This window comes from Burkholderia sp. Bp9140 (genome assembly GCF_003853425.1).
In the GTDB taxonomy this organism is placed as follows: Bacteria; Pseudomonadota; Gammaproteobacteria; order Burkholderiales; family Burkholderiaceae; genus Burkholderia.
In genome coordinates this window covers 1-57,197 of the sequence record NZ_QTPQ01000041.1, presented here as the reverse complement: position 1 = coordinate 57,197, position 57,197 = coordinate 1, and the positions used below count along the sequence as shown (strand labels likewise).

At 67.1% G+C, this 57,197-nt stretch carries 51 protein-coding genes and 1 pseudogene (1 of these 52 running past the window's edge); 19 read left to right on the top strand and 33 right to left on the bottom strand.

The genetic code is table 11. The features are described from left to right. From DIE21_RS29180 to DIE21_RS29160, 5 genes are all read right to left on the bottom strand, one after another. On the bottom strand, positions 1-199 hold the 5' portion of the coding sequence (locus tag DIE21_RS29180) for a circularly permuted type 2 ATP-grasp protein (RefSeq protein WP_124500945.1). It extends 2,408 nt beyond the left edge of the window; only the first 199 of its 2,607 coding nucleotides appear in the window; its start codon is at positions 197-199; its stop codon lies off the left edge, out of view. A gap of 212 nt (positions 200-411) precedes the next feature. Continuing rightward, positions 412-3,867 (bottom strand): DUF2126 domain-containing protein, encoded by a 3,456-nt coding sequence (locus DIE21_RS29175; protein WP_124500925.1) that lies wholly within the window; start codon positions 3,865-3,867, stop codon positions 412-414. Between the two features lie 93 nt (positions 3,868-3,960). Continuing rightward, complete coding sequence (locus DIE21_RS29170) at positions 3,961-4,935, bottom strand: transglutaminase family protein (RefSeq protein WP_124500924.1); 975 nt, start codon at positions 4,933-4,935, stop codon at positions 3,961-3,963. A 10-nt stretch (positions 4,936-4,945) separates the two neighbouring features. Beyond that, positions 4,946-5,887 (bottom strand): alpha-E domain-containing protein, encoded by a 942-nt coding sequence (locus DIE21_RS29165; RefSeq protein WP_124500923.1) that lies wholly within the window; start codon positions 5,885-5,887, stop codon positions 4,946-4,948. Positions 5,888-5,951: 64 nt separating this feature from the next. Further along, complete coding sequence (locus DIE21_RS29160; RefSeq protein WP_124500922.1) at positions 5,952-7,367, bottom strand: circularly permuted type 2 ATP-grasp protein; 1,416 nt, start codon at positions 7,365-7,367, stop codon at positions 5,952-5,954. A 689-nt stretch (positions 7,368-8,056) separates the two neighbouring features. Here DIE21_RS29160 and DIE21_RS29155 point away from each other — a divergent pair. Beyond that, complete coding sequence (locus tag DIE21_RS29155) at positions 8,057-9,049, top strand: LysR substrate-binding domain-containing protein (RefSeq protein WP_124500921.1); 993 nt, start codon at positions 8,057-8,059, stop codon at positions 9,047-9,049. A 400-nt stretch (positions 9,050-9,449) separates the two neighbouring features. On the opposite strand, the gene DIE21_RS37370 is transcribed toward DIE21_RS29155, so the two are convergent. Beyond that, positions 9,450-9,653, bottom strand: a complete 204-nt coding sequence (locus DIE21_RS37370; RefSeq protein ID WP_185642863.1) for a hypothetical protein — start codon at positions 9,651-9,653, stop codon at positions 9,450-9,452. Positions 9,654-9,739: 86 nt separating this feature from the next. Between DIE21_RS37370 and DIE21_RS29150 the strand changes: the two genes are divergently transcribed. The 9 genes from DIE21_RS29150 (at position 9,740) to DIE21_RS29110 (ending at position 22,029) form a co-directional block, all read left to right on the top strand. Continuing rightward, entirely contained in the window at positions 9,740-10,168 is a 429-nt protein-coding gene (locus DIE21_RS29150) for a hypothetical protein (protein WP_124500920.1), read from the top strand. 77 nt (positions 10,169-10,245) lie between these two features. Beyond that, positions 10,246-11,004 (top strand): hypothetical protein, encoded by a 759-nt coding sequence (locus DIE21_RS29145; protein ID WP_124500919.1) that lies wholly within the window; start codon positions 10,246-10,248, stop codon positions 11,002-11,004. A 103-nt stretch (positions 11,005-11,107) separates the two neighbouring features. Then, positions 11,108-13,864: a poly-beta-1,6 N-acetyl-D-glucosamine export porin PgaA gene (pgaA, locus tag DIE21_RS29140; protein WP_124500918.1), complete on the top strand. Its 2,757-nt coding sequence runs from the start codon at positions 11,108-11,110 to the stop codon at positions 13,862-13,864. A 15-nt stretch (positions 13,865-13,879) separates the two neighbouring features. Continuing rightward, positions 13,880-15,973 carry a poly-beta-1,6-N-acetyl-D-glucosamine N-deacetylase PgaB gene (gene pgaB, locus DIE21_RS29135; RefSeq protein WP_124500917.1) on the top strand — a complete coding sequence of 698 codons (2,094 nt, stop codon included), beginning with the start codon at positions 13,880-13,882 and terminating at the stop codon, positions 15,971-15,973. Next, positions 15,970-17,241 (top strand): poly-beta-1,6-N-acetyl-D-glucosamine synthase, encoded by a 1,272-nt coding sequence (gene pgaC / locus DIE21_RS29130; protein ID WP_124500916.1) that lies wholly within the window; start codon positions 15,970-15,972, stop codon positions 17,239-17,241. The genes pgaB and pgaC overlap by 4 nt, the downstream gene beginning before the upstream one ends. Continuing rightward, complete coding sequence (locus DIE21_RS29125; RefSeq protein WP_124500915.1) at positions 17,219-17,707, top strand: Biofilm PGA synthesis auxiliary protein PgaD; 489 nt, start codon at positions 17,219-17,221, stop codon at positions 17,705-17,707. The genes pgaC and DIE21_RS29125 overlap by 23 nt, the downstream gene beginning before the upstream one ends. Before the next feature lie 118 nt (positions 17,708-17,825). Further along, entirely contained in the window at positions 17,826-19,649 is a 1,824-nt protein-coding gene (gene glmS / locus DIE21_RS29120) for a glutamine--fructose-6-phosphate transaminase (isomerizing) (RefSeq protein WP_124500914.1), read from the top strand. Positions 19,650-19,681: 32 nt separating this feature from the next. Then, the gene (locus DIE21_RS29115; protein ID WP_260426664.1) at positions 19,682-20,947 is read left to right on the top strand and encodes a hypothetical protein; all 1,266 of its coding nucleotides are present in this window, start codon (positions 19,682-19,684) and stop codon (positions 20,945-20,947) included. Between the two features lie 245 nt (positions 20,948-21,192). Continuing rightward, the gene (locus DIE21_RS29110) at positions 21,193-22,029 is read left to right on the top strand and encodes a cytochrome c (protein ID WP_124500912.1); all 837 of its coding nucleotides are present in this window, start codon (positions 21,193-21,195) and stop codon (positions 22,027-22,029) included. 10 nt (positions 22,030-22,039) lie between these two features. Here the strand turns inward: DIE21_RS29110 and DIE21_RS29105 are convergent, their stop codons facing one another. Genes DIE21_RS29105 through DIE21_RS29095 form a run of 3 tightly spaced genes read right to left on the bottom strand, consistent with a single transcriptional unit; the run spans position 22,040 to position 25,012 of the window. Then, positions 22,040-23,296: a Zn-dependent hydrolase gene (locus DIE21_RS29105; protein ID WP_124500911.1), complete on the bottom strand. Its 1,257-nt coding sequence runs from the start codon at positions 23,294-23,296 to the stop codon at positions 22,040-22,042. Beyond that, positions 23,289-23,828, bottom strand: coding sequence for an L-2-amino-thiazoline-4-carboxylic acid hydrolase (locus tag DIE21_RS29100; RefSeq protein ID WP_124500910.1), 540 nt, complete (start codon positions 23,826-23,828; stop codon positions 23,289-23,291). The genes DIE21_RS29105 and DIE21_RS29100 overlap by 8 nt, the downstream gene beginning before the upstream one ends. A 17-nt stretch (positions 23,829-23,845) precedes the next feature. Next, positions 23,846-25,012, bottom strand: coding sequence for a branched-chain amino acid ABC transporter substrate-binding protein (locus DIE21_RS29095; protein WP_124500909.1), 1,167 nt, complete (start codon positions 25,010-25,012; stop codon positions 23,846-23,848). A 177-nt stretch (positions 25,013-25,189) separates the two neighbouring features. Here DIE21_RS29095 and DIE21_RS29090 point away from each other — a divergent pair, with 177 nt between their 5' ends. From DIE21_RS29090 to DIE21_RS29075, 4 genes are all read left to right on the top strand, one after another. Then, the gene (locus DIE21_RS29090; RefSeq protein WP_124500908.1) at positions 25,190-26,083 is read left to right on the top strand and encodes a LysR substrate-binding domain-containing protein; all 894 of its coding nucleotides are present in this window, start codon (positions 25,190-25,192) and stop codon (positions 26,081-26,083) included. Between the two features lie 111 nt (positions 26,084-26,194). After that, positions 26,195-26,413, top strand: coding sequence for a ribbon-helix-helix protein, CopG family (locus DIE21_RS29085; protein ID WP_057923781.1), 219 nt, complete (start codon positions 26,195-26,197; stop codon positions 26,411-26,413). Then, positions 26,407-26,598: a hypothetical protein gene (locus tag DIE21_RS29080; RefSeq protein ID WP_124500907.1), complete on the top strand. Its 192-nt coding sequence runs from the start codon at positions 26,407-26,409 to the stop codon at positions 26,596-26,598. The genes DIE21_RS29085 and DIE21_RS29080 overlap by 7 nt, the downstream gene beginning before the upstream one ends. Continuing rightward, positions 26,592-26,957, top strand: a complete 366-nt coding sequence (locus tag DIE21_RS29075; protein WP_124500906.1) for a type II toxin-antitoxin system VapC family toxin — start codon at positions 26,592-26,594, stop codon at positions 26,955-26,957. The genes DIE21_RS29080 and DIE21_RS29075 overlap by 7 nt, the downstream gene beginning before the upstream one ends. A gap of 57 nt (positions 26,958-27,014) precedes the next feature. Here the strand turns inward: DIE21_RS29075 and DIE21_RS29070 are convergent, their stop codons facing one another. Genes DIE21_RS29070 through DIE21_RS29060 form a run of 3 tightly spaced genes read right to left on the bottom strand, consistent with a single transcriptional unit; the run spans position 27,015 to position 29,989 of the window. Beyond that, positions 27,015-27,716, bottom strand: a complete 702-nt coding sequence (locus DIE21_RS29070; protein WP_124500905.1) for an aspartate/glutamate racemase family protein — start codon at positions 27,714-27,716, stop codon at positions 27,015-27,017. Positions 27,717-27,726: 10 nt separating this feature from the next. Continuing rightward, the gene (locus DIE21_RS29065) at positions 27,727-29,031 is read right to left on the bottom strand and encodes a dicarboxylate/amino acid:cation symporter (RefSeq protein WP_124500904.1); all 1,305 of its coding nucleotides are present in this window, start codon (positions 29,029-29,031) and stop codon (positions 27,727-27,729) included. A 1-nt stretch (position 29,032) separates the two neighbouring features. Further along, positions 29,033-29,989 (bottom strand): ABC transporter substrate-binding protein, encoded by a 957-nt coding sequence (locus DIE21_RS29060; RefSeq protein WP_124500903.1) that lies wholly within the window; start codon positions 29,987-29,989, stop codon positions 29,033-29,035. A 320-nt stretch (positions 29,990-30,309) separates the two neighbouring features. On the opposite strand from DIE21_RS29060, the gene ahpC reads away from it, so the two are divergent. Together ahpC and ahpF are read left to right on the top strand one after the other, a co-directional pair. After that, entirely contained in the window at positions 30,310-30,873 is a 564-nt protein-coding gene (gene ahpC, locus DIE21_RS29055; RefSeq protein WP_034179823.1) for an alkyl hydroperoxide reductase subunit C, read from the top strand. Positions 30,874-30,997: 124 nt separating this feature from the next. Continuing rightward, complete coding sequence (ahpF, locus tag DIE21_RS29050; RefSeq protein WP_124500902.1) at positions 30,998-32,596, top strand: alkyl hydroperoxide reductase subunit F; 1,599 nt, start codon at positions 30,998-31,000, stop codon at positions 32,594-32,596. 114 nt (positions 32,597-32,710) lie between these two features. On the opposite strand, the gene DIE21_RS29045 is transcribed toward ahpF, so the two are convergent. The 8 genes from DIE21_RS29045 to DIE21_RS29010 form a co-directional block, all read right to left on the bottom strand. Next, the gene (locus DIE21_RS29045; RefSeq protein ID WP_124500901.1) at positions 32,711-33,550 is read right to left on the bottom strand and encodes an extensin; all 840 of its coding nucleotides are present in this window, start codon (positions 33,548-33,550) and stop codon (positions 32,711-32,713) included. A gap of 361 nt (positions 33,551-33,911) precedes the next feature. Continuing rightward, entirely contained in the window at positions 33,912-34,466 is a 555-nt protein-coding gene (locus DIE21_RS29040) for a carboxymuconolactone decarboxylase family protein (protein ID WP_124500900.1), read from the bottom strand. 25 nt (positions 34,467-34,491) lie between these two features. Continuing rightward, positions 34,492-35,826, bottom strand: coding sequence for an aspartate aminotransferase family protein (locus DIE21_RS29035; protein ID WP_124500899.1), 1,335 nt, complete (start codon positions 35,824-35,826; stop codon positions 34,492-34,494). 15 nt (positions 35,827-35,841) lie between these two features. Then, positions 35,842-36,891, bottom strand: a complete 1,050-nt coding sequence (locus tag DIE21_RS29030) for a C45 family peptidase (RefSeq protein ID WP_124500898.1) — start codon at positions 36,889-36,891, stop codon at positions 35,842-35,844. A 20-nt stretch (positions 36,892-36,911) separates the two neighbouring features. Next, positions 36,912-37,640 (bottom strand): glutamine ABC transporter ATP-binding protein GlnQ, encoded by a 729-nt coding sequence (gene glnQ, locus DIE21_RS29025; protein WP_014899691.1) that lies wholly within the window; start codon positions 37,638-37,640, stop codon positions 36,912-36,914. Further along, positions 37,637-38,293, bottom strand: a complete 657-nt coding sequence (gene glnP, locus DIE21_RS29020; RefSeq protein ID WP_059507216.1) for a glutamine ABC transporter permease GlnP — start codon at positions 38,291-38,293, stop codon at positions 37,637-37,639. The genes glnQ and glnP overlap by 4 nt, the downstream gene beginning before the upstream one ends. A gap of 66 nt (positions 38,294-38,359) precedes the next feature. After that, on the bottom strand, positions 38,360-39,112 hold the full coding sequence (gene glnH / locus DIE21_RS29015; RefSeq protein ID WP_124500897.1) for a glutamine ABC transporter substrate-binding protein GlnH: 753 nt from the start codon (positions 39,110-39,112) through the stop codon (positions 38,360-38,362). 385 nt (positions 39,113-39,497) lie between these two features. Then, the gene (locus DIE21_RS29010; RefSeq protein ID WP_124500896.1) at positions 39,498-39,872 is read right to left on the bottom strand and encodes an MAPEG family protein; all 375 of its coding nucleotides are present in this window, start codon (positions 39,870-39,872) and stop codon (positions 39,498-39,500) included. Between the two features lie 303 nt (positions 39,873-40,175). Between DIE21_RS29010 and alr the strand changes: the two genes are divergently transcribed. Further along, complete coding sequence (gene alr, locus DIE21_RS29000) at positions 40,176-41,297, top strand: alanine racemase (protein ID WP_124500894.1); 1,122 nt, start codon at positions 40,176-40,178, stop codon at positions 41,295-41,297. Between the two features lie 161 nt (positions 41,298-41,458). On the opposite strand, the gene DIE21_RS28995 is transcribed toward alr, so the two are convergent. The 7 genes and pseudogenes from DIE21_RS28995 to DIE21_RS28965 form a co-directional block, all read right to left on the bottom strand. Continuing rightward, positions 41,459-42,253 carry an enoyl-CoA hydratase gene (locus DIE21_RS28995; protein ID WP_124500893.1) on the bottom strand — a complete coding sequence of 265 codons (795 nt, stop codon included), beginning with the start codon at positions 42,251-42,253 and terminating at the stop codon, positions 41,459-41,461. Positions 42,254-42,354: 101 nt separating this feature from the next. Next, entirely contained in the window at positions 42,355-42,720 is a 366-nt protein-coding gene (locus DIE21_RS28990; protein ID WP_124500892.1) for a response regulator, read from the bottom strand. Between the two features lie 36 nt (positions 42,721-42,756). Further along, the gene (locus DIE21_RS28985; RefSeq protein ID WP_124500891.1) at positions 42,757-43,716 is read right to left on the bottom strand and encodes a chemotaxis protein CheX; all 960 of its coding nucleotides are present in this window, start codon (positions 43,714-43,716) and stop codon (positions 42,757-42,759) included. Positions 43,717-43,738: 22 nt separating this feature from the next. Then, positions 43,739-44,323, bottom strand: a complete 585-nt coding sequence (locus tag DIE21_RS28980) for a hypothetical protein (protein WP_124500890.1) — start codon at positions 44,321-44,323, stop codon at positions 43,739-43,741. Further along, complete coding sequence (locus tag DIE21_RS28975) at positions 44,320-45,066, bottom strand: methyl-accepting chemotaxis protein (RefSeq protein WP_124500889.1); 747 nt, start codon at positions 45,064-45,066, stop codon at positions 44,320-44,322. The genes DIE21_RS28980 and DIE21_RS28975 overlap by 4 nt, the downstream gene beginning before the upstream one ends. Then, on the bottom strand, positions 45,063-47,450 hold the full coding sequence (locus DIE21_RS28970) for an MCP four helix bundle domain-containing protein (RefSeq protein ID WP_124500888.1): 2,388 nt from the start codon (positions 47,448-47,450) through the stop codon (positions 45,063-45,065). The genes DIE21_RS28975 and DIE21_RS28970 overlap by 4 nt, the downstream gene beginning before the upstream one ends. A 464-nt stretch (positions 47,451-47,914) precedes the next feature. Then, positions 47,915-48,142: pseudogene (locus tag DIE21_RS28965) on the bottom strand (antitoxin); the annotation flags it as partial. 263 nt (positions 48,143-48,405) lie between these two features. Between DIE21_RS28965 and DIE21_RS28960 the strand changes: the two are divergent. After that, entirely contained in the window at positions 48,406-49,095 is a 690-nt protein-coding gene (locus DIE21_RS28960; RefSeq protein WP_124500887.1) for an alpha/beta hydrolase, read from the top strand. Positions 49,096-49,133: 38 nt separating this feature from the next. On the opposite strand, the gene DIE21_RS28955 is transcribed toward DIE21_RS28960, so the two are convergent. Together DIE21_RS28955 and DIE21_RS28950 are read right to left on the bottom strand one after the other, a co-directional pair. Next, positions 49,134-50,627: an amino acid permease gene (locus DIE21_RS28955; RefSeq protein ID WP_124500886.1), complete on the bottom strand. Its 1,494-nt coding sequence runs from the start codon at positions 50,625-50,627 to the stop codon at positions 49,134-49,136. A 103-nt stretch (positions 50,628-50,730) separates the two neighbouring features. Then, entirely contained in the window at positions 50,731-52,137 is a 1,407-nt protein-coding gene (locus DIE21_RS28950) for an aspartate ammonia-lyase (protein ID WP_124500885.1), read from the bottom strand. Positions 52,138-52,292: 155 nt separating this feature from the next. On the opposite strand from DIE21_RS28950, the gene DIE21_RS28945 reads away from it, so the two are divergent. After that, the gene (locus tag DIE21_RS28945) at positions 52,293-53,267 is read left to right on the top strand and encodes a LysR family transcriptional regulator (RefSeq protein ID WP_124500884.1); all 975 of its coding nucleotides are present in this window, start codon (positions 52,293-52,295) and stop codon (positions 53,265-53,267) included. 99 nt (positions 53,268-53,366) lie between these two features. On the opposite strand, the gene DIE21_RS28940 is transcribed toward DIE21_RS28945, so the two are convergent. The 4 genes from DIE21_RS28940 to DIE21_RS38175 form a co-directional block, all read right to left on the bottom strand. Next, positions 53,367-54,431: an asparaginase gene (locus tag DIE21_RS28940; RefSeq protein WP_124500883.1), complete on the bottom strand. Its 1,065-nt coding sequence runs from the start codon at positions 54,429-54,431 to the stop codon at positions 53,367-53,369. A gap of 155 nt (positions 54,432-54,586) precedes the next feature. Next, a complete protein-coding gene (locus tag DIE21_RS28935; RefSeq protein WP_260432557.1) occupies positions 54,587-55,168 on the bottom strand; it encodes an RHS domain-containing protein in 582 nt (193 codons plus the stop codon). A gap of 809 nt (positions 55,169-55,977) precedes the next feature. After that, entirely contained in the window at positions 55,978-56,373 is a 396-nt protein-coding gene (locus tag DIE21_RS28930; RefSeq protein WP_124500881.1) for a hypothetical protein, read from the bottom strand. 2 nt (positions 56,374-56,375) lie between these two features. Further along, the coding region (locus DIE21_RS38175) for an RHS repeat-associated core domain-containing protein (RefSeq protein WP_311767466.1) at positions 56,376-57,197 on the bottom strand (822 nt) is incomplete at its 5' end.

Sequence of the window (57,197 nt, the reverse complement as noted above, 5' to 3'; positions counted from 1 at the left end):
CGCGGCGGTCGAGGTCGGCCACGCCGTCGCTGCCGATCGACGTGAAGAAACTGCGCCAGGCAGGGGCGAGCAGCGGCGCGGTAAGGCCAGCGGCGCTGCCGCGCAGTTCGTCATAGCGGCCGGCCGCGGCCGGCGCCGCGAGCGCGGCGGCCAGTTCCGCGGCATCCGGCTGCGCACCGGTATCGAAGAGCGTGGGCATCGCGTCGGCGTCGGCGAGATCGTCGGGGTGAATGGGCGGCACAGTCGAGATCGTTCCGTCGTCAGGGGGCGGCCGCGCCCGCGCGCCGCCGCACCGGCGGCCCGGCACGGCGGACGCGGCGGGCGGCCGCAGTCTGCCCGCATCCTAGCACTCCGGCCGGCGCGCCGGGAGGTCGCGTACCGCGCATCGTCGTCCGTCCTTTCATCCGACGATCAGGGCCGCCGCAGGTCGAGCGTGAACGGGAATTCGCGGCTCGGCGCGGCCGCCGCCACCGTCATCCGCCCCGGCGTGTGCCCCATCGCGACGAAACGCGCGAGCCGGCGGCTCTCGGCCTCGTACGCATTGACCGGGAACGTCGCATAGTTGCGTCCGCCCGGGTGCGCGACGTGATACCGGCAGCCGCCGAGCGAGCGCTGCAGCCACGTATCGACGATGTCGAACGTGAGCGGCGCATGCACGCCGATGGTCGGATGCAGCGCCGACGGCGGCGCCCACGCCTTGTAGCGCACGCCCGCGACGTATTCGCCGACGGTGCCGGTCGGCTGCAGCGGCAGCGCGCGGCCGTTGACGGTCACGACGTGCCGGTTGTCGTTCAGTCCGGTCACGCGCACTTCGAGCCGCTCGACCGACGAATCGACGTAACGCACCGTGCCGCCGGGCGCCCCCTCCTCGCCCATCACGTGCCACGGCTCCAGCGCGCCGCGCAGCGACAGCTGCATCCCGTTCACCGCGATCTGCCCGAACAGCGGGAAGCGGAATTCGAAGTGCGGCGCGAACCAGGCCGGGTCGAACCCGAAACCGGCGTCGCGCAGCTCGGCCAGCACGTCGTCGAAATCCATCTTCAGGAACGCGGGCAGCATGAAGCGATCGTGCAGCGCGGTGCCCCAGCGCGTGAGCGACGTCGTGTACGGCGCGGCCCAGAAGCGCGCGACCAGCGCGCGCAGCAGCAATTGCTGCACGACGCTCATCCGCGCATGCGGCGGCATCTCGAACGCACGCAGTTCGAGCAGGCCGAGCCGTCCGGTCGACGCGTCGGGCGAGTACAGCTTGTCGATGCAGAATTCGCTGCGGTGCGTGTTGCCGCTCACGTCGATCAGCAGGTTGCGCAGCACGCGGTCGACGAGCCACGGCGGCATGTCCTGCCCGTACAGCAGCTTGTTGCGCTGGATTTCCGCGAATGCGATGTCGAGCTCGTAGACCTGGTCGTTGCGCGCCTCGTCGACGCGTGGCGCCTGGCTCGTCGGGCCGATGAACAACCCGGAGAACAGGTACGACAGCGACGGATGGTTGTGCCAGTAAGCGATCAGGCTCGCGAGCAGGTCGGGGCGGCGCAGGAACGGGCTGTCGGCCGGAGTCGCGCCGCCGAGCACGAAGTGGTTGCCGCCGCCCGTGCCGACGTGCCGGCCGTCGACCATGAACTTCTCGCTGGAAAGGCGCGACTGCCACGCGGCGTCGTACAGGAATTCGGTCTGGCCGACGAGTTCGTCGAAGCTCCGGGCCGGATGGATGTTCACCTCGATCACGCCGGGGTCGGGCGTGACCTGCAGCACCTTGAGCCGCGCGTCGCGCGGCGGCGGATAGCCTTCGAGCACGAGCTTCACGCCGAGCGCGTGCGCGGTCAGCTCGATCGCGGCGAGCAGGTCGAGATAATCCTCGAGCGCGGCCAGCGGCGGCATGAACAGGTACAGGACGCCGTTGCGCACTTCGACGCACAGCGCGGTCCGCGTGATCCATGCGGCCGATTCGAAGCGCTCGGGGCTGCGCCGCGGGTCCTGCAGGCCATGCGCGTGCGGTCCGTCCGCGTCCGCGTCGGCGCCGTCGCCGCGCCACTGCATGACCGTTTGCGCGGGCGCTTCGCGATGCATGCCGGCCAGGTAGCGCGGTGCGTCGGCGGCGCCCGCATGACGCGCACGGAATGCGGCCGCATCCGGCAGCGCGGCGAGCGGCGCGAACGGATCGCGTTCGACGAGGAACGGATAGTCGGCACCGGCGACCCACGGCAACGAATCGAGCGGCAGCCGATAGCCCATCGGCGAATCGCCGGGCACGAGGTACATCCGCTCGTCGCGGAAGAACCACGGGCCCGTCTGCCAGCGCGGACCGTCGAGCTCCGGCCGATCGCGGCCCGACCGATCGCGGCCCGGCACATCGTCCGCGCGCTTGATGGGCAGCACGTAGCCGACCACGCTGTCGAGCTGCTGGTCGAACACCTTGCGCAGCCGCGCGCGTTCGAGCTCGTCGTCGAGACGCGAATCGAACGGATCGACGTTGACGGGCAGCCGGCGCTCGCGCCACAGGTAGTACCACACGTCCTCGTAGCCGGGCCGCACGAATTCGTCGGTCAGGCCCAGGCGCGCGGCCAGCGCGTCGATGAAGCGCTTCGCATCGTCGGTCGTGCACGCGGAGGGCTCGCGCTCGTCGGCGAACAGCGACGGATCGTGCCACACGGGCTGGCCGTCGGCGCGCCAGAAGATCGACAGCGCCCAGCGCGGCAACTGCTCGCCCGGATACCACTTGCCCTGCCCGAAATGCAGGAAGCCGCCTTCGCCGTATTCGGCGCGCAGCCGCTGCACGAGCTCGGTCGCGTAGCCGCGCTTGGTCGGGCCGAGCGCATCGGTGTTCCACTCGGCGCCGTCGCGATCGTCGATCGACACGAAGGTCGGCTCGCCGCCTTGCGTCAGCCGCACGTCGCCGGCCGTCAGCGCGCCGTCGACCTGCGCGCCGAGCGTGCGCACCGCATCCCACTGCGACTCGGTATACGGCTTCGTCACGCGCGGCGACTCGTACACGCGCGTCACCGCCATCTCGTGCTCGAACGTGACCTCGCATTCGTCGATCAGCCCTTCGACCGGCGCGGCGCTGGTCGGCTGCGGCGTGCACGCGAGCGGGATGTGCCCTTCGCCGGCGAGCAGGCCCGAGGTCGGATCGAAACCGATCCAGCCCGCGCCCGGCAGGTAGACTTCGCACCAGGCGTGCAGGTCGGTGAAGTCGACCGTCGTGCCGCTCGGGCCGTCGAGCGCTTTCACGTCGGGCGTGAGCTGGATCAGGTAGCCGGACACGAAGCGCGCGGCGATGCCGAGATGCCGGCACAGCTGCACGAGCAGCCACGCGCTGTCGCGGCACGACCCGGACGCGAGCTCGAGCGTCTGCTCGGGTGTCTGCACGCCCGGCTCCATCCGCACGAGATAGCCGATGTCGCGCTGCAGCTGCTGGTTCAGCGCGACGAGGAAGTCCACGGTGCCGGCGGGCGTACGATCGACGCCGTCGACATACGCACGGAACAGCGGCGCCGCGCTCGTCTGCGGATCGCACGCGAGGTACGGCGCGAGTTCGGTCTTCAGCGCGTCGTCATAGCTGAACGGGTATTGCTCCGCGCTCGCTTCGAGAAAGAAGTCGAACGGGTTGTACACCGACATCTCGGCAACCAGGTCGATCGTGATCTCGAAGTGTTCGGTGCGCTCCGGAAACACGAGCCGCGCGAGATAGTTCGAGAACGGGTCCTGCTGCCAGTTGATGAAGTGCTGCGCGGGCTCGACCGTCATCGAATACGAGACGATCGGCGTCCGGCAGTGCGGCGCGGGCCGCAGCCGCACGACCTGCGGCCCGAGGTTGACGGGGCGGTCGTAGCGGTAGCGGGTGGTGTGATGCAGCGCGACGTGGATGGACATGGGAGAGCCGCTCGGTTCGGGTTGGGCCGGCCGCACGCGCCGCGTCGCCGTCGCTGCGGCGGCACGGCACGGCGAATTCGGTGAAAGGGCGCGTCAGACGAGTTCCGGCGACTGCACGACGCTGATCTCGATGCCGACGGTGCTCGCGCCAAGCCCCGTCACGGGCTGCGCGTCGCGATGGTCGAGGCCGATGGCGATGCGCACGTAGCGCTCGTCCGGGCAGCGGTTCATGAACGGATCGAAGCCGACCCAGCCGAGCCCTTCGACATAGGCCTCGGCCCACGCGTGCCCTGCCGGCTGCTGCATCAGCGCGGCGGCCTGCGGCTGCGTGCCGAGCGCCGCCAGCGGCAAGCCCTGCGACTGCGCGGCGTGCGATGCGCCGAGCGCCTGCTGCATGCCGTCGCCGCTCTGCAGCGCGAGCGCTTCCTCTTCCTCGTCGCCGGCCGCGCTCTGCTTCGCGTCGGCGATGCGCTGCATCGCGCTGTCGGCAAGCACGTAGCCCGAGATGTAGCGCGCGGGCACCTTCAGCGCACGCGCGGCCGCGATGAACGCATGCGCATGGTCGCGGCTCGTGCCCTCGCCGCTTTGCAGCGCGGTTTCGGCGTCGACCGTTGCGTCGGCCAGGTTCGGCGCATACGCGATGCGCCCGTGCACTTCCGTCATCAGCCAATGCAGCGCATCGAGGCTGTGCGGCTCGATCGGCAGCGCCTGCGTGATTTCGCGAACGGTATCGCCGGCTTTGGTGAGCGCGGTTTCGCGTTCGAAGATCCACGGCGGCGCATAGCCCTCGGGGTTGCCGAGAATGCCCGCGCGGTCCTGCGTCTCGACGACGCCTGCCGCGACGACGACGATTTCGTTCTTCGCGCCGCGGTCGTGGCGCACGAGGTCGGTCCGGTTGCCGAGCCCGTCCGTATAGGACAGCGTCGGCTCGACGCCGTCGATCGTGACCTGCCACGCGCGCACCGTCTGCCCGGGCCCCGATTGCGGGCGCAGCCGCAGCCGTTGCAGCGCATGGGTGGCTTGATCGTCGAACTGATAACGCGAGATGTGTCGGATGGCGAGTCGCATGGCAAGTCTCTCAGTCGAAGTTGTAGGCCTGGGCGATGTCGATCCCGAGGCTGTTGTTGCGGCCGATGAAGTCGGTCAGGAATTCGTGCAGGCCGCTCTTGAAGATCCGCTCGACCGACGTGTCGGACAGCATCTGCAGGATCTTCGTGGCCGTGTCGTGACACGGGTGTGTCACGCCGTAATCCTTCGCGAGCAGGTTCAGGCTCGACACGACGCGCCCGTAGCAATAGCGCAGCGAACGCGGCATGCGGCCGTTCAGGATCAGGTAGTCGGCGATGTTCATCGGCTTGTACTGCACGTCGTACACCCAGCGATACGACCGGTGTGCGGCCACGCAGCGCAGGATCGTCTCCCACTGGTAGTTGTCGAGGATCGTGCCGACGTGCGACACCGACGGCAGCAGCAGGTGATATTTGACGTCGATGATCCGCGCGGTGTTGTCGGCCCGCTCGATGAACGCGCCGATCTGCGCGAAATCGAAGATCTCGTTGCGCAGCATCGTGCTGTAGAAGCTGCCGAGGATCAGCGCGGTTTCGCGCTTCACTTCGTCGAGCACCGCCGGCAGCCCGCTCTCCGGCACCGGCTGCGCGAGTGCGCGGCGCAGTGCAAGCCATGCGCCGTTCACGCTCTCCCACGCCTCGCGCGTGAGCGCCGTGCGCACCATCCGCGCGTTCGAGCGCGCGGCCTCGATGCACGACAGCACGCTCGACGGGTTGTCGCGGTCGCGCAGCAGGTAGTCGGTCACGGTATCGGCGGCATACGCGTCGTACTTCTGACGATAGCCGTCGTCCGCGCCCGAGCTGACCAGCACCGACGACCATTCGGCCGGCGCGTCGGACGTGCGCGTGAGCGCCATCCGCAGCCCGGCATCGACGATGCGCGCGATGTTCTCCGCGCGCTCGATATAGCGGTACATCCAGTAGAGACCGCTCGCAGTTCGTCCCAGAAGCATCTCGTGTCCACTCCGTCTTCGTTCGGTTCGCGCGCCGGCTGCGGCGCGCGTGGTCGTGCCCGGCTCAGTCGGCCAGCACCCAGGTGTCCTTGGTGCCGCCGCCCTGGCTCGAATTGACGACGAGCGATCCCTCCTTCAGCGCGACGCGCGTGAGCCCGCCCGGCGTGATGCGGATCCGGTCCGACACCAGCACGAACGGCCGCAGGTCGACGTGGCGCGGCGCGAGTCCGGCGTCGGTCAGGATCGGCGTCGTGGACAACGCCAGCGTGGGTTGCGCGATGTAGTTCGCGGGCCGCGCGCGCAGCTTCGCGGCGAACGCCTCGAGTTCGGCCTTCGATGCGCACGGCCCGACCAGCATCCCGTAGCCGCCCGAGCCGTGCACTTCCTTCACGACCAGTTCGTCGAGATGGTCGAGCACGTATTTCAGGCTGTCGGCTTCGCCGCAGCGCCAGGTCGGCACGTTCTCCAGCAGCGCCTTGCGTCCGGTGTAGAACTCGACGATCTCCGGCATGTACGAGTAGATCGCCTTGTCGTCGGCGATGCCGGTGCCCGGCGCGTTCGCGATCGTGATGTTGCCGGCGCGGTAGACGTCCATGATCCCGGCCACGCCGAGCACCGAGTCGGGGCGGAACGTGAGCGGATCGAGGAACGCGTCGTCGACGCGGCGATACAGCACGTCGATCGGCCGGAAACCTTCGGTCGTGCGCATCGCGACGCGGCCGTCGACCACCTGCAGGTCGCTGCCCTCGACGAGGTGCACGCCCATCTGGTCGGCGAGGAACGAATGTTCGTAGTACGCGGAGTTGTGGATGCCGGGTGTGAGCACGGCGATAGTCGGGTTGTCGGCGTTGCCGCCCGGCGGGCACACGGCCGCGAGCGACTGGCGCAGCATCTGCGGATAGGTCTCGACCGGGCGCACCTTGACCTGCTGGAACAGCTCCGGGAAGAGCTGCATCATCGTCTCGCGGTTTTCCAGCATGTACGACACGCCCGACGGCGTGCGCGCGTTGTCCTCCAGCACGTAGAACTGGTTCTCGGCGGTGCGCACGATGTCGACGCCGATGATGTGCGTGTAAACGTTGCCGGGCGGCCGGAAATCGATCATTTCCGGGATGAACGCCTCGTTGTGCGCGATCAGGTGCTTCGGCACGATGCCGGCACGCACGATTTCCTGGCGGTGGTAGATGTCGTCGAGGAACGCGTTGAGCGCCATCACGCGCTGCTCGATGCCGAGCGACAGCCGGCTCCATTCCGCGCCCGAGATGATCCTCGGCACGATATCGAACGGAATCAGCCGCTCGGCGGCCTGTGAATCACCATACACGGCGAACGTGATGCCCGTCCTGCGGAACACGCCTTCCGCATCGTGGGCCTTCTGGGCGAGGCTCGCAGGGTTCTGCGTGTCGAGCCATTGCTTCAGGCGCGCGTAAGGCGCCCTCACCATGTCGCCGGATTGCAGCATTTCATCGAACGGTTTCATCGAATTGTTCTCCATCGTTCTCCCCGGCATTGCGCATGCCGGACCGGCGTCACATCTGCTTCGCAAGGAACGTGCCTTGCGCGATCCACTCGATTCCCCCTTTTTGCGCCGCATCACGCACGCTCGTGCGCCATGTCGCACCACGACGGTGCAGCGACGGCCCGCTCCGCGGCAGCGACGCGCCGCGATCGCGCGCGGCCGATGCCGCACCTGTCAAACATAGTTCCCCCGCGTGTCACGAATGTGCAATCTGCACCGCACCAAATGCGCGCCCGCGCCGGCCGCGCGCGTCGTGGCGGAGCGTGCCCCCGCACCGTCCGCCCCGGCTTCGGCTGTTCGATTCCCGATTCCCGATTCCCGCTTTCGCCCGGGATGGCATCGTGCCGGGCCGTCGCAACGAACCGCGGGAAAGGCGGGCCGGCCACGCAACCCGCGCGGCCGGCCCTGGGGAAGTACCGTCTGCGGCCGCACCGGCGTTCGACGCGGTGAACTAACCGGTTAGCCGGGTCCGGCGCCTCAAACTTATGCAGCCGTAATGGCGCCGACAACGCTCATGCATATTTCGACTGACACCGATCGAAAAAAAACATCGGCTGCGTGCGCGCGAGGCACGGTAGTCTAGAAGGTTCGTGCAGCGAAACGGCGCCGCCGCCCCTGTGGGCGCCCGACTATAAAAAGCGAAGATCGAAATGGAAGCGAAGTGGCTGGAAGATTTCCTGAGCCTTGCAGATACCAAGAGCTTTTCCCGGGCCGCGCGTCATCGGCACCTCACGCAGTCGGCATTCAGCAGACGAATCGCCGCACTCGAAACGTGGATGGACGCGAAGCTGGTCGACCGCAGCATCAACCCGATCGCGCTGACGCCGGCCGGGCAGATGTTCCGCGGGCTGGCCGCGGACATCCTGCGCAGCATGTATGCGGCACGCAACCTCGTGAACGGCTACGACCAGTTCGCGGCAAGCGACCAGGTCGTGCGCTTCGCGGTCGCGCATACGCTCGTGTTCACGCTGTTCCCCGAATGGCTCAAGCAGCTGAACGGCGAAGTCGGCCACGTGACCGCGCGCGTCAACGCAGTCAACGTGCCCGAAGGCGTGCAACAGCTCGTCGAAGGTGAGTGCGACCTGCTGCTCGGCTATCACCATCCGCAGTTGCCGATCGTGCTCGATCCGAACCACTTCCCGTTCGTCACGCTCGGCGTCGAACGGATCCTGCCGGTGTCGACGCCCGACGCGCGCGGCAAGCCGGTATTCGAACTGCCGGGCACGGCGGACGCGCCGCTGCCGCTGCTCGCGTATTCGTCGGGCGCATTTCTCGGCAATGTCGTCGAGATGCTGCTGCTGAATGCGTCCGAACCGTACGCGCTGCATCGCTGCTTCGAAACCCACATGTCCGAGGCGCTGAAGGGCATGGTCGTGGCCGGGCACGGGATCGGCTGGCTGCCGGAAAGCTGCGTGGCGAAGGAACTCGCGGAAGGGTCGCTCGTCTGCGCGGGTTCGGCGGACTGGATCACCGAGCTCGAGATCCGTCTTTACCGGTCCGCGCGCAAGCGCGGGCTCGCGGCCGAACAGCTGTGGACCTACATCATGAACCGGCCGCGAGCGGCGGCCGACGGCACGATCGCCGCCGATCCGGTCGCGCCGGCCGTGCGCATGGCGCGCCGCAGCGCCGGCGGCAGCCGGTAACGCGCCCTTACGTACTCGCGTATTCGCGTACGAGAACGCCGGCGCGCGGCGCGGTTCGATCCGCGCCGCGCCGGCCATTAACCCGCGCCTGCCCCGCGGGGCATCTTTCGCCCCCGCTTCATATTCGAATCAATATCGCACGTCCGATCAATTGCGATTAAAAGCCAAACGTTTGCGCGCCCGCGCCGTATTCTTCGACAAATCAAGCAGCGGCCCCAAATAACCCATCGATTTATAAGACGGAAATACCCTGTTACACAACAAATCAAAAGTTTCTGTTTGCATATAATGCCGACCGATATCAATAAACGTCGCGCCCTCCTTTCCGGCTTCCCGGCCTGTGCATCGACCTTCATCGCCATGCCGCGAGCACAGAGGCAAAAAATCCTTTTATCAGTCGTTATTTCTCGGCACGAACTTCGGTACCACTTTCGTCGGAGAATTTTCGTCTGGTCATCGCTACCGCTGAGCAATAGTCATATTCGGCAATATCGACTTTATTCAGCGTTAAACAAACCACCAAAATCCGCCACAATCCTCCTTCAATAAGACATTTAAAGCCTGTCCCATTCGGGCCACACGCGATTGTTTGTTGAAAACCCATCGTGTATCAATAGCGTGTCGCGAATAGAACTTCACCAATTCGACTCGGGATAAATGCGCCGTCATCGATTCCGGACGGAGGTTGCAATGTCTTCCTCGTTTAGGCAGCACGCTAGCCCACTCCTCGGCATCGCCGTATCCGCACTCTGCATCAATGTCGTGGCCCAGCCCCAAACCCCGGCCGACACGCCTGCGTCCGGGGCCGGCCCCGGGCGATACGTGATTTCGTACATCTGCGGCGACGCGCGAATCGACGGGACGGCGCCGCTTCCCCCCGATGGCCGTCCGTACAACCTCGGCGTGTCGTTCGTATCGGGCGCCAACGGGCAACCGCTGTCGAACGTGCAGGTACGGCTGCGACGGCATGGACGCGTCCTCGTCGAATTCAAGGCAACGGGGCCGCGCTGTCTGTTCAGCGTGCCCGAGGCAAGTTACCGGGTCGAAGGGACTTATCAGGGAGCCACCCAGTTCGCGGTCGTCGAAACGGGCACGCTCGCCACGCAGCTGCGGTGGTGAACGTCAGTCGAATCCGCGTGCCGATGGTGCGCGCGATCGCGTCATGCACGGCAATCCATCGAATCGAGGAGGATTGAATGACTCGTGCAGAACAACCGGACGGCTCGCCCGTCCGTCAGCCGAAACCCTTCTGGGGCCCGGGAAAGAGTGCGGCACTCAGCATCGTTGCATTTGCCGCGATCTTCGGTGCCTTCGCATACGTCGAGCGGGACGTGGGGCTCGGCCATGCAACCGTGACGCACGACATCGCCGGCATGATCGGCACTGCCGCCGGAAAGTATCGCGAGGCCGTCGCGGCCGCGACGGCCGACGTCTCCGGTGCGGCATCGACGGTCGCGCAGGCCGCGCCGGTCACGCCTTCTGCACCGGTCATGCCGTATGCGCCGGCAACACCCGCCTTGTCGGCTGCGGCGGAACCGGCCGTGCCGCCGCAAACGACTACCCGCTCCGCCGCGAAACACGCGCGCCCCGCACACATGCCGTCCACGACGCTCGCGGCGAACGCACACGCCGCATCGGCCAGCGGTCGTGCGGCACGTCCCAGCGACACGCACCGGACGTCACGTTCACAGTCGCTCGCGCGCACGAGAACACACACCGACCCCGCGCCGCGACGGCAACCGCAGTCGTATCTCGCCGACACGGCACACATGGAGACCACGCGCGTCACGCACGACGATCTGGAAGGTGCTCGCGCCCTGGCCAAGGCGCGCTGGTGCGCACGAATCGACGAATGGAACTGCGTGGAGCAAAACGCGAGCCGGGCACTCGCCATCGACCCGAAGAACAGCGAATCGCGTGCGCTGCTTGGACAAGCGATCCGCAACCGCCTGTGAACCGGCCGGATGCCGCCGGGCCTCGCTGCCCGGCGGCGTGACGGCCGGCGACGAGCATCGTCGGGCGTGCAACCGATGTGATCGATTCAGAGTGAGGACTACCGTGGCCAACAATCGTCAACAACAATGCACCACCGTCGCTCCGCCCAACCGGCGGATCCTCCTGCACGCGCCGTTGCTGTTGCTGCTCGTCGCGTACGGCCCCTGCCTTGCCGCCGAAGGCGACGCGGAACCCGGCGGCGCGAGCAAAATCGCCGGAACCCACGGCGCGCCGGATGCCCTGCCTCCCGACATCCAGCCGACGGGGGCGTCGATGCGGCTCGCCCAGGGTCCGGACACCCTGCCTCCGCTTGCGCCGACGCCGATCGCGCAGGCATCCGATGCGTCGATGCAGATCGTGCAGGCGTCGAACCCGCAACCGCAGGCGATGCCGACCACGGTCGTGGTGGAGCCGGACGTGGCGCAGCCGAATGAACCGGCGCCGGACGCGCAATCGCCGAATACGCAGGCACCAGACGCTCAGGCGTCGAATGCGCCGATGCAACTTGCCCAGGCATCCGACGCCGTGCCGACGAATGCGCCGGCATCGGTCGCGCCTGCATCGGACGCGCCGATCCAGATCGCGCAGCCCGCGAGCACCCAGCCGCCCGAAGCACCGCCGCAAGGCGCTTCCACGACGACCGACGTACCTGCCTCTCATTCGCCAGCACCGAGCGCGTCCCCCTCGGACACCCCGCTGCAGGCCGCGACCGACGCGCCGCCGAACGCACCGACGAAAACCGCGCAGGCATCCGCCACCCCGATGCCGAACTCGCCTGCGCCGGTTACCCTGACGCCCGGCGCGCAACCGCCGTCGTCCCAGGGACCGAATTCGCAAACGCCCGGCGCCCAACTGCCGGGCACGGCGACGCAACCCTCGCAAGGACCTGACGTCGAAACGCCGAATGCCCAGGCACCGAACCTCCGCACCGCCGATGTCGCGACCGTGCGCAACGACGTGTTCGGCCTCGCCGCGAGCGGCGGCGCGATCAAGGCGCTCGAAGAAGCGAAGGCGCGGCCCGATGCGTTCTCGGCCGTCGACATCGCGCAGCTGGAAGAACTGTCGATTCGCCAGCAGGTGCGCGGCGGACGCGACAAGTCGCGCTCGATGACGAGTACCGACCGCTTCGACGGGCTCGACAGCGCACTGCGCGCGGCCGACGACCTCGGCAAGCGGATGCCGGCCACGCCCGAGTATTCACCGGTGAGGACCGCGCTTGCCGGCGACCGGACGGTCGCCTACGCGGCACGCGGCGACATGAAGCAGGCAGTCGCGACGTTCGAGACGATTCCGCCCGACGCGGAGATCTCGATCGACGCGCTGGCGGCCGTCGGCGACGCCTACCTGTACCTGAGCGAACCGGGCAAGGCGAACACCGTATACCAGCGCGCGCTGAAGCAGGCGACCGCGGCGCCGACGGACCGCGCGACCCGCGGCTTCCAGTACGGTGCACGCACGCGCCCGATCGAACTGCGCGAAGGGCTGTTCTGGTCGTACGTCGACCGGGCGCGCGCGGCGGACGCGAAGCAGGTGCTCGACGACATGGGCAAGTCGCTGCCACCGGCCAACGAGGTGCGCAACTACGGCCCGGAGGAAAGCGACTATCTGCGCTACTACCGGCTGCGCGCGCAATACCTGATCTTCACGGGCCACGTCGACGAAGGGATCGCCGCGCTCGAAGCGCTCGAGAAACAGGTGCCGTTCAACGCGGAGATCCGCGCCGCGCACGCCGACGCGGTGTCCGGCCAGTCACATCCGCGCCAGGCGATCGCGATGTATCGCGCGTCGCTCACGGATCATCCGGACAGCGTCGAGATGCTCGCGGGCCTCGGCCGCGCGTCGCTCGTCGCGGACGACTACGCAACCGCGAAGAACGTCGACCAGACTCTGGACAACGTGTTCCCGGACAGCGGCGCCGTGCGCGGCTTCAAGCGCGACTACAAGGCATACCGCAGCCCCATATTCACGACCGACCTGAGCTTCGAGCACGGTAACAGCGCGCTGGCCGACAACAGCTTCACGTCGGACAGCTACATTTACTCGCAGCCGTTCGGCGACAACTGGCGCGTCTTCTCGCACACGTTCTTCGGCCATGCACAAACCGACAGCGGCAGCGTCAGCCGCACGCGCACGGGCATCGGCGGCGACTACCGGCACGGGCCGCTCACCGTGCTGGGCGAAGTCACGCGCTCGCTCGGCGGCGACGGCCGAACCGGCGGCCGCGGGTCCATCGCGTACGCGCTGAACGACTACTGGACGGTCTCCGGCGCGCTCGACACCAACGACAACTCGCTGCCGTGGAAGGCGTATGCCGCGCACATCTGGGGCCGCTCCGCGAACGTCTCGGTCGTGTATCGCCAGAACGACCGGCGCGAGGTCAAGCTGAGCTACGGCGTGAGCCGCTACAGCGATTCGAACCTGCACCAGGAGATCACGGCGACCGCCACGCAGCGCGTGTACACGGCCGCCAACCAGCTCGTCAACGTCTCGCTGGATCTCGGCACCGACAGCAACACGCGCCAGAACGCGCCCTACTTCAGCCCGGGCCGCGACTACGCGGCCGCCGCGACCGTCATGCACCAGCTGACGCTGTGGAAGAAGGGCGACATGGGGTTGCAGCAGCGCCTGTCGGTGTCGGGCGGCGTGTACAACGAGCGCGGCTTCGGCACCAGCCCGCTGTGGAGCGCGCGCCTCGAGCACGCGTGGACGTTCAAGCACGACATCACGCTGAGCTATGGCGTCGAGGTCAGCAGCCACGCGTACGACGGCCAGCGCGAGCGCTCCGAAACCGGCTTCCTGTCGGTCAACCTGCCGTTTTAGCAAGGAGATCGCGCCATGCAAACCAGACGGACCTTCATGTGCGGATGCCTCGGCACGTTTACCGCCTGTTCGCTGTTCCCCGGCGTGACCAATGCCAGGATGATCGACCTGCTGCCGCCGTCCGATCCGGCGGACGGCAAGACGTTTCGCGTGATCTGCATGCACGACGTGCGCGACAACCTGATGGCGTCATTCTCCTCCGCGTCGGCGATGGTCGACCCGTTCGCGGTCGATACCGGCACGCTGACCGCGATCTTCTCGTGGCTGCAGACCAACAACTACCACACCATCACGGTCAAGCAGATCGAGGAGTCGCGGCACGGCGGCAAGCCGCTGCCGCCGCGCGCGGTGCTCCTCACGTTCGACGACGGTTACCGCAGCCACTACACGAAAGTGCTGCCGCTGCTCGAGCGCTTCAAGTATCCGGCCGTGATGGGCATCGTGACCGCATGGATCGACGCGCCGCTGGATGCGCCGATCCGCATCAGCGACAAATTCCAGGTGCCGCGCAACTACTTCATGTCGTGGGACGAGGTGCAGAAACTCGGTCAGTCGCACCTCGTCGAGCTCGGTTGCCACACCCACAACCTCCATCACGGCGCGGTCGCGAACCCGCAAGGCAACGAGTTGCCGGCGACCACGTCGCACCTCTACCTGCAGAACGAGAAGCGCTATGAAACCGACACCGAATTCGAAACACGCGTGCACAACGACCTGCAGACATGCGTGCAGCAGATCCGCGAACGCACCGGCATCGTCGCACGCTCGATGGTGTGGCCATACGGTGCGGAAAACCAGCCCGTGCGCAAGATATCGACGTCGCTCGGCATGGACATCCAGTTCAGCCTCGATGCCGGCCCGAATACGCCGGACGTGCCTTTGGACCGGCTGAGGCGGATCCTGATGATGTACGACGTCGACATCGGCGGGTTCGAGCGCTCGATGCGCGAGCCGGCGTCCAACCGCGGCGACGTCGACGTGCCCGAGCGCATCGTGCAGGTCGATCTCGACCAGGTCTACGATCCGGATCCCGCGCGGCAGGAGGCGAATCTCGGCAAGCTGGTCGAGCGCATCTACCGGATGCAGCCGAAATCAGTGTATCTCCAGGCGTATGCGGACCCGAAAGGCACCGGCGTGGCCGAAGCGGTGTATTTCCCGAACCGGCACCTGCCGATGCGCGCCGACCTGTTCTCGCGCGCCGCGTGGCAGCTCAACACGCGCTCCAACGTGCAGGTGTACGCGTGGATGCCGGTGCTCGCGTTCCGGCCGCCGGCCGACAAGCAGCGCGGGCTCGAGGCCGTGAGTGCCTATGGCGGCGCACCGGCCCGCGAGAGCGGTACGCGCATGTTCCGGCTGAGCCCGTTCGATCCGGATGCGCGGCTGATGATCCAGCAGATCTACGAGGATCTCAGCAAGCACGCGTCGTTCAGCGGCATCCTGTTCAGCGACGACGCCGTGCTCGACGACTACGAGGATGCGGGCCGGCACGCGCTGCGCATCTATTCGCAGTGGGGGCTGCCGGCCGACGTCGGCAAGATCCGCGAGAACCCCGACCTGATGAAACGCTGGACGCGCCAGAAGTCGCGCTACCTGATCGACCTGACCCGCCAGCTCGAACAGGTCGTGCTGGCCCACCAGAACGTGGGCGACGTGCTGACCGTGCGCAACATCTTCGCGATGCCGGTGCTCAAGCCCGAATCGGAAGCGTGGTACGCGCAGAACTACGACGACTTTCTCGCCGCCTACGACTATGTCGCGCTGATGGCGATGCCGTACATGGAGCAGGCGAAGGATCCGCAAGGCTGGCTCGACCAGCTCGTGCGGGCCGTCCGCGCGAAGCAGCGCGGGCTGCAGCGCACCGTGTTCGAACTGCAGTCGTACGACTGGCATGCGCACAAGGACGTGCCGGCCGGCACGCTGCTCGCGCAGATGCGGCGGCTGCGCAGCGAGGGCGCGGTGAATTTCGGCTACTACCCGGACAACTTCCTGAACGGCCAGCCGGAGCTCGACGCGATGCGCGACGTGATGTCGCTGAAGTCGCGCCTCGATCCGACCTCGATCAACGCGCTGATGCAGATGCAGCATGCACAGGGGACCAAGACGCCATGACCACCCACGGCATCATCCAGCGCCTGCAGGACTTCGTCTTCTACTATCCGTTCTTCATGTCGTATCTGTGGATGATCGGTGGTGTCGTGCATTACTTCCTGCTCGAGGAAGGTCGCGAGCTGTCGACGCGCACGATCGCCGCGAGCGGGATCCCGAAGATCTCGATCGTCGTGCCGTGCTTCAACGAGGCGGCGAACGCGCGCAGCGTGATCCGTCACCTGAACGCGATGGACTACCCGAACTACGACATCATCGCGGTCAACGACGGCAGCAAGGACCGCACCGGCGACATCCTCAACGAGCTGGCCGTCGAGATTCCGCGGCTGCTCGTGATCCATCACGCGTGCAACGAAGGCAAGGCGGTCGGGCTCACCACCGCGGCGTCGGTCTCGAACGCGGAATACCTGCTCTGCATCGACGGCGACGCACTGCTCGCGCACGATGCGATCGGCTGGATGCTCGAGCATTTCCTGACCGATCCGGGCGTCGGCGCGGTCACCGGCAACCCGCGCATCCGCACGCGCACGTCGCTGTTGGGACGCATGCAGGTCGGCGAATTCTCGTCGATCGTCGGGCTGATCAAGCGCACGCAGCAGGTGTACGGGCGCATCTTCACGGTGTCGGGCGTGATCACGATGTTCCGCAAGACCGCGCTCGCCGACGTCGGCTACTGGAGCTCGGACATGCTGACCGAGGACATCGACATCAGCTGGAAGCTGCAATGCCGCGACTGGCGCGTCGTGTACGAGCCGCACGCGCTCAGCTGGATCCTGATGCCCGAGACGCTGAAGGGGCTGTACCGGCAGCGGCTGCGCTGGTCGAAGGGCGGCATCCAGGTGCTGCTCAAATACGCGGGCACGCTCGCGCGGCCGACGCAGATGATGATGTGGCCGCTGTTCGCCGAGTACCTGATCGGCATCGCGTGGGCCTATTCGATGTCGTTCATCCTGCTGCTCGCGCTGATCGACGTCGTCTACCCGCTTCCGTCGAGCTGGCATGTGTCCGTGGTGCCGCACTGGCACGGGATGTTGCTGGTCGCGACCTGCACCCTGCAACTGATCATCGGCTGCATGATCGATCGTCGTTACGACGAAAAACTCCTGATGTACTTCCTTGACACCATCTGGTACCCCGTCGCGTTCTGGCTGATCAGCATGATCACCACCGTCGTCGCCCTGCCCGCCGTCTTACTGCGGGGTCGCGGCAAGCGCGCCGTTTGGGTCAGTCCCGACCGAGGCATTCAACATGAAGAACGCGCCGATTATTGACCTTTCCCTGCGCGCGCCGCGCGAACTGATCGCCGAGCGCGGCAACATCGTCGGGCCCGTGCTCGTCGTGTGGTTCCGCCTCGTGCGACCCGCGCTGGTCGGCGGCGTATGGGCATCGATCTGCATCTACACGTATCGCTACCTGCTGCCGTTCAACCAGGCCGAAATGCCGATCGAGCAGATCGTGTTCTACGTGACGAGCATCGCGCTGATTGCCGGCACGATCGTCATGTGGCTGATCGCGGGGCGCGTCGTGCATCCGCTCGCGTACCGGTTGCGCGCGTCGAAGATGCTGCGGCGCTCGGCCACCGTGAAGATGCGCTCGGTGCCGCCGACCGCGCTCGCGGGCGCCCGCCGGCGCGGCGCGCGGCGCACGACGCGCATTCTCGTCGCGTCGCACGATGCGAACGGCTCGATCTCGGGCATCGAATGGGTCGCGCATGCGGGACCGCGGCCCCGCGAGTAGATCACCGGAGACGCGCCGCGCCGCGCGCAACGCATGCCGCGCGGCGCGACACCGCTCCCGGAATCGTGCTGGCGCGCGTCGCGCGCCGGCCGGCAACTTCCTGTAGACGAGGTGAATCATGTGCGGAATCGTCGGAGCAAGCGGCCTGAAGAATCAAGTGCCGCAACTGGTCAACGCGCTGAGCCGGCTCGAGTATCGCGGCTACGATTCGTGCGGCATCGCCGTGCTGCGCGACGGCCGCCTGCGCAGCGAACGCACGTTGCGGCGCGTGGCGGACCTGCAGGACCGCGTGCTGACGCTCGGTCTCGAAGCGCAGACCTGCATCGCGCACACGCGCTGGGCAACGCACGGCGCGCCGTCGGAAATGAACGCGCACCCGATCATGTCGGGCGACACGATCGCGGTCGTGCACAACGGGATCATCGAGAACCACGATGCGTTGCGCGCCGAACTCCGGGAGCGCGGCTATACGTTTCGCGGCGAGACCGACACCGAAGTGATCGCACATCTGATCCACAGCGTGTATCGCGACGATCTGTTCGATGCCGTCATCCGCGCGGTCAAGCGGTTGCACGGCGCGTATGCGATCGCCGTGCTGAGCGCACGCGAACCGCAGCGGCTCGTCGCCGCGCGCGCCGGCTCGCCGCTCGTGATCGGCATCGGCGCACACCAGAACTATCTCGCGTCCGACTGCGCGGCACTCGGCGACCTGACCGACCGCTTCGTCTACCTGGAAGACGGCGACGTCGCGCGGATCACGCCGGAACGCATCGACGTCGTCGATTCGGTCGGTTGCGAAGCCAGGCGTCCGCTGTGCGAGGTCAAGGCACGCGACGACGACGCCGCGCTCGGCCCGTACCAGCACTTCATGCAGAAGGAGATCTTCGAGCAGCCGAAGGCGATCGCCAGCACGATCGACGGCATCGACACGATCTCGCCCGCGCTGTTCGGCGGCAACGAAAGCGCGCGCGCATTGCTGTCGAAGACCCGGAGCGTGCTGCTGCTCGGCTGCGGCACCAGCTACTACGCGGGCCTGACGGCGAAATACTGGCTCGAGGGCATCGCGGGCATCCCGGCACAGGTCGAGATCGCGAGCGAATATCGCTACCGCGATACCGTGCCCGATCCGCGCACGCTGGTCGTCGGCATTTCGCAGTCCGGCGAGACCGCCGACACGATCGGCGCGATCGAGCGCGCGCGCGGGATGGGCCAGGACCTGTCGATGGCGATCTGCAACGTCGCGACCAGCTCGATCGCGCGCGGCGCGCCACTGTGCTTCCTGACGCGCGCCGGCATCGAGCTCGGCGTCGCGTCGACCAAGGCGTTCACGACGCAGCTCGTCGCGCTGTTCCTGCTGACGCTGACGCTCGCGCAGCAGCGCGGCCGGCTCGACGCGGCGCATGTCGCGATGCACCTGAAGAAGCTGCACGAACTGCCGGAGCGCATCGGCCACGCACTCGCGCTGGAAACGCAGATCATGGGCTGGGCCGCGAAGTTCGCGCGCACCGAGAACGCGCTGTTCCTCGGCCGCGGCATTCACTATCCGATCGCGCTGGAAGGCGCGCTGAAGCTCAAGGAAGTGTCGTACATCCATGCGGAAGGCTATCCGGCCGGCGAACTGAAGCATGGCCCGCTCGCGCTCGTCACGAGCGCGATGCCGGTGGTCACGATCGCGCCGGACGACCGCCTGTTCCAGAAGCTGAAGTCCAACATGGCCGAGGTGCGCGCACGCGGCGGACGGCTGTACGTGCTCGCGGGCCATCATCTCGAGATCGACGCCGACCGCGACACGCACCTGATCCGCGTGCACGAGTCGGGCGATGCGCTGTCGCCGGTCGTCAACGTGATACCGCTTCAGCTGCTCGCGTATCACGTCGGCTGCGCGCGCGGCGCCGACGTCGACAAGCCGCGCAACCTCGCGAAATCGGTCACCGTCGAATGACGCGGCGGCCGGACGTGGCGCACGCGTTCGCCATGCGCGCACACGCGGCCCGGCGGGCCGCCGCGTGGCGCGTCGCGGCGGCGCTGTGCGGCGCGTGCGGTGCGGTCGCGGCGCCGTCGTACACGTGCGCCGGCGCGCCGGCCGTGCATACGGTCGCCGTGCGGGAACCCGCGTCGCCGCAGGAAAGCGGCGACCCGCGGCGCTTCATGCACGGGATCGGCGTGGCCGACGCCGGCGACGGACGGCGCTGGGTGTTCTTCAGCAGCTCGGGCGTCGTGCCGCGCGGCGCGCTGCGCAACGGCAACTGGCCGCATGACGTGTACGTCGGCGAGTGGCGGGCGGGCAAGCCACGCCTGCTGCGCGTCCATACGTTCATCAGCCGTCCGGAAGCGCAGGAGCCCGTGTCGATCGCGCAGAACCCGCGCGGCGACATCTTCGTCACGTTCGAGGACGGCTGGAACACGCCGCAGGTGGTCAGCCAGCGGTACGGCGTCTATCGGCGCGACCTGAAGCCGGTCAAGCCCTACCCGAACGACGTCGAAGCGGGCGGCCATTCGGGGCACGTCGCCGCGGTTGGAGAACGCTTCGTCGTGTTCTATTCCGCTGACTGGATCGACGGCGGCGGCGTCGACAACCTCGGCACCGGCAACGGTGTCTACGTGAAAACCTACGATGCAGAAGGACACGCGCTGAACCATGTGCCGGTCGCCCCGCACCGCCGCGAGTGGTGGCCCGTGGTCGCGGGCTCGCCGCGCCGCGCGCTGCTGGTCTGGCAGAAATACATCGAAGGCAGCACCGCCGCGACGCTCGAATACGCGATGTTCGATCCGGTCACGGCGAAGCTCGACAAGCTCGGGGCGCTGAGCGACACGATCCAGTACTACGTGTATTCGTCGGCCTACGTGCCGGCGGTCGACCGCTTCGTCATCGTCACGACGACCGCGGACAATCGCGGCGTCGCGATGCTGATCGACGCGGACGGCCGGCACCTCGCCACGCTCGACTGCCTGCCGGCGTCGGTGCGCGAATCCGGGATCGGCGTCGACGGCACGCATGCGTATGTCCCGACCCGCGACGGGCGGCTGATGACGCTGGCGCTCTCGCCAACCGGCATGTCGGTGAGCGGCGTGCAGCGCTCGCCGGTTCCGTGGGGCGCGACCGGCATCGCCGGGTTCCCGGCACGCGACGGGACGATGCATTTCGTGTCGCTGACACCCTACGGGACGCGCGAAGCCGATTTCGACACGACGCGGGAAACGCCGTTGCCGAACGCCGACGCGCAGTGTTCGGCGCATTGACGTCGAGGCGCGCCGATCGGAACCGACGCGATTCACCCGTGCAGTTGCGCCGCTGCCCGAATCGCGCAGCGCGATCCTTCCGCACGCATCCGGCGGCCGGGTAGCCGGACACGCCGCTGGCCGGCCCGCTCCCGCGCCGAAGTCGCCAGCGCCGCCCGTACCGGATAGACTGTCGCCCGATTCCTTCCATCGACCGCGGCACTCGCCCTTCTGCCGCCGCCGGAACGCCCTTCCACGGAGAACGAATGCTGAAGCGCCAGTGGTTTTCGCTGTTGCTGATGACGGTGTGCCTGATCGCCACGCGCGCGTCCGCCCAGGGCTCGCTCGAGCTCGAGACCGACGGCACGCCGCGCGTCCTGACGCGCCAGGCGCTGCTCGCACGCGCCGACGCGACGGACATCCACGTGCCGCGCGACATCGCGTACGGCCGGCCGATGACGTTCCGTGCGGTGCCGTTCGCCGCCCTGCTCGGCGACACGCCGCTGCCGGCCGACGGCGTGCTCGAAACGCGCGCGGCCGACGGTTTCGCCGCGCAATTGCCGCTGGATCTCGCGCGCCGCCGTGCGCCCGCCGGCGCCGTCGCGTGGCTCGCGATCGAGGACCCTGCGCACCCATGGCCGAAGCTGCCGGGCAAGCAGGTCGGCGCGGGGCCGTTCTATCTCGTGTGGTTGGGACCGGAGGCGGCGTCGGTACGCGGCGAGCAGTGGCCGTATCAGATCGTGCGCATCACGGTCGAGTCGTCGCCGCTCGCGCGCTGGCCGTCGCTCGCCGTCGATCCTGCGCTGCCGGCCAACGATCCGGCCCGCGCGGGCCAGCGGCTGTTCGTCACGCAATGCCTCGCGTGCCATCGCCTCGACGGCGCGGGCAGCAGCCATGCCGGCCCCGACCTGAACGCACCGATGAATCCGGTCGACTACTTCCAGCCCGCCGCGCTGCGCCGCTACATCCGCAATCCGGCATCGGTGCGCGACTGGCCGGGCCGTGTGATGCCGGCGTTCCCGCGCGATCAGCTGAGCGACCCGGAACTCGACCAGATCGTCGCCTACCTCGCCTATATGGCCCGGCGCAAGGCCGGCAAGTAAGCCGCGCCGGTCAGGCGCCCGCTTCCTGCGCGCTTTGCAGCACCGCGCGCAGCAGCACGTCGGCGCCCGCCGTCGACCATTCCGGCGTGATCGCCTCGGCCTCGTTGTGGCTCAGCCCGTCGACGCAGGGCACGAAGATCATGCCGGTCGGCGCGACGCGCGCGACATAGCATGCGTCATGGCCCGCGCCGGACACGATGTCCATGTGCGACAGCCCGAGCGCCTGCGCCGCGTCGCGCACCGCGTCGATGCAGCGCGGCGCGAACGGCACGGGCGGATACGTGAAGATCTGCTCGATCCGCGCACCGAGGCCGGCGTCGGCGGCCACGCGCGCCAGTTCCGCGCGCAGCGCCGCATCGAGTTCGTCGAGCACCGCATCGTCGGGATGGCGGAACTCGACCGTGAAGAAACAGCCGCCCGGCACCGTGTTGCGCGAATTCGGCCGCGCCTCGATCATCCCGACCGTCGCGCGCGCATGCGGCGCATGACGACGGCCGAGCGCATCGACGAACTCGATCATCCGCGCGGCACCCACCAGCGTGTCGCGCCGGAATTCCATCGGCGTCGTGCCCGCGTGCGCGTCGACGCCCGTCAGCGTCACCTCGTACCAGCGCTGCCCCTGCCCGGCCGTCACGACGCCGATCGTCCTGCCTGCGCGCTCGAGAATCGCGCCCTGCTCGATATGCAGTTCGTATGCGGCATGGACCGGATAACCACCGACGGGCTCGGCGCCCGCGTAGCCGATCCGCGCGAGTTCCGCGCCGATCGTCTTGCCGGCACCGTCGATGCGCGACAGCCCGTATTCGAGCGGATAGACGCCCGAGAACACGCCGGCCGAGATCATCGCCGGCGCGAATCGCGAGCCTTCCTCGTTGGTCCAGATCACGACGTCGATCGGGCGCTCGGTCTCGATGCCCGCATCGTTCAGCGCGCGCACGACCTCGAGGCCGCCGAGCACGCCGTAGATGCCGTCGTAGCGGCCGCCCGTCGGCTGCGAATCGGCGTGCGAGCCCGTCATCACCGGCGCGGCGTCGGGATGGCGGCCCGCGCGGCGCGCGAACACGTTGCCCATTTGGTCGACGCGCACCGTGCAGCCGGCGTCGTGCGCCCACTGTACGAACAGGTCGCGCGACTCGCGGTCGAGGTCGGTCAGCGCCAGACGGCAGACGCCGCCCTTCGGCGTCGCGCCGATCTGCGCCATCCGTTCGAGCGACGCCCACAGCCGCGCGCCGTCGACGCGCGGTGCGCGCGCGAGGTCGTCACGCATGGCCGGCCTCCGGTGCGTCGTCGCGCGGCGTGACCTGCAGCGCATAGCGGAAATCGCAGCGCTTGCCGCCTTGCATGATCGTGCTCGTGCGCGTCAGCGCGATGCGCGGGTCGTAACCCTCGATGAAGTAGCTGTCGCGCGCGCAACTCAGCAGGTGGCCGATCTCGCCGAGCCCCATCGCGTGATACATCTCCGCATAGCTGCAGCGATGCACGTCGTAGTCGTAGTGCGCGTCGTCCGCGCGACGCACCTCGACGTCGAGCGCGTCGTCCTTCTCCCACAGCACCTGCAGCGCGATGAACGACTGCACGCTCGTGCCGTCGGGCTCCTGCGCGGCGAACGTGCGGCCCGCATCGACGGCCGCGCCGCGCACGGCTTCCGCGATCACGGCCTGCGCGCGCTCGGTGCCGAACTCGCGCTTCATGATCTCGTAGATCGGCTTGATGATTTCCGCTTCGATGCGGCGCCGCGCGAGGATGCCGAGGCGCGTGTCCTCGGGTGCCGCTGCGCAGGCATGAGTCGTGTCGGTCATGGGGATCGTCTCCGTCGTTATTTCGTTGCGGTGCGCGCGCCGCCGAGCACGTCGACGACGGTCCACTTGCCGCCGCGTACCTGGTAGATCGTGAACGCCGGGTCCTTCAGGTTGCCTTCCTGATCGAACGCGACCCGGCCGGTCACGCCGGACCGGTCGATCGCGCGCACGGCCGCGACCAGCTTCGCCGGCTGCGTCGTGCCGGCCTTCTGCGCGGCCGCGATCAGCGTGGCGGCCGCGTCGTACGCGAACGGCGCGTGCAGTTCGATCGGCGCGTGGAAGCGTGCGCGGTATTGCGTATCGAACGCCTTGCCGCCCGGCATCCGGTCGAGCGGCAGGCCCGGCTCGAGCGCCGTCACGCCGTCGCCGTCCTTGCCCGCGAGCGACAGGAAGGTCTGGCTCACGAAACCGCCGGCGCCGAGCAGCGGCGCGTTCACGCCGAGCTGGCGCATCCGTCGCTCGATCGGCGCGGCCTGCGCGTCGAGCCCGCCGAAGAACACGAGATCCGCGCGCTTGCCCTTGATCGCGGTCAGCACGCCGCTGAAGTCGGTCGTCCTGTCGTTCACGTACTGGCGATCGACGATCGTGCCGCCGTTCGCCTGCACGCCCTTGATGAACTGGTCGGCGAGCCCGGCGCCGAACGACGTGCGATCGTCGATCACCGCGATACGCTTCGCCTTCAGCGTCTTCACCGCATAGGCGCCGGTGAAGTTGCCGCCCGCATCGTCGTGACCCATGATCCGGAACGCCGTCGCGTAGCCCTGCTGCGTGTACGGGTGGCCGGTGGATGCTGGCGCGATCTGCGGGATGCCCGCATCGCGGTAGACGCGCGACGCCGGCACGCTGCAGCCCGTGTTCCAGTGACCGACGACGCCGATCACGTGCTGGTCGACCAGTTGCTGCGCGACCGCGACGGCCGTGCGCGGGTCGGATTGGTCGTCGGCCGCGACGAGCTTGTAGACGACCGGCTTGCCGCCGATGCTCGGATGCTTCGCGTTCGCGTCGTCGATCGCGAGCTGCGCGCCGTTCTGCAGGTCCTTGCCGATCCGCGCGGACGGGCCGGTGAGCGGCGCGGCGAGACCGATCAGGATCGTCTGCGGCGCGGATTGCGCAAAGGCGGGAACGGCAGCGATCAGCGTGGCTGTGGAGAATGCGAGGCTGGCGGGAAGAAAGGCGATTTTCATGGGCAGGGATCGGTGATTCGGCTCAAAACATGAAAAATATTAAAGATTCGTCACCTACACCCCAAATACTCAATTGTTGGATGCTTATGCCATTCCCGACACAATAACGTAATCACCTGTAAATACAGGATATTTTCGTGTTGTCGCTTACCCTGATTTTTCGATAAAATTCGATACATGAAAAATATCGAACAATTGCCGCATGATCCGCCGCTGCGCGCCGTCCGCGCGTTCGAGGCATTCGCGCGTCTCGGGTCGGTCACCGCGGCCGCGCACGAGCTCGACATCACGCCGTCCGCGGTCAGCCACCAGCTGCAACTGCTCGAAGCGTTCATCCAGACGCCGCTGACCGTGCGCGAAGGCCGGCTGCTCGCGCTCACCGACGAGGGGCGCGACTATTACCGCTCGATCAGCGCCGCGTTCTCGGTGCTGCGCAGCGCGACGCGCTTCGTGCGCGACCGGTCGTCGCTGCGGCAGATCACGATCAGCCTGATTCCGCTGCTCGGCATCGGCTGGTTCATACCGCGGCTGCACGCGTTCCTCGCCGACAACACCGACGTCGACGTGACCGTGCTGTATGCGCATCACCGCAACTATCGAAGCGACGCATCCGACCTGTCGATCCGCTTCGGCACCGGCGACTGGCCCGGCTACCGCTGCGAGCGGCTGCTGCCGGGCGCGATGGTGCCGATGTGCAGCCCGACGTTCCTGAAGCGCCACGGGCCGTTCCGCACGCCTGCCGATCTCGCGCGGGCGCCGCTCGTGCACGACGAGGATCGCAGCACCTGGGTCAACTGGCTGCAGGGCGCCGGCGTGCGGCACGTGTCGCATGCGGTGGGGCCGATGTTCGAGGATGGGCAACTGACGCTGAGCGCCGCGCGCGCGGACCTCGGCGCGGCGCTGTTGCGCGCGCCGCTGGTCGAGCGCGAACTGGCGAGCGGCGAACTCGTGAAGCTGTTCGACCACGCGCTCGACGACGGGCGCGACTACTACCTGTGCACGCGCGAGGATGCGGACATGCCGGACGGGGCGAGACGGCTCGCCGACTGGCTGAGGAAGATCGCCGCCTGAATGCCCGTTCCACCGCCTGCCGGCGGACCGCCACGGTTGCCGGGCAAGCCGGCGCCTTGCGGACGACCGCGCGTGTATATATGATATGCATATCATATATCGGAGGCTGCAATGAGCCGTATCCTGATCGATCTGTCGAATGGCCAGCTCGACGAACTGGCCGCCATCGTCGAGACTGAGCAACGCCCTCGCGCCGCGATCATTCGCGACGCGATCGACGCGTACATCGCGCAACACAAGCGAGCGCATGCCGATAACGTATTCGGCCTGTGGAAGGATCGCGCGGTCGACGGGCTCACCTATCAGGAGGCACTGCGTTCAGAATGGTAAAAGCACTCATCGACACCCCCGGCGCGGCCGCGCATTCGGGCCGCGCGCATTCGGGCCGCGCGCCTGCGGCCCACGCTTGCCTCGTGCCGCGCCGGCCGCCGCATGCCTGCACCGTGTTCGGTCTCTGGAAAGCCCGTGCGCTCGACGGGCTCGCCTATCAGGAGGCACTGCGCGCGGAATGGTAAAGGCACTCTTCGACACCAACATCCTGATCGACTATCTCGGCGGCGTGGAGTCCGCGCGCGCGGAGCTGGGCCGCTACGACTATCGGGCGATCAGCATCGTGACCTGGATGGAAGTCCTGGTCGGTGCAACGGCCGGCGACGATGCGGCGATCCGCGCATGGCTTTCGTCGTTCGACCTCATCCCGCTCGACAGCACGGTGGCCAATCACGCCGTAACGATTCGCAAGGAACGTCGCATTCGCCTGCCCGATGCGATCGTCTGGGCATCGGCGCAAGTGAACGGCCTGCTGCTCGTGTCGCGCAACACGAAGGATTTTCCGCTCACCGAGCCGGGCGTGCGGGCGCCCTATCGGATCTAGCGCGAGCGGAGTCCGTCATGCATGCCGGACGTCCGCGCATCGCGCCGTCGCCGCGCGTCACACTGGCCGCCCCCATCCGCGCTCGGCCGCATAGGCGAGCGTCGCGCGCGCCAGCTCCTGCGTGCTGTCGACCAGCGCGAACGGCGCATCGCGCAACGCACGCGCGGCGATCGGAATTTCCGTGCAGCCCATCACCGCGACGCCCACGTCGCGCCGCGCCAGCGTCGCGAGCGCGCGCGACAGGCACCGCACCGACGCATCGATCTTCCCCGCCTTGACGGCCGCGATGCACGCGGCGATATCGCGCTGCGCGGCCACGCCCGGCATCACCGGCTCGAACCCGCGCGCACGCAGCGCCGCCTGGTAGAAGCCCGATACCAGCGTGCCGCCGGTGGCGAGCACCGCGACGCGTCGCACGCCGGCCGGCAACGCGGCCACCGACGCATCGGCGATATGCAGGACCGGCACCGTGCTGCGTTCGCGCAGCGGCACATACCAGTGGTGCGCCGAGTTGCACGGGATCGCGATCACGTCGACGCCGCAGCGGTTCAGCAGCGCGACGCCATCGAGCAGCGCCGGCAGCGGATCGGCCCCGCCGTCGATGATCGCGCGCGAACGATCGGGCGTCTGCGTCAGGTTCGCGACGATCATCGGCAGGTGCTCCTGGTCGCAGCGTGCGCGCGTCAAGCGAATCACACGATGCATGAAGTCGACCGTGGCCAGCGGCCCCATTCCGCCCAATACGCCGACGAGTGCCATGATGCCTCCTTCACGCGCGCGGCGGCCGCGCGCAGATCGCGGATACGACGGCCGAGTTGCCGATCACCAGCAACAGCGTGCGCAATATCTCGCAGAGCGGATCGACCGCCACGAACAGTACGAACGCGGCCTCGAACGGCAGATGCAGCGCCGCGCACACCATTCCGGCGAGCGACACCGTCACGACGCCCGACGTGCCGGTCGACGCGAACCCCGCCAGCACCGACGCGACCAGCACGACGCACAGCTCGCCGGGGCCGAGCGACCGTTCGTAGAGTTGCGCGACGAACAGCGTCGCACTCGCGTAATAGGCCATCGGCCCGACGCGCAGCAGCGACACGGCGAGCGGCACGACCAGCTCGACGCGCGCGCGTGCAAAACCGAACCCGTCGGCCAGACACTCGATCATGCTCGGCATGCAGGCCACGCTGCTGCGCGTGGCGAGCGCCATCGCGAACGGCGTGCGCAACCCGGCGAGCGTCTCGCCCAGCGTCGCGCCCGAGCGCTTCCAGATCACGGCGATCGCCGCCGCGATCAGCATGAGGGCGACGACGACGAACGCCGCGACGAAGCGGACCATCGCCTCGAGCGGCCCGAACCCGGTCGTGCCGATCTGCGCGGCGCCGCCGCAGAACAGCACGACCGGCGTCGGATACGCGAGCCAGTGCATGATCTTCTGGCAGGTGAAATACACGGTCTCCAGCGTCTGGCTCAGCGCCGCCGAGATGCCCGTCGGCACGCGCCCCGACGCGAAGCCGAAGAACAGGGAGAACACCAGCGCCTTCAGCGTGTCGCCGCTCGCGAGCGCCGCGAAGAAGTTGCCGGGCACCAGCGCGATCAGCATGTCGGCGAGGCCCGACGACTTCTCCGCGGGATCGGTGCCATACAGCGTCATCACGGTGTCGCTCGCCGCGCCGTCGCTGCCGACCAGCGCGCCGAACGCCTTCAGCGTCGCGTTCGACAGGTGCTCGCCCGGACGCATCGCGACCAGCACGACCGCGCCGACCACCACGACGAACGCCGACACGCAGCAGAAGATCGCCATCACGCGCATCACGAGATCCGATGCGCTGCCGTCGCGCAGCAGCCGCTGCAGGCTGAAGATCACGGCGGCCGTCATGAACGGCAGCGCCGTCATCTTGAGCAGGCCGACGTACACCTGGCCGACGTAGTCGAACCGCGGCGCGGCCGCCGGCCACAGCACGCCCGCCACGATCCCGAGCGCGAGGCTGCCGAACACCGTCAACGGATGGATCGCGAGCGCGTGCAGCCGCTCGATGCGGGGCGTGATCCGGATGTTCTCGTTCATGTTCATGTCAGTGACCCATCGCATCGAGCAGGGATTTCACGTCGAGCCGCTTGTTGCGCTCGGCCAGGAACTGGTTGACGAACGCGAGCAGCGTCGGCGCGGACACCGGCACGCCGACGGCGAGCGCATCGGTCAGGTCGTCGAAGGTCGCGACGCGCAGCCGGATCGGCGCGGTCGGGTCGTCCTGCATCACGAGCTTGATCGCGAGCTCGTCGCGATACACGGCCGTGACCGCGCCGGCGTTCAGCGCGTCGAGCGTCGCCGGCCAGCTCGGATAGGTGCGCACCTGCGCGGCCGGGAAGTCGCTGCGCACGTATTCGGCGTAGGCCGAGCCCGCGACGACGCCGATCGTGCCGCGGTAGTCGCGCACGACTTCCGGCAGCGGCCGCCCTTTCGCGAGTTCCGCGAAGCTGACGCGGTTGATCAGCAGCGCGCGCCGCAGGCTGATGTATGGCGTGCTGAAGCGGATCACCTGCGCCCGCGGCAACGTGCGCGACAGCTTGCTGATCGCGACGTCGGCCTGCCCGGTCGCGAGCAGATGAACGACGTCGTCGAAAGTGCGCGCATCGCGGTCGAACTGCACGGCCACGCCGAGCTGCTTCGCGAGCGCCTCGGCAAGGTCGATGTCGGCGCCCGCCAACGCGCCGTTGCGCGACATGAAGAACGGCGGCTGATCGACGCCGAGCACCGCGACGACGAGCGTGCCGCGCGTGACGATGCGGGCGAACTCGGGCGCGAGCAGCCGGCCGTCGGGCATCGGCACGAGCCCGGTTGCCGTGGTGGCGGGCGCGGCCGCCGCGGCCGGCGCGGATGCATCAAGGGCCAGCGCCGGCGCGGCGCATGACACGGCAATGAATGCGCAGGCCGCGCCGCGTAAATGCCGACGCAGGCATGGGCGCTCGAGGAAGATGTCGCGGAACCACGCAAGCCGCGCGCGTGCGGCGCGTCCGGAAAAGAGGTTCATGGCGCATTGGCACGAAGAGTGTCGAACGACCGCGCAGCCGTTCGTGCAGAACGGACGCCGGGCCCTGGCGCGGAGCGCGTGGCCGTTGCTAGGCGCCGCCCTCTCCCGCACGCCCAATGTGTCAGAAACGCCTTCCTGCCGAAATCCGCCGGAAGACCCGGCCCGGACGGCACGGGCCGTCCGGACGGCCCGCCGCAACGGGGGCCGGAAGCAGATAGAAATTCCCGATGCCGCGGATTGAAACAAGCAATTTCACAAACTCAGGGTGAACCCGGATACTGGGAACACTTCATCAACACCACCGCAAAGGAACTCGCAAGATGCCGATCATCAACACCCAAATCAAACCGTTCAAGGCAACCGCATACCACAACGGCGAATTCGTGCCCGTGTCCGAAGAAAACTTCAAGGGCAAGTGGTCCGTCGTCGTGTTCTACCCGGCCGACTTCACGTTCGTCTGCCCGACCGAACTGGGCGACCTCGCCGACCGCTACGCGGAATTCCAGAAGCTGGGTGTCGAGATCTACGGTGTATCGACCGATACGCACTTCACGCACAAGGCATGGCACGACACGTCGGACACGATCGGCAAGATCAAGTACCCGATGATCGGCGACCCGACGCTCACGCTGTCGCGCAACTTCGACGTGCTGATCGAGGAAGAAGGGATGGCACTGCGCGGCACGTTCGTGATCAACCCGGAAGGCGAGATCAAGCTGTGCGAAATCCACGACAACGGCATCGGCCGCGACGCAGGCGAACTGCTGCGCAAGGTGCAGGCCGCGCAATACATCGCGGCGCACCCGGGTGAAGTGTGCCCGGCCAAGTGGACGCCGGGTGCGGAAACGCTGACCCCGTCGCTCGACCTGATCGGCAAGATCTGACGATCGCGCCGCGCGCCTCGCACGAGGCGCGCGAATCCCGCGATGCGGGCCGCCTCGTGCGGCCCGCGCCCTCCTCCGGCACGACGTGCCCGACCATAATTATCAATACGGAATCCGAAACGCCATGCTCGACGTCAATCTCAAGAATCAACTGAAAGCGTACCTCGAAAAGATCACGCGCCCGATCGAACTCGCCGCGTCGCTCGACGACAGCGCGAAGTCGCAGGAACTGCTTGCGCTGCTGAACGAGATTGCGTCGCTGACGTCGCGTGTGACCGTGACCGAACGCCGCGACGACGCCGAGCGCAAGCCGTCGTTCTCGATCGGCGAACCCGGCAAGCCGGCCGGCATCCGCTTCGCCGGCATCCCGATGGGCCATGAATTCACGTCGCTCGTACTCGCGCTGCTGCAGACGGGCGGCCATCCGATCAAGCTCGACGACGACGTGATCGAACAGATCCGCGCGCTCGACGGCGACTACGCGTTCGAGACGTACTTCTCGCTGTCGTGCCAGAACTGCCCGGAAGTCGTGCAGGCGCTGAACGTGATGTCGCTGATCAACCCGCGCATCCGCCACGTCGCGATCGACGGCGCGCTGTTCCAGAACGAAGTCGAAGCGCGCCAGATCATGGCCGTGCCGACGATGTTCCTGAACGGCGAATCGTTCGGCCAGGGCCGCAGCAGCGTGAAGGAAATCCTCGCGAAGCTCGACACGGGCGCCAGTGCCCGCGCCGCGAAGTCGCTCGAGAACAAGCCGGTGTTCGACACGCTGATCGTCGGCGGCGGCCCGGCCGGTGCGGCGGCCGCGATCTACTCGGCGCGCAAGGGCATCGCGACGGGCGTCGTCGCCGAGCGTTTCGGCGGCCAGGTGCTCGACACGATGGCAATCGAGAACTTCGTGTCGGTGCAGGAAACCGAAGGGCCGAAGTTCGCCGTCGCGCTCGAGCAGCACGTGAAGCAGTACGACGTCGACATCATGGACGTGCAGCGCGCCGACGCGCTGATTCCGGGCGACGTGCACCAGATCCGCCTCGCGAACGGCGCGGTGCTGAAGGCGAAGACGATCGTTCTCGCGACCGGCGCGCGCTGGCGCGAAATCAACGTGCCGGGCGAGCGCGAATACCGCAACCGCGGTGTCGCGTACTGCCCGCACTGCGACGGCCCGCTGTTCAAGGGCAAGCGCGTCGCGGTGGTCGGCGGCGGCAACTCGGGCGTCGAGGCCGCGATCGACCTGGCCGGCATCGTGAAGGCGGTCACGCTGATCGAATACGGCGCGCAACTGCGCGCGGACGAAGTGCTGCAGCGCAAGCTGCGCAGCCTGCCGAACGTGACGATCGTCACGCAGGCGCAGACGACCGAGCTGACCGGCGACGGCAGCAAGCTGAACGGGCTCGTCTACAAGGATCTGCGTTCGGGCGAAGCGCAGCGGATCGATCTCGAAGGCGTGTTCGTGCAGATCGGCCTCGTGCCGAACACCGAATGGCTGAAAGGCACGATCGAACTGTCGAAACACGGCGAGATCGTCGTCGATGCGCGCGGCGCGACGTCGGTGCCGGGCGTGTTTGCCGCCGGCGACGTGACGACGGTGCCGTTCAAGCAGATCGTGATCGCGGTCGGCGAAGGCGCGAAGGCATCGCTCGGCGCGTTCGATCACCTGATCCGGCAAGACGCGACGCCGGCTACGGCCGACGCGCCGCGGGCCGAAGAAGCGATCGCCGCGTAACGCGCGACGCACCGCACCGGTTCGTCTCTCTTGGCCCCGCATGCCCTGGTCGGCGTGCGGGGTCCTTTTTCATCCGGCGTCGAGCGACGCTGCGCACGCGCGGGGGCGCCTTGCTCACTGGGTCACGCCGGGGCCGGCGTTCGCCGGCGCGGTTGCCTTGATGCTGCTCGACTGCCTGACCAGCTGGTCGGTCATCGCGGCGCCCACCGCATTCGCACCCGCCGACGTGTGCTGGCGCTCGGCACTCGGCGTCGCCACGTATTGCGGCGGCGGCAGCGACGGATCGAGCTTCGCCGATTCACGCACGAGCGCGGCGGTTTCAGGCGTTTCGGATTTCATGACGGGTGTCGCCGCCGCGTGCCGCTCGAGTCCGTCGCGCTTGCGCGCCGCGCGATGCGTCGGCTGATCCGCCTGCTGACTCGGCCGGGTCGCCTGTGCAGCCTGGACCGGCGGTGTCGATTGCACCGGTTGAGCCGGTTGAGCCGGTTGAGCCGGTTGCGCCGCCTGTACCGGCGCCTGCACCGCTTGCGCGGGCTTGGCCTTGGCCGGGGTCGCATCCTCCGGCTCGACCGTCACGACGTGGACGGTCGGCGGCGGTGCGCTCGGTTTCGCCGGTGGCGTCTGTGCGGCGATGACCGGCGCGACGGCAGCGGATGCCGGCGCCGCGCTCGTACGCGCAGCAGCCGCGGCTGGCGGCGGTACGGCCGGTCGTTGCGGCACGGCCTCGTCCACATGCGCGGAAGGGACGGCAACGGGCGCCGGTGGCGCAATCGTGCCTTGTGCGGTATGGCCGTCGTTCGCCGCTGTCACGGCGGCAGCAGGTGCTGCGGAATCGCCGATGCCGGCCTCCGCGATCGCGCGGTGGTCCGCACGCAGGAGCATCACGTAGCCGGCGCCTGCCGCGGCAACCAGCAATCCGCCGGCGATCATCAATGTCTTACGGGTACTAGTCATGCTTGCTCACCGAACTTATCGACGTGAACAAGCCATCATACGCGTGCGTTCGTGCTTGATCCCGCACGAATACAATTGGTTGCATCGACGTCGACCCCAAGACCGTCGAGGCCGTACGACGCCGCGCCGCCCTATCGTCAGACGGTTCGACACCGTCTGCCTTCCGCCCGTCGGATGCAGAAGATCGCAATCGCGATCCCGCCGAACAGCGCCCACTTGGCGATGCGATATGCATCAGCAAGACACGGCGAGGACGCCGATCGACCCGCGCAAAAATGCCGAAAAGCCCGTGTGGACGGGCTTTTCGACGCAATCGGAACGTGCGCGCGACATCCGCCGACGCACGCGCATGCGGCGGCGATTATTCCGGAAACGGTAAATCAGTCTGTCCGTCCGCGCGCATGCCGAACGTGTTGAGCGTCATCGCCACGAGCGCGTAATAGCCGAGCAGCGCGACGAGGTTCACGACGGTCTCGTGGCCGAAACGCGCCTGCGCGCGCGCGAACGTCGCATCGCTCACGCGCCGCGTGTCGTACAGCTCGGTTGCGAACGCATGGATCAGCGCATCGTCGTCCGATTCGAACGCAGGCGTGACGCCACGCCGGATCGCGTCGGCCGTCGCGGCCGGCACGCCGGCATCGAGCGCGATAGGATGGTGGATGTGCCACTCGGCCTGCGAGCGCCAGCGCGCGGCGGTCACGAGAATCGCGAGCTCCGACAGCCGCAGCGACAGGCCCGTGCGATAGCGGCAGAACGCGCCGAGCCGCTGCGCGTGCTGCGCGAGTTCAGGGCTCGCGATCCAGCCGAGGAACGGCCCGTTCAGGTTGCCGCGCGGGCCGCTGAGGATTTCGGCGAGCACGGCCTTCTGCTCGTCGGTGGCCGATGCGGGATCGAAGGAAGGCAGTCTGTCTGTCATGGTGAGGATCGGGTGGGGTCGTGGTTCACGCGCCGGCCGATGCGAGCGCCGCATCGATCGCGCCGGACAACCGTTCGACGATCGTGTCGATCTGCTGCGCGGTGCAGACGAACGGCGGTGCGACCAGGATGTGATCGCCGTGCACGCCGTCGATCGTGCCGCCCATCGGATACACCATCAGGCCGCGCTGCATCGCCTCGCGCTTGACCGCCGCATGCAGCTTCCGCGCGGGATCGAACGTCGCCTTGCTGTCGCGGTCGCGCACGAGTTCGACGCCGACGAACAGCCCGCGGCCGCGCACGTCGCCGACATGCGGATGCGCACCGTAATGCGCGCGCAGCGCCGCACGCAGTTGCTCGCCGCGCGCCTTCACGTTGTCGAGCAGCCGCTCTTCGGCGATCACGCGCTGCACTTCGAGCGCGGCCGCGCAGGCGGTCGCGTGGCCGAGATACGTGTGGCCGTGCTGGAAAAAGCCCGAGCCGTCGACGATCGTCCGGTAGATGCGGTCGCTCACCAGCGTCGCGCCGATCGGCTGGTAACCCGCGCCGAGCCCTTTCGCGATCGTCAGCAGGTCGGGCGAGACTCCGTCTTCGTCGCATGCGAACAGGTAACCGGTGCGCCCCATCCCCGACATGATTTCATCAAGGATCAGCAGCACGCCGTACTTGTCGCACACCGCGCGGATCTTCTTCAGGTAGGTACGCACCGGCGGCACCGCGCCGGCCGTCGCGCCGACCACCGTTTCCGCGACGAACGCCGCGACGTTTTCCGCGCCGAGTTCGACGATCTTCTGCTCCAGCTCGTCAGCCAGGCGCTGCGCATACGCTTCGTCGGTTTCTCCCGCCTGCTGGTCGCGATACGCATAGCACGGGCTGACGTGGTGCGCTTCGATCAGCAGCGGCAGGAACGGCTCGCGCCGCCATGCGTTGCCGCCGATCGCAAGTGCGCCGAGCGTGTTGCCGTGATAGCTCTGGCGTCGTGCGATGAAATGGCGGCGCTGCAGTTCGCCCTTCTCGACGAAATACTGGCGCGCGAGCTTCAACGCGGCTTCGATCGCCTCGGACCCGCCCGACACGAAATACACGTGTTCGAGGCCGGCAGGCGCGGCCTCGACGAGCCGGTCGGCCAGTTCCTCGGCCACGTCGGTCGTGAAGAACGACGTATGCGCGTACGGCAGTTGCTGAACCTGCCGCTTGATCGCATCGATCACGCGCTGGTTGCTGTGGCCGAGACACGACACGGCCGCGCCGCCGCATGCGTCGATATAGCGTTTGCCGGTCGAATCGATGATCTCGATGCCGTCGCCTGCGACGGCGACGGGCAAGGTGGCGCGCGGAGCGCGATGAAAAACGGTCGTCATGCGTTGCCTCATGGATCAGGACGCGCCGGGCGCGGGCGCGGACGGCACGATGCGCGTCGCGAAGCGCTGCGTGCCGTGCTGGTGAATGGTGAAGTCGATCGCGGTGTCGCGAAGCGCGAACACGGCGGTCGCCAGCGTGTTTTCGTCGTCGGGGTCGGCCGGATCATCGCGACAGATCGGCAGCCCTTCCGGTGCGCGGTCGCCGAGCACGCGCAGCAGCGCGGCTTCGTCGATCGTATCGATACCCGGCGTCAGCGCATCGACGCGCCGCTGGCGATCGCCGGACGATTGCGTGACGATCTGCGCTTCCGCGTCGCACCCCGGATGCACGAGATGATTCGCGTGGCCGGTGAGATGCGCAACATCGACGACCGAACAGCGCGCGACGCTCGCCTCGATGCTCAGCAGCCGCGTATCGCCAGTCGCGCCGAGCGTGTGGTGAAAGCCGCTCGCGCGCGCATGCGTGCGCAGCACGTCGGCCGCTGCGTCGAGCGACGTCGCGTCGAGCACCGCACGCGCGAGAATCATCCGCGGCACGCCGGCCGCGGGCGTGCGAATCCGCAAGTTGTTGATCGCCTGCGCGATGCCCGCGCGGTTCGCGGCGAACGTATGCCCGGGAAGCGAGCCCGGGTAATAGAAGCTGATGAAACCCGGCTTGCCCGGCGGCTGCACGTCGACCAGCAGGCAGCGCTCGCGCAGGTACGGATCGCCGTCCTCGTTGTGCGCGATCCAGCGCGTGCCGTGGGCGTCACGCGCGGCGAGCGTCGTGCAGCCGTCCGGCGCGTTGTGGATCAGTTCGCCGCGGCAGTTCCACAGGAAGAGGTCCTCCGCCGGCCAGCCGACGCCTGCCGCGATCCCGTCCAGCTCCGCGACGAGATCGGGGTACGCGGCGAGCGCCGCCTGCCGCAGCGCGGCGACGAACGGATGGCCGCGCCAGCGGCGCACGGCCTGCCATGCGCTGCTCTGCTGCATGTACGGATCGAACACGGGGCGGGCAAGCTCGCCCAGGCGCACGCCGATGTCGAACGGCGTGCCGGCGATGACGGGGGTAAGGGAAAGCGGCATGTCGGGCAATTCGGTTTCGTTCAGGACACGTGTTTCAGGAATTCCTTCAGGCGCGGCGTCGGCGGCCGGTCGATCAGGTCGACCGGATGGCCGTCCTCGGCGATGCCGCCCTGATCCATGAACAGCAGCCGCGTGCCGACCCGCTTCGCGAAGCCGATCTCGTGCGTGACGACGATCATCGTCATCCCTTCGGTGGCGAGATCCTGCATCACTTTCAGCACTTCGTGGCGCAATTCCGGATCGAGCGCCGACGTCGGCTCGTCGAACAGCATCAGCCGCGGCCGGATCGCTAGCGCGCGTGCGATCGCGACGCGCTGCTGCTGGCCGCCCGACAGCTCCGACGGATAGTGATTCGCACGCGATTCGAGGCCGACCTTGTCGAGCAGCGCCATCGCCTGGTCGCGCGCGTCGGCGCGCGACGCACCGCGCACCTGGATCGGCCCGAACATCACGTTCTCGAGCGCGGTCATTTGCGGAAACAGGTTGAACTGCTGGAACACCATGCCCGCCTCGAGCCGGATGTTGCGGATCGTCGACGCGTTGCCGCGCACGCTCTGGCCGTCGACCAGCAGCTCGCCGCCGGTGATTTTCTCGAGCGCGTTGATACAGCGCAACATCGTCGACTTGCCCGAGCCCGACGGACCGATCACGACGACCACTTCGCCCGCGTCGATCTTCAGGTCGATGTGCTTCAGCACCGGCACATGGCCGAAGCTCTTCGACACGTTCTGGAATTCGATCATGCTCATAAGATGCGCATCCTCTTTTCGACGAGCCGAAGCGTCAGCGTCATCGCGCCGGTCAGCATCAGGTAGATGACAGCCACCGCGGTCCAGATCTCGACCGCCTGGAAATTGCCGGCAATGATTTCCTGCCCCTTGCGCGTCAGTTCGCCGACGCCGATCACGATGAACAGCGACGTGTCCTTGAGGCTCACGATGCACTGGTTGCCGAGCGGCGGAATCAGCCGCCGGAACGCGAGCGGCCCGACCACCTTCAGCAGCACGCGCGGCATCGACAGGCCCATCGCGAGCCCCGCTTCCGTCAGCCCCTTCGGGATCGACAGCAGCGCGCCGCGCACCACTTCCGCGAGATACGCGCCCGAATTCACCGTGATCGCGATGATCGCGGCCGTCAGGCCGTCGATGCGGATATGCGCGAGCAGCGGCAGCGCGAAGTACAGGAACATCACCTGCACGACGATCGGCGTGCCGCGGATCAGTTCAATATAAACCTGTGCGAGCACGTTCATCGCCTTCGGTCCGTATGCGCGGAACATGCCCGCGATCATCCCGACGACGAACCCGCCCGCCAGCCCGAAAAATGCGATGAACACCGTCAACCGGACCCCGTCCATCAGGTCCGGCAACGCCGCCCAGATCGCCGACCAATCGAAATTCACGTGTCGCTCCCCGTCCGATTCAAGACCGGCGCGGCCGGGTGGCCGCGCCGTGTTGTGCCGCCACGCTCACATCTTCGGCGGCTCGGCGCCGAACCACTTCTTGTAGATCTGCGCGTAGCGGCCGTCGGCCTTGATCTTCACGAGCGATGCATTGACCTTCGGCACGAGCGGGCTGCCCTTCGGGAAGCCGATCCCGTACCTGTCGCCGCTGACCGGCTGGCCCGCGACCTTCACCTTGCCCTTGCCTTCGTTGTTCACGAAGAACAGCACGTTAGGCGTGTCGTGCATCGCCGCGTCGACGCGGCCGGCCTCGAGCGCGAGGTACGCCTGGTCGATGTTCGGGAACTGGCGGATCTCCTTCGGCTTCAGGTGCGCCTTGATCCAGTCGATCGTCGCGGTGCCCGTCTTCGCGGCGATCACCTTGCCGTTCAGGTCGTCGATCGACTTGATCGACGTGTTGCCGACCTGCACCATCGCCGCGAGCCCGCTGTCGTAGTACGGCGCGGAGAAGTCGATCGCCTTCTTCCGTTCTTCCTTGATGGTCATCCCCGACAGCGCGACGTCGATGTTCTGCGTCTGCAGCGCCGGAATCAGGCCCGCGAAATCCATCGGCTGGATCGTGTACTTCCAGCCCTGGTCCTTCGCGATCTCCGCCCACAGGTCGAGATCGAAGCCGACGTACTTGTCGCCCTGCTTGAACTCGAACGGCATGAACGACGTATCGGTCCCGACGACGAGCGTCCTGGTATCCGCGTGCGCGATGCTGGCGCCGAGCGCGGCGACCACCGCGACGGCTTTCAGGAAGGAACGGCGACTCATGACTTTTCTCCGCATGATTGAGCGATGTAACCGGCCGGGTGGCCGGGGAACGACGACATCAAGCCGCACCGCAACATGCGATGTTGAATTAGACCGTAGTGCAACAAGTGTTGTCAACACGGATACTACGACAACAAAAAAAATACTCAACGGGAAAATGATCGAGACAAACCCGAGCCCGGCGGGCGGGATAGATCAGAGGAAAGGGACGCGCGGGGCGGGTGCGGGGGGAACGGCGGCGGAGGCGTCCGGGGGCACGGCGGCGCTTGAAGTCGGGGACGGTGTGGTGCGCGCGACCCGCCGTTGCGGCGGGCCGGTGTGTTGCCGCGGCGATCCGCGCGCCCGCATCGAAAGCCGGCGCGCGTGTCGGCAGTTCGTTACCTCGTCACGGCACCGCGAAGAACAGCGCGACGACGCAGACCATTCCCGCGAACCACACGAGCGAGCGCAGCGACGCCCAGTTCAGCAGGTACATCAGCGCGTAGACGACGCGAGTCGCAACGAACCCCATCGCAAGCTGGTCGACGTGGTGCGCGTTCGCGCCGTTGTGCCATGCGACGACCAATGCGGCCGTAAACAGTGCCAGCGCTTCCCACGCATTCTGGTGCGCGGCCTGCGCCCGCGCGCGCCAGCCTTCGAGCTTCGCCAGGTACTCGCGCGGCGTGCGGTTGTCGTACCCCTTGCGGGCCTTGGCCAGGAACGTCATCGGGAATGGCAACAGCGCCACGATGAACAGGCACAGCTGGGACGTCGTCGTCATCAAAGTCTCCTCCTTTATGATTACATTGATCAATGACAGGGTCGCGCAGAGCTTAGCATTGCGCCGCGCGGTTCGCGCGCCGGTTTTCTAGACGGGAGGCTCGGCAACGCAGGCTGCCGGAGGCACTGCCGGCATGGGTCCAGCACCAAAAATTCCACCAAATCGCCGACAAATACGTTAATTAAAACTGGTCGAACACCAATAAGATAGCGCTCAACACTGGCTTGGCGCGATGCCGCGCCAACCTGCCGACCCGCGCCGCACCGCCGCGCGCGCCGAACGACTTTCGACCCGAGCCCGCCCATGCCCCGTCCCATCGTCGCCCATATCCGTCCCGACGCCGTCCGCCACAACCTCGACTTCATCCGCCGCACCGCCGCGCAATCGCGCGTGTGGGCCGTGATCAAGGCCAACGCATACGGTCACGGGATCGAGCGGATCTATCCCGGCCTCGCGGCCGCCGACGGCATCGCGCTGCTCGATCTCGACGAAGCCGTGCGCGTGCGCGAGCTCGGCTGGGACAAGCCGGTGCTGCTGCTCGAAGGAATCTTCGAGCCGGCCGACGTCGAACTGGCCGATCGCCACCGGCTGACGGTGGCCGTGCATTGCGACGCGCAGCTCGACCTGCTGATCGCCGCGAAGCCGCGGCAGCCGATCGATATCCAGCTGAAGATGAACTCCGGGATGAACCGGCTCGGCTACCGGCCGCACGCATTCCGCGCCGCGTGGGAACGTGCGGCGGCCGCGCCGTCGATCGGCACGATCACGCTGATGATGCATTTCGCGAATGCGGACGAAGGCGAAGTCGACTGGCAGCTCGAACAGTTCGATGCGGCCACGGCCGGGATTCCGGGCGAGCGCTCGACGTCGAACTCGGCGGCCGTGCTGTGGCATCCGCGCGCGCATCGCGACTGGGTGCGGCCCGGCACGATCCTGTACGGCGCGTCGCCGACGGGCGCATCGCGGCACATCGCCGACACGCCGCTGATGGCCGCGATGACGCTGACCAGCAGGATCATCGGCGTGCAGACGCTCGCGCCGGAAGAAACCGTCGGTTACGGGCGGCGCTTCACGGCCGACCAGCCGATGCGGATCGGCGTCGTCGCGTGCGGCTACGCGGACGGCTATCCGCGCCACGCACCGACCGGCACGCCGATCGCGGTGGACGGCGTGATGACGCGCGTCGTCGGCCGCGTGTCGATGGACATGCTGACCGTCGACCTGACGCCGTGCCCGAACGCGGGCATCGGTTCGAGCGTCGAGCTGTGGGGCGATCAGGTGAAGGTCGACGACGTCGCGGAAGCCAGCGGCACGATCGGCTACGAGCTGATGTGCGCGCTCGCGCGCCGCGTGCCGGTCGTGATCGTGCCGCCCGGTGCGTCGACGGTGCAGCCGGCGCTGCGCACGGGCAGCTACGGGCGATAGGCGATAACGGAGGTCATGGATGCGGCGGCACGATCGCGTGCCGCTGCGCATCCGGATCCGCTTGCGGGCCGCTTTGCAAGCGGCTCGTTTGCTTGTGCGGCGTATGAAAACGCAGGTGTCGCCGATGAGAACGTCCTGCCGCCCCGCCGCTGCGCGACGCGCTACGACCGCCACGTCGGCTTGCGCTTCTCCAGGAACGCATCGATCCCCTCGCCGGCGTCTTCTTCCATCATGTTGCGCGCCATCACGTCGCCCGCATACGCATACGCGTCGTCGAGCGGCAGTTCGCGCTGATGGTAGAACATCTGCTTGCCGTGGCGCACCGCCGCCGGGCTCTTCGCAACGATCTCCACGACCTTGCGCGCGACGGCCGCATCGAGCGCATCCTCGGGCACCGCTTCGTTGACGAGCCCCCACGCGGCGGCCGTCGCCGCATCGACGAAACGCCCGGTGACGAGCATGTCGAACGCGCGCTTCGCCGACACGTTGCGGCTCAGCGCGACGGCCGGCGTCGAACAGAACAGCCCGACGTTGATGCCCGACACGGCGAAGCGCGCGGTGTCGGCCGCGATGGCGAGGTCGCACGCGGCGACGAGCTGGCAGCCGGCCGCCGTCGCGACTCCTTGCACGCGCGCGATCACCGGCACCGGCAATGCGTGCATCGCGAGCATCACGCGGCTGCATTGCGCGAACAGCGTGCGGTAGTAATCGAGTTCGGGCTTGCCGCGCATCTGCCGCAGGTCGTGGCCCGCGCAGAACGCCTTGCCCTGCGCGGCCAGCACGACGCAGCGCACGTGCGGATCGGCGGCCAGCGAATCGAACGCGTCCTGCAGGCTCGCCAGCATCGCCTCCGACAACGCGTTGAACTGTTGCGGCCGGTTCAGCCGCAGCGTGACGACGCCGTCGCGCACGTCGCGCAGCAGGATGGGTTCTGCCGAAGCGGAATTCGAGTCCATGACGTCCCCAATTCGAGAGCGATCGTGATGCGATAACACATCAATATAGTCCAAAGGGGCAGTCCATGGATGCCGGTGCCTGCACCGGGCCGGCCGCGCGGTCAGCCCGCGAGCTTCTTCAGCGCGTCGAGCACCGCGTCGCCCTTGAACGGCTTCACGATCCAGCCCTTCACGCCGGCGGCCTTGCCGCGCTCCTTCATCGCCGGGCTGCTCTCGGTCGTCAGCATCACGACGTTGACCGACGTGTTCGCCAGTTCGCCGCGAATCTTCTCGACCATCGTCAGGCCGTCCATGTTCGGCATGTTCACGTCGCTGATCACGAGGCGCACGCCGGGCGTCGCCTTGAGCTTCGCGAGCCCGTCCTTGCCGTCCACCGCCGTCGCCACGTCGAGCCCGTGATTGCGCAGGAAACCCGCGACTTCATTGCGCACCGTGCCCGAATCGTCGACCACCAGAATCTTTGCCATGCCGTATTCCCCTTTCGTTGTTGCTGACTTCAACCTTCAAAACAGTTCGAGCTCGCCCGATTCGACCATCGGCCCCACGTCCTGCACCGATTCGCGGAAATCCTCCGGCGACCAGCTCAGGCTGAACACGAATCGCTGGTCGAGCCGCACCGACCGCCCCGATGCGGGGTCGGTCATCCGGTACTTGAAACAGAGCTGCGGACAGTCGCCGCCGAACGAAATGAACTTCTGCTTGTGATTGACGACGAGCGGCACCTGCACCGGATGACGCGCGAGCGCCTCCGCGTCGCCGAGATAGCGGTTCTTGAACGCGCCCCACACGAGGTTGGTCAGCTCGCCGAGCACGCTGTTCACGTCGCGGAAATCGGGTGCGCGGCCGTCGTCGCGCGTGCCGCCGATCATGTCGAGCAGCGGCTGCTCGCTCGTCTGCAGCAGCATGTAGCCGCGGCACCATGCGCTTTCCAGCGCGATCAGGCTGAACACCTCGCCGAAGATGATCTGGTCGCGGACGATGCACGGCGTGTCGCGCTCGATCGTCATGCCCGGAAACAGGCTGTCGAGCCGCGCCTCGGTGATCTCCGCGATGCCGCGCACCAGCGCGTTCGGGTAGTCGCGGCCGAACAGGTATTCGTCGATCGCGCGCTTGAGCGGCGTCAGGTCGTCGGCGGCGTAGGCCGCGCACGCGACGCGCGCGAGCGCATCGGGCAGCCCGTCGCGCGACGCGTCCGACGCGCGGCGCAGGATGATCGGCAGCTCCGGCCGCAGCGCATCGATCTGCGTCGCGATGATCGCGCTCTCGGCCGGCGAGCCGCCGTAGTCCTCGGCGAGCAGGATCGCGCCGAGATCGATGTTCGAGCGCAGCACCTTCAGCAGCCGGTTGCGCCGCACGGTCAGGCCGACCAGATTGTGCTCGTCGCAGAAGCGCTTGATCGTCGCGGCATGCGCACGGCTGTCGTCGAGCACGAGCACCTTGCTGACGGGTTGGTCTACGGTCATCTCGGGAAGTCCTCGGAATCGGTCAAAACAGTTCGAGCTCACCGCCCGAGTCCACGCTCGCCGCCTCCGGCACGTGGAAATCGACCGGCGCGTTCGCGCACACGCACAGCGTCGCGCCGATCCGCACGTCGCCGTCGAGCGTCACGTCGTACGCGGCCACGTGATCGGGGTTCAGCGCAGGCAGGTAGTCGACGCTCGCGCCGCTCAGCAGGTAAGGCGTCGACATCCCGAGATTCGGGAACGGCGCGGTCAGCGCCTGGTTGATCGCGCCGCAGCACAGGTTCGCGACTTCCATGAACGCCTCGGGCAGCGGCCGCTGCGTGCTCGCGCCGGGCGCCGCCGCGGCGAAATGACGGCGCGTCGGATCGTCGTCGCGAAAGCGCAACGCGAGCAGCAACCGGAAATGCAGTGCCGAGATCGTCAGCACCGCGACGTGCTCGGGCACCTTCGGCGTCGCGTGCGACTTCATGCGAGACGGATCGTGCGACGCGTCGTGCGCATCGCCGGCGGCCGGCCGGATCTCGCACGCGCCGCCGGACGCGAGCCGCGTGCGCGCCGCGTCGAAGAAGATCCGCTCGAAACCAGCCCGGGCCTGCACACTGATCACGCCGCCGCTCCTTCGAGCCGCGCATGCAGCTGCCCGGCCAGCGTCTCGACCGTCGCGAGCGCGGCCGTGATCATCTTGCCGCCGGCCTGGATGTCCTGGAACGTCGCGGCCGTCACGAGATCGTTGCGGTTCAGGCTGTCGCGATAGCTGTTCGACAGTTGCTGCGAGCGCGCGGCGAGTCCGCGCACCTCGCTCGCGACGATCGAGAAGCCGCGCCCGGCCGTGCCCGCGCGCGCGGCTTCGATCGACGCGTTCAGCGACACGATCGACACGTGCGCGACGATCGCCGACAGTTCCTGGTTCTTCGTGCGCATGTCCTGGTTCTGCGTGGTCAGCGAGATCATCTGCTCGTGCCAGCGCTCGAACGTGCCGGCCAGCCCGCGCAGCCGCGCCGCTTCGTCGGCGAGTTTCGTCGCATGCTGCGAAAGTGTCGCGCGCTCGGCCGCGAGCGCCTGCAGCGCGTCGCGCTGCTCACCGGTGCCGGCCGCCTCGCGGGCCAGCGCTTCCTCGAGCTCCGCTTCCCGGCGCGCCCATGCCTGCGCCGCTTCGGCGTGTGCGGCGACGGCTTCATCGGCCCGCGCATCGGCCGCGCCGAGCACATCGCGCAATGCATCCGCTTCGCGCGTCATCGCGGCAACGAGCCGCGCTCGCGTGACGCGACACACGATCGCGGCGATCGCCGCGACCACCAGGCCGCCCGCCAGCGCGGCGCCGATCGGGATCATCCACGCTTGCACGGTCATTCCGCCACGTCGACGTTCGCGATGCCGGCACGTGCTCGCGGCGCGGCGTCATGCGCGGCGCCGTCCGCCGCGAAACGCGCCGGCAGCGACACGATCGTCTCGAACGCGCGATACGGCGAGCCGACGCGATCGTCGGTGAAGCGCAGCGCGATGTCGCCGCCGTCGCGCTTCAGGAAGTTGCGCACCGCGTCCATCCCGACGCCGCGCCCTGACACCTCGGTCACCGCGCGCGCAGTCGAGAAGCCCGGACGGAAAATCAGCTCGGCCACCGCTTCGTCGCTCAGCGCGGTTTCGTTGCCGGCATCGATCCAGCCGCGCTCGCGCGCGATCCCGCGAATCCGGTCGAGCGCGAGGCCGCGGCCGTCGTCGCCGAGCACGAAGCGCAGCGCACCGTCCTCGACGTCGACCGCGATGTCGATCTTGCCGGCCGGCGCCTTGCCGGCCGCGCGACGCTCGTCGGACGTTTCGATCCCGTGGTCGATCGCATTGCGCAGCAGGTGCATGAACACGTTCTTCAGCGTCGCGCCGATCTCGCTGCGCACGCGATGGCCGTTGCTGTCGATATGCACGACGGGTGCCGGCTTGCCGAGTTCGGCCGCGAGCGACGGCAGCGACTCGATCACGCCGCCCAACGCATCGCCGATGCCCTGCGTGCCGAACTGGCTCAGCAGGCGGCGCACCGAATCGCGCGCCGCGTGCCAGTCGCCCGCGTTCGCCGGATCGGCACCATCGAGCATGCGCAGGCTCTCGCTGATGTGCGCGCGCTCGACCATCAGGTAGTCGGCGCCGCCATGCGCCGGTTCGCCGTGGCGGCCGAGCGTGACCGCGTTGATCGTCGCGTAGTGGTCGACCGCCTCGCGCACGCGGGCCAGGTCGTCCATCAGCGCATCGCGGTTCCACTCGGGGCCGCCGTCCGCGCGGCGCAGCGATTCGTACGCCTGCTCCGCTTCATGCACGATGTTGGTCAGGTGCTGAAGGCTGTACGTGCGCGCATTGCCCTTGATCGTATGCATGTTGCGGAACAGCGCCGCGACGATCGAGTGATCCGCGCGTTCGTGCTGGCGGATCATCCGCTCGTTCTCGCTGAGGAAACCCTTCGCGCTGTGCACGAAGTCGTGGAACTTGTCCTGGCTGATCGACAGGATCTCGCCGATCATCTCGAGGCGGCGCTGCTGCTCGCCGGCCTGCGCGGTCAGCTCGCGGATCTCGGTCACGTCGCGCACGCACAGCATCAGCCGCACGACCGTGTCGGTCTCGTCGGTGATCGCCGACCAGCTCAGGTCGAGCCATTTCTCGCGGCCGTCCGGCATCCGCTTCGCGACTTCGTTGACGAGCAGGTGCTCGTTGAACGCGAAGTTCATGCTGTCCTCGCCGAGGCATGCATGCACGGCCGCGTCGACCTGCGAGCGCGCGTCGGACCCGATGCTCGAATCGTCGAACACGAGTGCCATCAGGTCGCGCCCGGCGATGTCGCTCGTCTCGAAGATGGTCTCGAGGTAAGCCGAATACTCCGCATGCACGACGCCGCCTTCGACGACGGTCAGGATCCCCTGCTGCATGTTCTGCAGCATCGCCTGGATATCCGCCGTCTTCTGCTTCAGTTGCGCGGCGTTCTCCTGGATCTTCTCGATCATCCCGTTGAACGCGACGATCGAATGGCCGATCTCGTCCATCCGGCCCACCGGCACGCGGCGCGTGAAGTCCTGGCGCGTCGCGATCTCGCTCATCGCCGTCTGCATCCCGATCAGCGGGCGCGTGATCTGGCGGTACAGCACGAAGCCGAGCGCGGTCAGCAGCACGACGACCGTGCCCGCGACAGCCGCGATCGCGGTCGCCGTCGTCGACAGCATGCCGTTCAGCGCGCGGATCGCGTCGTCCTTCTGGCGGTTCTTCTCGACGCGCAGCGTGTCGACGATGCTTTCGAGTTCGTCGCGATACTGCGCGACGTTCGCGAACAGGTACGCCTGTGCCATCTCCGGCTTGCCGCCGGCCTTCATCTTCACGGTGTCGTCGATCGCCGCGAAGTAGTTCGCGGCGCTGTCCTTCGCCTGCTCGACGAGGCCTTGCTGCGCCTGCCCGACCGCCGATTTCGCCTGCGCGTCGAGCGCCGTGCGCAGCGCGCCCTGCTTCGCCTTCAACTCGTCGCGCGCCTGCGCGGCGGTATTCGCGTCGGGCGCGTAGACGAGTGTCATCGTCGCGATCTGGATGTTTTTCACGTCCGCGACGAGATCCGCCGACGCGAGCGCGCTCGGCACGATTCCCTGGGTAACCTGACGCACCTCGGACGCGCTCTTGCGCGTCTGGTACACGGCGTACACGCCGATCGCGGACAGCGCGAAAAACGTCAGGACGACTAGCAGCGTAATGCGATGACGGATGGTCATGAGTACAACTCCCCGCAGCGATCCGGCTTCAATCGCCTTCTGGCCTATTGAAAGAATATGAGCGCCGAATTATCGGGGATGGTGTATGACCGTCCGATGACTGAAAATCAATCGGTCATTGAGGAAATCGCAATGAATAATTGCAGCGTGAAAATCCTAAAGTTTTTCTCGAATCGGCCGTTAACCTCTGGCCGGCATGGCCTGGCGGGGCTACCCGGCAGCCTGCGATAAACGAATCCGGATATTCATTCTTTTATTCATGATCCGGCAATTCAATCCGGTCAAATACCGGTAAAACGTTTGCGCATTATCTTCGAATCGAATCGGTCATGCAGCCCTTTGCGTACGATGACGCGAGCCGTCTCACCGGCCGGCGCCATCGCCGTTCACGGATCGAGCGCGATGTCGCCCTGCGAGCCCACCCGCTCGCGATCGCAATCCGCGCCGGTTGCCCCATGACTCGCCAGTCCCGGCCGCTCCTGAGCGGCAGGCTCGGTTGCCGCGGCGACCTCGAAATCGGCGTCAACCGGGCCGATCAACGGTGTCAGCCATGCCCAGTCTTGCGGCACCGGTTCGAGAATGACAGACGCGCCGTGCCGACGAATCCGGACCTCCGTTGTATCGAAGCGGAAATCCTTCGGCAAGCGGACGGCCTGCGATCCACCATGCTTGAAAATCTTGGCAGTCTCCATCTCCCAACCCCACGTATCTACAAAACGTATCTATTTTTTCAACTATGGGTTGCGATGACGAGTCATCCGGCTGGCATATTGACCATAACCAGTCGCCCTACCGGCAAATTTGCTCGTACACGATACAACTAGCTGCCCCCAATATCCGATACCGTGGGCCCCGCATTCATTCCATCCAGGAAACAATCAATCGCCATCCGGCGATTCACCTCCCCGCCTGCGCCCTCTAGACTATCGGATCGATCTCCCACCGGACCCACGCCATGACCGACGTCCTGCCGCTGACCACCGACTCCGAATCCGGCCTCCAGTACCGGCTGCGCCCGGCCGCCGGCCAACCCACGGGCCGCCTGTTGCTGCTGCACGGCGTCGGCGGCAACGAAACCAACCTGCTGAACCCGGCCAGCATGATCGATCCGCGCATCGAAATCGCGTTCGTGCGCGGCCCGCTGACGTTCGGCCCCGATCAGCACGCGTGGTTTCCGGTGCGCTTCGGACCCAACGGCCCCGAAATCGACGCGGCCCGCGCGGATGCGAGCCGCGTGCAACTGATTGCGCTGCTGCGCGCGTTGCGCGCCCGGGATGACGCAAACGAAAGCCCCGTCTTGCCGGCCGTGATCGCCGGCTTCAGCCAGGGCGGCATCATGAGCGCGAGCGTCGCGCTCACGTCGCCGGCCGACGTCGCCGCATTCGCGGTGCTGTGCGGGCGCATCCTGCCGGAGATCGATCCGCTGATCGCGTCGCGCGATGCATTGAGCCTGCTGCACGCGCTGGTGGTGCACGGCCGCTTCGACGACAAGCTGCCGGTCGCATGGGCCAATACGGCCGACGCGAAGCTGACGTCGCTCGGCGTCGCGCACGATACGCGGATCTACGACGCGGGCCATGAACTGACGCCGGAGATGGCCGGCGACTTCAGCCGCTGGGTATTCGCACGCACCGGATTGAACTGAACTGAGCGCACCGGGCGGCCGACCGCCCGGGCATATCGTCAGACGTTGCCCGCCGGATCGGCGACGATCGGCGCGGCAGCAGCAGCCTCCCGCGCGGCTCCGCGCTTCGCGAGCTTCCAGCCGACCACCAGCGCGAGCACGACCACGGGAATCATCGCGACGGTCCAGGTGCCGCCCGGGTAGTCGAACGCCATCAGCACCAGCACGCTGACGAGAAACCCGAGCGTGAGCCACGACGTGAACGGCGCGCCGGGCATCCGGAACGACACGGGGCTCAACTCGCCGCGATTGACCGCGCGGCGGAACAGGATCTGGCACATCACGATGAAGCCCCAGGTCGTGATGATCCCGAGCGACGCCATGTTCAACACGATCTCGAACGCCTGCGCCGGCACGATGTAGTTCAGCGGCACGCCGATCGCGTTGACCGCGACCGTGACGAGGATCCCGCCGTACGGCACGCCGCGCGCGTTCATCCGCGACACGAAGCGCGGTGCCGAGCCGCCCATCGCGAGCGAACGCAGCACGCGCCCGGTCGAATAGAGGCCGGAATTCAGGCTCGACAGCGCGGCGGTCAGCACCACGACGTTCATCACCGTGCCGACGTACGGCACGCCGAGCTTGCCGAAGAACGTCACGAACGGACTTTCGTGCGCGCTGTACGCGGTCCACGGCAGCAGCATCGTCAGCAGCACGACCGAGCCGACGTAGAACAGCGCGATGCGCCACATCACGCTGTTGATCGCCTTCGGCAGCACCTTGCGCGCATCGGCGGTCTCGCCCGCCGCGACGCCGACGAGCTCGATGCTCGCATACGCGAACACGACGCCCTGCACGATCAGCACGGCCGGCAGGATTCCGTGGGGAAAGATCCCGCCGTGATCCGCGATCAGGTGCAGCCCCGGCATCTGGCCGGCGACCGGATGGCCGCTCGCGAGAAACACGGCGCCGACCGCGAGGAACAACGCGAGCGTCCCCACCTTGACGATCGAGAACCAGAACTCCATCTCGCCGAACACCTTCACGCCGATCATGTTCATCACCGACACGATCCCGAGCGCGCCGAGCGCGAACACCCATTGCGGCACGTCGGTGAACACGGCCCAGTACTTCATGTAGATCGCGACCGCGGTGATGTCGACGATGCCGGTGGTCGCCCAGTTCAGGTAGTACATCCAGCCCGCGACGAACGACGCGCGCTCGCCCATGAACTCCCGTGCGTACGACACGAACGAGCCGCTGGTCGGGCGGTGCATCACGAGCTCGCCGAGCGCGCGCATGATCAGGAACGCGAATACGCCGCACACGAGATACACGACCGCCAGCGCGGGCCCCGCACTCTGCAGGCGGCCGCCCGCGCCGAGAAAGAGGCCGGTGCCGATCGCACCGCCCATCGCGATCATCTGCACGTGGCGCGGCTTCAACTGCTTCTCATAGCCGGTTTCGTGCGACGCGAACATCGCATCGCGATCGGCATGACGGGGATCCGCGCCGCCGGCCGTGTCGGCCGGGCGCTCGCTGGCGTGCTTCATGGTATGTCTCCGTTTCTTGATGTGTGGCGCCCGTCGACGGGGCGCTGCGGGAACGGTCGCGCACGAGCCGCCGGCGGCATACGCCGGCGCCGCGCGGCCGGAATCAGTACGCGCGCGGACGGATCAGCGCTTCGGGCCGCAACGCTTCATCCAGTTGCGCGTCGGTCATCAGTTGGTGATCCAGCACGACCTCGCGGATCGACTTGCCGCTCTCGTGGGCTTCGGCGGCCACGGCGGTCGCGCGCTTGTAGCCGATGTACGGGTTCAGCGCGGTCGCGAGCGCGACCGAGCGCTCCATCGTTTCGCGCAGTCGCTCGGGGTTCGCGGTGATCCCGCTCACGCAGCGGCCCGCGAGCGTCGTGCACGCGGCCGTCAGGTGGCTGAAGCTGCGGAACAGCGCGCTCGCGATCACCGGCTCGAACGCGTTGAGCTGGAGCTGTCCGGCCTCGGCGGCGAACGTCACCGTCAGGTCGTTGCCGAACACTTCGAACGCGACCTGGTTCACGACTTCCGGAATCACCGGATTCACCTTGCCCGGCATGATCGACGAGCCGGCCTGCACCGGTGGCAGGTTGATCTCGCCGAACCCTGCGCGCGGGCCGCTCGACAGCAGCCGCAGGTCGTTGCAGATCTTCGACAGCTTGACCGCGATCCGCTTCAGCACGCCGGAGATCTGCACGAACGCGCCGCAATCCTGCGTCGCTTCGATCAGGTTCGGCGCGGTGCTCAGGTCCAGGCCGGTAATGCGTCGCAGCGCGGCCAGCGCCTTCTCCGCGTACTGCGGATGCGCGGTGATGCCGGTGCCGATCGCGGTCGCGCCGAGATTGATCTCGCGCATCAGCAAGCCGGCCTCCTGCAGGCGCGCGATGTCTTCCGTCACCATCACCGCGTAGGTCGAGAACTCCTGGCCGAGCGTCATCGGCACGGCGTCCTGCAGCTGCGTGCGGCCGAGCTTCAGGAGGCCCGAGAACGCGTCGGCCTTCTCCGCGAACGCATCGCGCAGGCGTGCCATCGCCTCGAGCAGATGCTCGACCGCGAAGCAGGTCGCGATCCGGATCGCGGTCGGATAGACGTCGTTCGTGCTCTGCGCGAGATTGACGTGCTCGTTCGGATGCAGGTATTCGTACTGCCCGCGCGCATGCCCCATGATTTCGAGCGCGCGGTTGCAGATCACCTCGTTCGCGTTCATGTTGGTCGACGTGCCGGCCCCGCCCTGGATGATGTCGACCACGAACTGGTCGTGCAGCCGGCCTTCGCGGATCTCGACGCACGCAGCGGCGATCGCGTCGCGATACGCGGCCGGCAGCAGCCCGAGCTCGCAGTTCGCATCGGCGGCGGCTTCCTTCACGGCCGCGAGCGCCATGACGAGGTACGGCAGCGACGCGATCGTCCGCCCCGAAATGTCGAAGTTCTCCTTCGCGCGCAGCGTATGAACGCCGTAGTACGCGGAATCCGGAATGCTTCGTTTACCTAAGAGATCCGCTTCGACGCGGAAGCCGTTTTCCGTCATGGTGCCCCTCCTGAAATGTCTCGTGCCGCCGCGGGAAACCGGCTGCGTGCGCCGTTTCCCGGTATGACGGGATCGCATTCTATGCCTTTGCACACAGAAGCTCGATTCTGTATTATCGAAAGCGGTTTTGCGTGGGACGCAACAGCGAGAGACGGATGAAAACAATGGCGAGAGACACCGGCATCGATCACCTCGGCGCGATGCGCGCGTTCGTGCGCGTCGTCGAAATGGGGAGCTTTTCCGCGGTCGCGAAGGAGATGCACGTGTCGACGTCCACCGTCGCGCGCAAGATCACGGCGATCGAGGACGCGCTCGGCGTGGCGCTACTGCATCGCTCGACGCACAGCGTGACGCTGACCGAGGCCGGCCACATCTACCTGGAACGCGCGGTCACGCTGATCGCCGATCTCGACGACACGCTGCGCGTCGTGGCCGAGCTCAATGCGCAGCCGAGCGGCCCGCTGAAGCTCACCGCGCCGGTCGCGTTCGGCCGCCGTCATCTCGCGCCGCTGATCGCGCCGTTTCTCGCGCGCTACCCGACGATCCAGCTCGACGTGCGGCTCACCGACAACCACAACGACCTCGTCGCCGGCGGATTCGACCTCGACATTCACGAGGGCGAGAACTATCTGGACAACCTGGTCGTCCACCGGCTGTCGCGCAACGACAGCATCCTGTGCGCGACGCCCGGCTATCTCGACCGCTGCGGGCGGCCCGCGACGCCGGACGACCTGCAGCACCACAACTGCCTGCGCTACGTGCATCCCGAGGGCGATCCACGCTGGGAACTCGCGCGCGGCGACGCGCGGCACAGCGTGCTGCCGGCCGGCAACCTCGTCACCGATCACTCGGAGCTGCTGCTCGACGCGACCTGCGCGGGGCTCGGCATCGCCGAATTCGAGATCTGGCTGGTGCGCGACCTGCTCGCGAGCGGCCGGCTCGAAGCCGTGCTGCCGCGCTATCGGCTGCAGAACAAGCTGACCGGCGACTACATCTACATCGCGTATCTGGCGAACCGGCGCAGCTCGGCGAAGCTGCGCGTGCTGAAGGACTTTCTCGCGGAACATCTCGCGCACATCGGCGAGCTGTCGGAGGTCGAGTTGGGGAAGATTCGCGACGCGGGCGCGTAGTGGGCCGCACGGGCGGCCGCAGCCGCGCCGGTCGGCTGGCAAGCGCCGATGCGCGCCGCACTTGCCGCCACGACACGCGTATCGACGTGTTGTCGCCCTTCAGGCAGGCTGCAATTCGAACGGGAACGTCGCGTGCCCGATCTCGACACCCTGCGTGTTCAGCATCCGCGGCCGGTGGAACGCGGCGAGCCGCGCGCGCTGCGCGTCCGTGCCGATCTGCAGCCGTTCGAGCAGTTCGCTGACCATCATGTACAGCACGTCGATGTTGCCGTCCTCGATCTTCACCGAGATGCCGAGCGCGCCGTCGGCGCCGAGTTCCCGCGTGCGCGTCGACGCGCGTACGCCGATCCCGTAGCACGCATCCGCGCCGAGCTTGCCGACGACTTGCCCGTCGAACGCGTCCATCAGCACCGTGCAGTAGCGCCCTTCCCCGGCGACCAGCTCCGGATGGGCAGTCATCGCGTGATGAATGCGCGCCAGCGCGCGCACGCGATCGGTCGCGGCAGCGCCGCCGGCTTCCAGCGTATCCGCGCCGTCGGCCAGCGATGCGTAAAGACGCGCGAGGCGATCGAGCGGGAACGCCGGCGTCGGCAGGTTGCAGCCGTCGATCGCCCAGTCGACTTCGTCGTCGCGCAGGCCGCACGCGTCGGCGACCACATGCTTGACGCGCACCTGCATCGGATGCTCCGGCAGATGGTAGTCGGCGATCGCGGCGCCGATCGAACGCGCGCCGGCCAGCATCCCGACGTGCTTGCCCGAACAGTTGCTGCAGACGCCGGTCGGCGTGTAGTCGCGCTTGATCCACGACCGGTACACCGCGTCCGACAGCGGCGCATGGCCGCCGCAACGCAAGTCCGACTCCTGCGCGTCGACCTTCTCCAGCATCGCCCGCGTGCGCGCGATGTGCCGCTCCTCGCTGCTGTGCGACGCGCACATCAGCGCGATGTCCGCGTCGTCGAAACCGAACCGCTCGGGCGCGCCCGTCTCGATCACGGACAACGCCTGCGCCGGCTTCGCCGCCGAGCGCGCGAGCGTGGTCCGGAACGGATCGCCGAGCCGGAACAGCAGCTTGCCGCCAGCATCCACCACCGCCACGTCGGCGACGTGCGTGTTCTCGATCGCCTTGCCGCGGTACGTGACGACCGCTGCGCGTTGGGTGTCCATCTGTGCTGTCTCCTTCGTCGGGCCTGATTGCCGGGGCCCGTGCAACCGGTTCCGCAGTGTATCGGCTCGCCGCCGGGTCGAGCCGGTCGGGGGATGGAAAGCGGTATTGCGCCGGATGCAAAGGCAGTTGCACTGATCATGTGAATCTGACGGATTTAGTACAGGTTCTCGATACCCACCTCGTTGCGCTCCGGCCTCTCCCGCCACACCGTCTTCTCACCGCCCCGCGCCCGATACCGCCCCAGCCACACCACCTTCCCCGACTCATCCAGCAACTCCTGCGGCGTCCCCAGATGATCGTTCTGATAGAACAGCGTCGCGTGCCGCGTCTTCGCCGGCACCTGCACGAACCGCCCGTCCGCGTCCGTCGCGACGAACGCCGCCTCCACCAGCGTCTCGTCCAGCCGCGCCAGCGGCACGAACGTCCCCGGTTCGTGCAGATACAGCGACGCGCCCTGCCACTGATGCCGCTCCCTGAACGTATGCATCCGCTGCGCCACCGGCACCGAATCCGCATCGTCCGGATCTTCCCGAACCATCCGCGTCGGCCGATACGTCACCGGCTCGCGCTCGCCCTCCTGCAGCGGCGCTATCTGGAACCGCTCCTCCATCAGCAGCACGTCGCCGTCCCAGGTGAACAGGGTCCGCTCGATACTGCCGTCCTTTCTTCCCACCTCCTTCACTGTCCTGCGCCCGAACGCGTCGTACGCGAAACTCACCTGCAATTCCGGCTTCACCGCGCCCGGAATCCACGTCGCCGTGCCGTCCTCCGTCCGCTCGATCCGGTCGATCTCGTGCGCCGACAGCGGGATCGCGTAGCGATCGGGCCGTCTCAGCCGGTTCGCCGCGTCGTACTCGATGACAGTTTTAACTCATGACTATGATTTCAATCGCTCTTTTGAAACCTCAGCGACCAATTTGTCTGCGTCATTGGCGAGACGAGTCAATATATCTATGGGCGCTTTAGGATTGCATGCAATCGCCTGCCTAACTCCCGAGTGCGCATCCGAAGCCAATCGCTCAAAAATCCCCCGATCAATCCTACGTTTTGTCGCAACGTCGCAGCGAGTCATCCAATCGTCGCCACGAGACTCTTGGGATCACGAAAATACTTGACGCGCGTTCCATTCAGCATCGCTTCACAAATCCGGTCGTAGCGGGTTACTTCCCACTCTTTCCTGCAAGGACATTTTGAGTTCTGATTTGGCTTGTTCGATGTGGGTTTTCTTCCCGCTCCGCCACTTGACGTGCGCGCCAAACCGAGCGGGTCAATCCACTCGATCGGATTCGGTGCGTACTGGAAGATGTTCAGTCTGCTTTACAGCCCCGACCATTCGTCGCCACCCTCGACCTGAACGTCAACAAATTACTTGTACCTATGCAACTCATATCCTCCGCCGTAGCGGTATCACTCGTTGCCGATCTGCCGCCGAGCCTTGTAGAGCAAGCCAATTAGATATTGTTCGATAGTTGAAAAATTCGACAGACCACTCAATCGTACCCATAGAACTTCCATCACGATAGCCTCAAACTCGGCTACTTCCGTCTACTGTCCCAACCGCTCTTTTGCAGCCTCTGCAACCGATTCGTCGACGTCATTCGCAAGACGAGCCAATATATCCCCTGGAACCTTCGGATTCAGAGCTATTCTTTTTCGCACAGCCGAATCAGGATCCATCGACAATTTTTCAAATATATCTCGACTAATTCTTCTTTTCATTGCAACATCACAGCGCGTCACCCAATCTCCGCTTACCGACAAACGATCCAGAACACCCATGGAAATCGTATTATTAAAGGCCACGCTCCGAGAAAGTTCAGGGTATTTCTCCAAAACCGAAAACCACACATCATCAGATGCCGGCCATTGAGTTTTTGAAAATTCGGCATCTTCATCACTTTCCGCATATCTCTTGAATTCTTCTGCGGTTTTAATTTTCATCATCATTCACTCCTAGCATCTCGACACTTCATGTCCTTCATCGACATTGTTTTTCCTGTCTCGCCTTTATGCTTCCCCATAAAGTCACCATAGATGTCCGCATCGCGGAAATGAACAAGATTGCCACCCTGCTCTTCCATAACTTTCCATGCAGAACCTCCGTGCCCCTCGGTGTCGGCGGACCACCATTGCTTCGTCTTGGGATCACGAAAATACTTTACACGCGTTCCGTTCAGCATAGCCTCACAAATTCGGTCGTAGCGGGTGACCTCCCACGCTTTCCTGCAAGGACATTTGGAGTTCTGATTTGGCTTGTTCGATGTGGGTTTTCTTCCCGCTCCGCCACTTGACGTGCGTGCCAAGCCGAGCGGATCAATCCACTGCACCGGATTGGGCGCGTACTGCCAAACGTTCAGTCCACCAGCCAGCCCGATCGGATCCCTGCTAACAAACCGCCCACACCCCGGATCGTAGTACCGATACCGGTTGTAATGCAGCCCCGTCTCCTCATCCCGATACTGCCCCTGAAACCGGATCGCGTTACCCGTCTCATTCCGCTCCGGCGTCTCCCGCCACACCGTCTTCTCTCCACCCCACGCCCGATACCGCCCGACCCACACCACTTTCCCCGACTCATCCAGCAGTTCCTGCGGGGTCCCCAGATGATCGTTCTGATAGAACAGCGTCGCGTGCCGCGTCTTCGCCGGCACCTGCACGAACCGCCCCTCCGCGTCCGTCGCGACGAATGCCGCCTCCACCAGCGTCTCGTCCAGCCGCGCCAGCGGCTCGAACGTCCCCGGTTCGTGCAGATACAGCGACGCGCC

Bases quoted from the DNA above. Each gene is read 5' to 3' on its own strand.
- DIE21_RS28975 (WP_124500889.1), bottom strand. From the start codon at position 45,066: ATGACCGTGCAAGCGTGGATGATCCCGATCGGCGCCGCGCTGGCGGGC.
- DIE21_RS29045 (WP_124500901.1), bottom strand. From the start codon at position 33,550: ATGACTAGTACCCGTAAGACATTGATGATCGCCGGCGGATTGCTGGTT.
- DIE21_RS29085 (WP_057923781.1), top strand. From the start codon at position 26,195: ATGAGCCGTATCCTGATCGATCTGTCGAATGGCCAGCTCGACGAACTG.
- DIE21_RS29070 (WP_124500905.1), bottom strand. From the start codon at position 27,716: ATGGCACTCGTCGGCGTATTGGGCGGAATGGGGCCGCTGGCCACGGTC.
- DIE21_RS28955 (WP_124500886.1), bottom strand. From the start codon at position 50,627: ATGAAGCACGCCAGCGAGCGCCCGGCCGACACGGCCGGCGGCGCGGAT.
- DIE21_RS29125 (WP_124500915.1), top strand. From the start codon at position 17,219: ATGAAGAACGCGCCGATTATTGACCTTTCCCTGCGCGCGCCGCGCGAA.
- DIE21_RS29030 (WP_124500898.1), bottom strand. From the start codon at position 36,891: ATGCCGCTTTCCCTTACCCCCGTCATCGCCGGCACGCCGTTCGACATC.
- DIE21_RS29095 (WP_124500909.1), bottom strand. From the start codon at position 25,012: ATGAAAATCGCCTTTCTTCCCGCCAGCCTCGCATTCTCCACAGCCACG.
- glnQ (WP_014899691.1), bottom strand. From the start codon at position 37,640: ATGAGCATGATCGAATTCCAGAACGTGTCGAAGAGCTTCGGCCATGTG.
- DIE21_RS29115 (WP_260426664.1), top strand. From the start codon at position 19,682: ATGCGCGCACACGCGGCCCGGCGGGCCGCCGCGTGGCGCGTCGCGGCG.
- DIE21_RS29175 (WP_124500925.1), bottom strand. From the start codon at position 3,867: ATGTCCATCCACGTCGCGCTGCATCACACCACCCGCTACCGCTACGAC.
- DIE21_RS29040 (WP_124500900.1), bottom strand. From the start codon at position 34,466: ATGACAGACAGACTGCCTTCCTTCGATCCCGCATCGGCCACCGACGAG.
- DIE21_RS29035 (WP_124500899.1), bottom strand. From the start codon at position 35,826: ATGACGACCGTTTTTCATCGCGCTCCGCGCGCCACCTTGCCCGTCGCC.
- glnH (WP_124500897.1), bottom strand. From the start codon at position 39,112: ATGAGTCGCCGTTCCTTCCTGAAAGCCGTCGCGGTGGTCGCCGCGCTC.
- DIE21_RS28995 (WP_124500893.1), bottom strand. From the start codon at position 42,253: ATGGACTCGAATTCCGCTTCGGCAGAACCCATCCTGCTGCGCGACGTG.
- DIE21_RS29090 (WP_124500908.1), top strand. From the start codon at position 25,190: ATGAAAAATATCGAACAATTGCCGCATGATCCGCCGCTGCGCGCCGTC.
- pgaC (WP_124500916.1), top strand. From the start codon at position 15,970: ATGACCACCCACGGCATCATCCAGCGCCTGCAGGACTTCGTCTTCTAC.
- DIE21_RS28950 (WP_124500885.1), bottom strand. From the start codon at position 52,137: ATGACGGAAAACGGCTTCCGCGTCGAAGCGGATCTCTTAGGTAAACGA.
- alr (WP_124500894.1), top strand. From the start codon at position 40,176: ATGCCCCGTCCCATCGTCGCCCATATCCGTCCCGACGCCGTCCGCCAC.
- DIE21_RS29165 (WP_124500923.1), bottom strand. From the start codon at position 5,887: ATGCTTCTGGGACGAACTGCGAGCGGTCTCTACTGGATGTACCGCTAT.
- DIE21_RS29075 (WP_124500906.1), top strand. From the start codon at position 26,592: ATGGTAAAGGCACTCTTCGACACCAACATCCTGATCGACTATCTCGGC.
- DIE21_RS28945 (WP_124500884.1), top strand. From the start codon at position 52,293: ATGAAAACAATGGCGAGAGACACCGGCATCGATCACCTCGGCGCGATG.
- pgaB (WP_124500917.1), top strand. From the start codon at position 13,880: ATGCAAACCAGACGGACCTTCATGTGCGGATGCCTCGGCACGTTTACC.
- ahpF (WP_124500902.1), top strand. From the start codon at position 30,998: ATGCTCGACGTCAATCTCAAGAATCAACTGAAAGCGTACCTCGAAAAG.
- DIE21_RS28970 (WP_124500888.1), bottom strand. From the start codon at position 47,450: ATGACCATCCGTCATCGCATTACGCTGCTAGTCGTCCTGACGTTTTTC.
- DIE21_RS29105 (WP_124500911.1), bottom strand. From the start codon at position 23,296: ATGCGTGACGACCTCGCGCGCGCACCGCGCGTCGACGGCGCGCGGCTG.
- DIE21_RS29110 (WP_124500912.1), top strand. From the start codon at position 21,193: ATGCTGAAGCGCCAGTGGTTTTCGCTGTTGCTGATGACGGTGTGCCTG.
- DIE21_RS29155 (WP_124500921.1), top strand. From the start codon at position 8,057: ATGGAAGCGAAGTGGCTGGAAGATTTCCTGAGCCTTGCAGATACCAAG.
- DIE21_RS29010 (WP_124500896.1), bottom strand. From the start codon at position 39,872: ATGACGACGACGTCCCAGCTGTGCCTGTTCATCGTGGCGCTGTTGCCA.
- DIE21_RS28985 (WP_124500891.1), bottom strand. From the start codon at position 43,716: ATGACCGTAGACCAACCCGTCAGCAAGGTGCTCGTGCTCGACGACAGC.
- DIE21_RS29170 (WP_124500924.1), bottom strand. From the start codon at position 4,935: ATGCGACTCGCCATCCGACACATCTCGCGTTATCAGTTCGACGATCAA.
- DIE21_RS29065 (WP_124500904.1), bottom strand. From the start codon at position 29,031: ATGAACATGAACGAGAACATCCGGATCACGCCCCGCATCGAGCGGCTG.
- DIE21_RS29080 (WP_124500907.1), top strand. From the start codon at position 26,407: ATGGTAAAAGCACTCATCGACACCCCCGGCGCGGCCGCGCATTCGGGC.
- ahpC (WP_034179823.1), top strand. From the start codon at position 30,310: ATGCCGATCATCAACACCCAAATCAAACCGTTCAAGGCAACCGCATAC.
- DIE21_RS28940 (WP_124500883.1), bottom strand. From the start codon at position 54,431: ATGGACACCCAACGCGCAGCGGTCGTCACGTACCGCGGCAAGGCGATC.
- DIE21_RS28990 (WP_124500892.1), bottom strand. From the start codon at position 42,720: ATGGCAAAGATTCTGGTGGTCGACGATTCGGGCACGGTGCGCAATGAA.
- DIE21_RS28930 (WP_124500881.1), bottom strand. From the start codon at position 56,373: ATGAAAATTAAAACCGCAGAAGAATTCAAGAGATATGCGGAAAGTGAT.
- glmS (WP_124500914.1), top strand. From the start codon at position 17,826: ATGTGCGGAATCGTCGGAGCAAGCGGCCTGAAGAATCAAGTGCCGCAA.
- DIE21_RS37370 (WP_185642863.1), bottom strand. From the start codon at position 9,653: ATGGGTTTTCAACAAACAATCGCGTGTGGCCCGAATGGGACAGGCTTT.
- DIE21_RS29150 (WP_124500920.1), top strand. From the start codon at position 9,740: ATGTCTTCCTCGTTTAGGCAGCACGCTAGCCCACTCCTCGGCATCGCC.
- DIE21_RS29160 (WP_124500922.1), bottom strand. From the start codon at position 7,367: ATGAAACCGTTCGATGAAATGCTGCAATCCGGCGACATGGTGAGGGCG.
- DIE21_RS29145 (WP_124500919.1), top strand. From the start codon at position 10,246: ATGACTCGTGCAGAACAACCGGACGGCTCGCCCGTCCGTCAGCCGAAA.
- DIE21_RS29100 (WP_124500910.1), bottom strand. From the start codon at position 23,828: ATGACCGACACGACTCATGCCTGCGCAGCGGCACCCGAGGACACGCGC.
- DIE21_RS28960 (WP_124500887.1), top strand. From the start codon at position 48,406: ATGACCGACGTCCTGCCGCTGACCACCGACTCCGAATCCGGCCTCCAG.
- DIE21_RS29060 (WP_124500903.1), bottom strand. From the start codon at position 29,989: ATGAACCTCTTTTCCGGACGCGCCGCACGCGCGCGGCTTGCGTGGTTC.